The sequence below is a fragment of the Candidatus Vicinibacter affinis genome (genome assembly GCA_016714365.1).
GTDB classification, from domain to species: domain Bacteria; phylum Bacteroidota; class Bacteroidia; order Chitinophagales; family Saprospiraceae; genus Vicinibacter; species Vicinibacter affinis.
This window is the reverse complement of record JADJNH010000005.1, coordinates 1,359,212-1,416,882: the sequence shown is the minus strand read 5'-3', so window position 1 is coordinate 1,416,882 and position 57,671 is coordinate 1,359,212. Positions and strand designations below refer to the sequence as shown.

At 36.7% G+C, this 57,671-nt stretch carries 47 protein-coding genes and 3 pseudogenes (2 of these 50 running past the window's edge); 36 read left to right on the top strand and 14 right to left on the bottom strand.

The window, feature by feature from the left end; translation table 11 throughout:
• Nucleotides 1–1,445, top strand: partial view of a hypothetical protein gene (locus IPJ53_05610; GenBank protein ID MBK7798564.1) — the 3' portion only. Its footprint begins 439 nt before the window's first position; the window shows 1,445 of its 1,884 coding nt (coding positions 440–1,884); its start codon lies off the left edge, out of view; it ends in the stop codon at nucleotides 1,443–1,445.
• A 2-nt stretch (nucleotides 1,446–1,447) separates the two neighbouring features.
• Here IPJ53_05610 and IPJ53_05605 read toward each other — a convergent pair whose 3' ends face one another.
• Entirely contained in the window at nucleotides 1,448–2,629 is a 1,182-nt protein-coding gene (locus IPJ53_05605; protein ID MBK7798563.1) for a cysteine desulfurase, read from the bottom strand.
• Nucleotides 2,630–3,036: 407 nt separating this feature from the next.
• On the opposite strand from IPJ53_05605, the gene IPJ53_05600 reads away from it, so the two are divergent.
• The 23 genes and pseudogenes from IPJ53_05600 to IPJ53_05490 all read left to right on the top strand — a co-directional run bounded on the left by IPJ53_05600 (nucleotide 3,037) and on the right by IPJ53_05490 (nucleotide 24,151).
• Nucleotides 3,037–3,681 carry a hypothetical protein gene (locus IPJ53_05600; protein ID MBK7798562.1) on the top strand — a complete coding sequence of 215 codons (645 nt, stop codon included), beginning with the start codon at nucleotides 3,037–3,039 and terminating at the stop codon, nucleotides 3,679–3,681.
• A gap of 238 nt (nucleotides 3,682–3,919) precedes the next feature.
• Nucleotides 3,920–5,543, top strand: a pseudogene (locus IPJ53_05595) (T9SS type A sorting domain-containing protein).
• Between the two features lie 283 nt (nucleotides 5,544–5,826).
• The gene (locus IPJ53_05590) at nucleotides 5,827–6,306 is read left to right on the top strand and encodes a DUF4440 domain-containing protein (protein MBK7798561.1); all 480 of its coding nucleotides are present in this window, start codon (nucleotides 5,827–5,829) and stop codon (nucleotides 6,304–6,306) included.
• A gap of 221 nt (nucleotides 6,307–6,527) precedes the next feature.
• Nucleotides 6,528–7,073: pseudogene (locus IPJ53_05585) on the top strand (transposase).
• 289 nt (nucleotides 7,074–7,362) lie between these two features.
• Complete coding sequence (locus IPJ53_05580) at nucleotides 7,363–7,911, top strand: dihydrofolate reductase (protein MBK7798560.1); 549 nt, start codon at nucleotides 7,363–7,365, stop codon at nucleotides 7,909–7,911.
• A gap of 248 nt (nucleotides 7,912–8,159) precedes the next feature.
• Entirely contained in the window at nucleotides 8,160–8,825 is a 666-nt protein-coding gene (locus IPJ53_05575) for a DUF2238 domain-containing protein (GenBank protein MBK7798559.1), read from the top strand.
• Between the two features lie 196 nt (nucleotides 8,826–9,021).
• Nucleotides 9,022–9,710, top strand: a pseudogene (locus IPJ53_05570) (DUF2490 domain-containing protein).
• 28 nt (nucleotides 9,711–9,738) lie between these two features.
• The gene (locus IPJ53_05565) at nucleotides 9,739–10,248 is read left to right on the top strand and encodes a DinB family protein (GenBank protein ID MBK7798558.1); all 510 of its coding nucleotides are present in this window, start codon (nucleotides 9,739–9,741) and stop codon (nucleotides 10,246–10,248) included.
• A 176-nt stretch (nucleotides 10,249–10,424) separates the two neighbouring features.
• Nucleotides 10,425–11,243 (top strand): ZIP family metal transporter, encoded by an 819-nt coding sequence (locus IPJ53_05560; protein MBK7798557.1) that lies wholly within the window; start codon nucleotides 10,425–10,427, stop codon nucleotides 11,241–11,243.
• A 130-nt stretch (nucleotides 11,244–11,373) separates the two neighbouring features.
• Nucleotides 11,374–11,955 (top strand): TIGR00730 family Rossman fold protein, encoded by a 582-nt coding sequence (locus tag IPJ53_05555; GenBank protein ID MBK7798556.1) that lies wholly within the window; start codon nucleotides 11,374–11,376, stop codon nucleotides 11,953–11,955.
• A complete protein-coding gene (locus IPJ53_05550; protein ID MBK7798555.1) occupies nucleotides 11,952–12,155 on the top strand; it encodes a hypothetical protein in 204 nt (67 codons plus the stop codon). The genes IPJ53_05555 and IPJ53_05550 overlap by 4 nt, the downstream gene beginning before the upstream one ends.
• Nucleotides 12,156–12,178: 23 nt before the next feature.
• A complete protein-coding gene (locus IPJ53_05545; protein ID MBK7798554.1) occupies nucleotides 12,179–13,150 on the top strand; it encodes a peptidoglycan DD-metalloendopeptidase family protein in 972 nt (323 codons plus the stop codon).
• Between the two features lie 199 nt (nucleotides 13,151–13,349).
• Nucleotides 13,350–13,697 (top strand): hypothetical protein, encoded by a 348-nt coding sequence (locus tag IPJ53_05540; protein ID MBK7798553.1) that lies wholly within the window; start codon nucleotides 13,350–13,352, stop codon nucleotides 13,695–13,697.
• A 162-nt stretch (nucleotides 13,698–13,859) separates the two neighbouring features.
• Nucleotides 13,860–14,666 carry a CHAD domain-containing protein gene (locus IPJ53_05535; GenBank protein MBK7798552.1) on the top strand — a complete coding sequence of 269 codons (807 nt, stop codon included), beginning with the start codon at nucleotides 13,860–13,862 and terminating at the stop codon, nucleotides 14,664–14,666.
• Nucleotides 14,667–14,776: 110 nt separating this feature from the next.
• Nucleotides 14,777–15,763 carry an MBL fold metallo-hydrolase gene (locus tag IPJ53_05530; protein MBK7798551.1) on the top strand — a complete coding sequence of 329 codons (987 nt, stop codon included), beginning with the start codon at nucleotides 14,777–14,779 and terminating at the stop codon, nucleotides 15,761–15,763.
• Nucleotides 15,764–15,854: 91 nt separating this feature from the next.
• Entirely contained in the window at nucleotides 15,855–16,385 is a 531-nt protein-coding gene (locus IPJ53_05525) for a hypothetical protein (protein MBK7798550.1), read from the top strand.
• An 80-nt stretch (nucleotides 16,386–16,465) separates the two neighbouring features.
• Nucleotides 16,466–18,871, top strand: coding sequence for a TonB-dependent receptor (locus tag IPJ53_05520; protein ID MBK7798549.1), 2,406 nt, complete (start codon nucleotides 16,466–16,468; stop codon nucleotides 18,869–18,871).
• Between the two features lie 163 nt (nucleotides 18,872–19,034).
• Nucleotides 19,035–19,457 carry a hypothetical protein gene (locus IPJ53_05515; GenBank protein ID MBK7798548.1) on the top strand — a complete coding sequence of 141 codons (423 nt, stop codon included), beginning with the start codon at nucleotides 19,035–19,037 and terminating at the stop codon, nucleotides 19,455–19,457.
• 469 nt (nucleotides 19,458–19,926) lie between these two features.
• The gene (locus IPJ53_05510; GenBank protein MBK7798547.1) at nucleotides 19,927–21,150 is read left to right on the top strand and encodes a DEAD/DEAH box helicase; all 1,224 of its coding nucleotides are present in this window, start codon (nucleotides 19,927–19,929) and stop codon (nucleotides 21,148–21,150) included.
• A gap of 57 nt (nucleotides 21,151–21,207) precedes the next feature.
• Nucleotides 21,208–22,101 carry a J domain-containing protein gene (locus IPJ53_05505; protein ID MBK7798546.1) on the top strand — a complete coding sequence of 298 codons (894 nt, stop codon included), beginning with the start codon at nucleotides 21,208–21,210 and terminating at the stop codon, nucleotides 22,099–22,101.
• Nucleotides 22,091–22,402 carry a chaperone modulator CbpM gene (locus IPJ53_05500; GenBank protein ID MBK7798545.1) on the top strand — a complete coding sequence of 104 codons (312 nt, stop codon included), beginning with the start codon at nucleotides 22,091–22,093 and terminating at the stop codon, nucleotides 22,400–22,402. The genes IPJ53_05505 and IPJ53_05500 overlap by 11 nt, the downstream gene beginning before the upstream one ends.
• Nucleotides 22,403–22,510: 108 nt before the next feature.
• On the top strand, nucleotides 22,511–23,404 hold the full coding sequence (locus IPJ53_05495; GenBank protein ID MBK7798544.1) for a cation transporter: 894 nt from the start codon (nucleotides 22,511–22,513) through the stop codon (nucleotides 23,402–23,404).
• 135 nt (nucleotides 23,405–23,539) lie between these two features.
• Entirely contained in the window at nucleotides 23,540–24,151 is a 612-nt protein-coding gene (locus tag IPJ53_05490) for an acetolactate decarboxylase (protein MBK7798543.1), read from the top strand.
• Nucleotides 24,152–24,184: 33 nt separating this feature from the next.
• Here the strand turns inward: IPJ53_05490 and IPJ53_05485 are convergent, their stop codons facing one another.
• The gene (locus IPJ53_05485; GenBank protein ID MBK7798542.1) at nucleotides 24,185–25,417 is read right to left on the bottom strand and encodes an alpha/beta hydrolase; all 1,233 of its coding nucleotides are present in this window, start codon (nucleotides 25,415–25,417) and stop codon (nucleotides 24,185–24,187) included.
• 468 nt (nucleotides 25,418–25,885) lie between these two features.
• Here IPJ53_05485 and IPJ53_05480 point away from each other — a divergent pair, with 468 nt between their 5' ends.
• The 3 genes from IPJ53_05480 to IPJ53_05470 all read left to right on the top strand — a co-directional run bounded on the left by IPJ53_05480 (nucleotide 25,886) and on the right by IPJ53_05470 (nucleotide 30,344).
• Nucleotides 25,886–26,851 (top strand): D-2-hydroxyacid dehydrogenase family protein, encoded by a 966-nt coding sequence (locus IPJ53_05480; GenBank protein ID MBK7798541.1) that lies wholly within the window; start codon nucleotides 25,886–25,888, stop codon nucleotides 26,849–26,851.
• Between the two features lie 321 nt (nucleotides 26,852–27,172).
• Complete coding sequence (locus IPJ53_05475) at nucleotides 27,173–28,909, top strand: T9SS type A sorting domain-containing protein (protein ID MBK7798540.1); 1,737 nt, start codon at nucleotides 27,173–27,175, stop codon at nucleotides 28,907–28,909.
• A 304-nt stretch (nucleotides 28,910–29,213) separates the two neighbouring features.
• Nucleotides 29,214–30,344 (top strand): DUF2911 domain-containing protein, encoded by a 1,131-nt coding sequence (locus IPJ53_05470; protein ID MBK7798539.1) that lies wholly within the window; start codon nucleotides 29,214–29,216, stop codon nucleotides 30,342–30,344.
• A 19-nt stretch (nucleotides 30,345–30,363) separates the two neighbouring features.
• Here IPJ53_05470 and IPJ53_05465 read toward each other — a convergent pair whose 3' ends face one another.
• Both IPJ53_05465 and IPJ53_05460 read right to left on the bottom strand, forming a co-directional pair.
• Entirely contained in the window at nucleotides 30,364–30,954 is a 591-nt protein-coding gene (locus IPJ53_05465) for a 2OG-Fe(II) oxygenase (GenBank protein ID MBK7798538.1), read from the bottom strand.
• 333 nt (nucleotides 30,955–31,287) lie between these two features.
• The gene (locus IPJ53_05460) at nucleotides 31,288–35,001 is read right to left on the bottom strand and encodes a gliding motility-associated C-terminal domain-containing protein (protein ID MBK7798537.1); all 3,714 of its coding nucleotides are present in this window, start codon (nucleotides 34,999–35,001) and stop codon (nucleotides 31,288–31,290) included.
• Nucleotides 35,002–35,395: 394 nt separating this feature from the next.
• On the opposite strand from IPJ53_05460, the gene IPJ53_05455 reads away from it, so the two are divergent.
• From IPJ53_05455 to IPJ53_05440, 4 genes are all read left to right on the top strand, one after another.
• Nucleotides 35,396–36,142 (top strand): glycosyltransferase family 25 protein, encoded by a 747-nt coding sequence (locus tag IPJ53_05455; GenBank protein ID MBK7798536.1) that lies wholly within the window; start codon nucleotides 35,396–35,398, stop codon nucleotides 36,140–36,142.
• A gap of 49 nt (nucleotides 36,143–36,191) precedes the next feature.
• A complete protein-coding gene (locus tag IPJ53_05450; protein MBK7798535.1) occupies nucleotides 36,192–37,493 on the top strand; it encodes a hypothetical protein in 1,302 nt (433 codons plus the stop codon).
• 68 nt (nucleotides 37,494–37,561) lie between these two features.
• Nucleotides 37,562–39,427, top strand: coding sequence for a hypothetical protein (locus IPJ53_05445; protein ID MBK7798534.1), 1,866 nt, complete (start codon nucleotides 37,562–37,564; stop codon nucleotides 39,425–39,427).
• Between the two features lie 399 nt (nucleotides 39,428–39,826).
• Complete coding sequence (locus tag IPJ53_05440; protein ID MBK7798533.1) at nucleotides 39,827–40,498, top strand: hypothetical protein; 672 nt, start codon at nucleotides 39,827–39,829, stop codon at nucleotides 40,496–40,498.
• Between the two features lie 139 nt (nucleotides 40,499–40,637).
• Here the strand turns inward: IPJ53_05440 and IPJ53_05435 are convergent, their stop codons facing one another.
• A complete protein-coding gene (locus IPJ53_05435; GenBank protein MBK7798532.1) occupies nucleotides 40,638–44,066 on the bottom strand; it encodes a T9SS type A sorting domain-containing protein in 3,429 nt (1,142 codons plus the stop codon).
• Between the two features lie 59 nt (nucleotides 44,067–44,125).
• On the opposite strand from IPJ53_05435, the gene IPJ53_05430 reads away from it, so the two are divergent.
• On the top strand, nucleotides 44,126–44,365 hold the full coding sequence (locus tag IPJ53_05430; protein ID MBK7798531.1) for a hypothetical protein: 240 nt from the start codon (nucleotides 44,126–44,128) through the stop codon (nucleotides 44,363–44,365).
• Nucleotides 44,366–44,387: 22 nt separating this feature from the next.
• Nucleotides 44,388–44,888 carry a DUF1572 family protein gene (locus tag IPJ53_05425; GenBank protein ID MBK7798530.1) on the top strand — a complete coding sequence of 167 codons (501 nt, stop codon included), beginning with the start codon at nucleotides 44,388–44,390 and terminating at the stop codon, nucleotides 44,886–44,888.
• 107 nt (nucleotides 44,889–44,995) lie between these two features.
• On the opposite strand, the gene IPJ53_05420 is transcribed toward IPJ53_05425, so the two are convergent.
• Complete coding sequence (locus IPJ53_05420; GenBank protein ID MBK7798529.1) at nucleotides 44,996–45,883, bottom strand: hypothetical protein; 888 nt, start codon at nucleotides 45,881–45,883, stop codon at nucleotides 44,996–44,998.
• 19 nt (nucleotides 45,884–45,902) lie between these two features.
• Nucleotides 45,903–46,550 carry a hypothetical protein gene (locus tag IPJ53_05415; protein MBK7798528.1) on the bottom strand — a complete coding sequence of 216 codons (648 nt, stop codon included), beginning with the start codon at nucleotides 46,548–46,550 and terminating at the stop codon, nucleotides 45,903–45,905.
• A gap of 93 nt (nucleotides 46,551–46,643) precedes the next feature.
• Here IPJ53_05415 and IPJ53_05410 point away from each other — a divergent pair, with 93 nt between their 5' ends.
• Nucleotides 46,644–47,873 carry an MFS transporter gene (locus IPJ53_05410; GenBank protein MBK7798527.1) on the top strand — a complete coding sequence of 410 codons (1,230 nt, stop codon included), beginning with the start codon at nucleotides 46,644–46,646 and terminating at the stop codon, nucleotides 47,871–47,873.
• Here IPJ53_05410 and IPJ53_05405 read toward each other — a convergent pair.
• From IPJ53_05405 to IPJ53_05390, 4 genes are all read right to left on the bottom strand, one after another.
• Nucleotides 47,870–49,339: a T9SS type A sorting domain-containing protein gene (locus tag IPJ53_05405; protein ID MBK7798526.1), complete on the bottom strand. Its 1,470-nt coding sequence runs from the start codon at nucleotides 49,337–49,339 to the stop codon at nucleotides 47,870–47,872. The genes IPJ53_05410 and IPJ53_05405 overlap by 4 nt on opposite strands.
• Before the next feature lie 87 nt (nucleotides 49,340–49,426).
• Entirely contained in the window at nucleotides 49,427–49,927 is a 501-nt protein-coding gene (locus tag IPJ53_05400; protein ID MBK7798525.1) for a DUF1761 domain-containing protein, read from the bottom strand.
• A gap of 100 nt (nucleotides 49,928–50,027) precedes the next feature.
• Nucleotides 50,028–51,587: a T9SS type A sorting domain-containing protein gene (locus IPJ53_05395; protein MBK7798524.1), complete on the bottom strand. Its 1,560-nt coding sequence runs from the start codon at nucleotides 51,585–51,587 to the stop codon at nucleotides 50,028–50,030.
• A 39-nt stretch (nucleotides 51,588–51,626) separates the two neighbouring features.
• Nucleotides 51,627–52,139 (bottom strand): hypothetical protein, encoded by a 513-nt coding sequence (locus tag IPJ53_05390; protein ID MBK7798523.1) that lies wholly within the window; start codon nucleotides 52,137–52,139, stop codon nucleotides 51,627–51,629.
• A 179-nt stretch (nucleotides 52,140–52,318) separates the two neighbouring features.
• On the opposite strand from IPJ53_05390, the gene IPJ53_05385 reads away from it, so the two are divergent.
• Nucleotides 52,319–53,692 carry an FAD-dependent oxidoreductase gene (locus IPJ53_05385; GenBank protein ID MBK7798522.1) on the top strand — a complete coding sequence of 458 codons (1,374 nt, stop codon included), beginning with the start codon at nucleotides 52,319–52,321 and terminating at the stop codon, nucleotides 53,690–53,692.
• Nucleotides 53,693–53,898: 206 nt separating this feature from the next.
• On the opposite strand, the gene tmk is transcribed toward IPJ53_05385, so the two are convergent.
• The 3 genes from tmk to IPJ53_05370 form a co-directional block, all read right to left on the bottom strand.
• Nucleotides 53,899–54,519: a dTMP kinase gene (tmk, locus tag IPJ53_05380; protein MBK7798521.1), complete on the bottom strand. Its 621-nt coding sequence runs from the start codon at nucleotides 54,517–54,519 to the stop codon at nucleotides 53,899–53,901.
• Nucleotides 54,520–54,592: 73 nt separating this feature from the next.
• Nucleotides 54,593–56,173 (bottom strand): peptide chain release factor 3, encoded by a 1,581-nt coding sequence (locus tag IPJ53_05375; GenBank protein ID MBK7798520.1) that lies wholly within the window; start codon nucleotides 56,171–56,173, stop codon nucleotides 54,593–54,595.
• Between the two features lie 176 nt (nucleotides 56,174–56,349).
• Complete coding sequence (locus IPJ53_05370) at nucleotides 56,350–57,534, bottom strand: DUF255 domain-containing protein (protein MBK7798519.1); 1,185 nt, start codon at nucleotides 57,532–57,534, stop codon at nucleotides 56,350–56,352.
• 112 nt (nucleotides 57,535–57,646) lie between these two features.
• Between IPJ53_05370 and IPJ53_05365 the strand changes: the two genes are divergently transcribed.
• On the top strand, nucleotides 57,647–57,671 hold the 5' end (the start) of the coding sequence (locus IPJ53_05365; GenBank protein MBK7798518.1) for an aspartate aminotransferase family protein. It continues 1,157 nt past the right edge of the window; 25 of the gene's 1,182 nt are visible here — the first part of the coding sequence; it begins with the start codon at nucleotides 57,647–57,649; its stop codon lies beyond the right edge, outside the window.

The following is a 57,671-nucleotide window of genomic DNA, read 5'->3' as shown; positions in this document are numbered from 1 at the left end:
ATATTAAAGATATTATCCTAGAAAATTATAATAAAGTTGATGCTGACATCCACTTGGTCGATCAGGGTACTAATTCATTGAATTCAACATTAGATATTTACAGAATATTAGATAAAGCCATCAGAATTGAAAACATAAATTATATTATAAATAAACAATTAAACCCAAGCTTAATTTTTTTATGCTATTTAATATTAATAAAAAATAAGAACAACTTACGTAATTTGTTTATTAAAAAATATTACTTTAGTCAAGATAATTCAAATTTCAACCAACTCGCTAAAGAATTAAATTGTTCTAGAGAAAGAATAAGACAAATAGATGATTTACTAAAAAAAAGAATTAAAAATGATTATTGGCCCTTGGTAAGGAATACCATAAATCAATACGAAATGCCAAATAATGATGCAGGTATCATTAATTTTGATGGCGTAAATTGGAACATTTCAGTTAATTTTGAAAATGAAGAATTAAAATCAAATATCAAACTCAAAAAAATATTTTTTGATATAATATTTTCTGAGAAATATATTGACTTAATTAAAGCACTACATAATACTAAAACTAAATATAAATCATTTAATGTTAACGGATTGAATTGTTATTTAAAAAAAGAAATAATTCTCGATTTAAATATTGTAGATTTTTTTAAATGGATAGATGTTGAAATTTATAATTTCGAGATAGTAGAATTTGACTATAATTTAGAAATTTTGATAAAAAGATATTTTAAGGAGAACAATTACAAATACAATGATACAACTATTAAAACCCTTCATGAGGCCATACTTTTAATCAAAACAAATATTGCATTAGAAAACAATTTTTTAAAAAATAAGATAAATAAAAATTTAAAGACGAATGAAATCATCAATATTTGTGTAGACAATTTAAATGCAACTAATAAACCAGCAAGCACTTCCCAGTTATTAAGGATAATTTCAGGCAAAGGTATATTAACAAATAGAATTGAACTTCTTAGTATATTGGGTCAAAACAATAGCACCTTCCAAAGGATAGGAAGTGGTTTATGGCACTTAAACAATAACATACCTGATAAAAATATTAGAGGGAGTTTGCGAGATATTACCTACAATTTACTCTTAAGTTCGCGTGATCCTTTACATATTTCTGAAATTATAAATTGCATCAGTAAATACAGATCAATTTCTGAAGCCTCTTTGATTGGGAATCTAAAAATGGCAAACAACAATGTGCTACAACTATTTAATTGTTACTTTATTGGATTAAAGTCAAAAAAATATGATAATAAATGGTACAATATACCTAAATTTTTAGGCTCACACCTAAGTGAATATGAACTAAATATTGCAAAAATAGAGTATCCACAAAATATTGCGGAATATTTTTCTTACAAATATGGATATCCTATTGTCCATGTTAACTACTTGTTATCAAAAAAAGCATTTTTTATTAAGAAATAAAACTAATTATTCATTGCTCTTAATTGGGTTATAATTTTTGCAATTTGACTAATTGTAAATTCAATTTCGTCAAATGAATTATACTTGCCAATTGAAATCCTAATACTGCTAAAGGCTTCTGTTTCATTCAAACCCATTGCAGATAACACATGTGAAGGAAAAAAACTTTGAGAGGTGCAGGCACTTCCATTGCTTACAGCAATTTCTGGACCTCCTCCTACCGGATTACTTAATCCTAATATTAGTGCATCACTGTCAACATCTTTAATTAATATGTTCGAAGTTGTATATAACCTTTTTGAAACACTTCCATTAATTGATGTTCCATCAATTTTTAATATACTTTGCTCTAAGTGATATTTCAATGCACCAATTTTCTCAATATTTTCATTCATTTCATTAAGAGCAAAATAACATGCTGATCCAAGACCAACAATTCCATAAACGTTCAAAGTCCCACTTCTTAATCCTTTCTCATGACCCCCTCCATGAATAATTGGTTTTATCTTAACACGATTGTTTCGCTGCCGAACAAATAATGCTCCTACTCCCTTCGGGCCATAGAATTTATGCCCACTCAAGCACATTAAATCAATACCTAAATCATCAACATTTATTGGTAATTTTCCTACTGCTTGAGTTGCATCAGAAAATAAAAATGTATCCTTTTTGTGAGCTACATTGGAAATTTCCCGCATGGGCAATATTACTCCTGTTTCATTATTGACTAACATTGCTATTACTAAAATTGTATCAATGCGAATTAGTGACTCAAGTTCCATTAAATCAATAAGTCCCTCTGAATTGACTGACAAGTAGGAGATTTCATATCCTTGTGCTTCTAAATACTTACAGGTATCTAAGACCGCCAAATGCTCTGTGGCAACAGTAACGATATGCCTTCCTTTTCCAATCAAAGACTCAGCCACACCCTTAATAGCTAGGTTAATTGCTTCAGTGGCTCCACTTGTAAAATAAATTTCACTTGGATCTGCACCTACCAATTTTGCTACATTCAACCTTGCTGCCTTCACAGCTTCGAAAGATTTAATGCCAAAATGATGTTTGCTGTTAGCATTACCATATTCAGTAGTAAGATAAGGTAACATTGAAGATAGTACCCTAGGATCAATTGCAGTCGTTGAGTTATTGTCGAGATAAATTAATTGAGTCAAATTGATCATCTAGATATCTACAAACTTGTTAATAAAATGTGATAATAAGCTCAAATTTAATTGTATCTAATAATATAAATGGAAACTTTACAAAAATAGCTCATTTTCTCTCAAGATCTATATTTTTTGTGAGAAAAAATACCAAATCGAATTACAATAAAATTCTCATTAAATCTAGATATGTTTATATTTAAACTCTTGATTCAGTAAGTTAACACAATTCGAAAGTAAAAGTCATCCTACGAAAACCAAAAAAATATTTTAATGGATTTCTTTGATAACATTCAAGTTCTGTATAAGACCATTTTTCCTAGAAAAATGTTTGGATTATTGAAATTAGGCAATACTATTATATTAAATTCCTAATTTTAGAGTTAACTTGCAAATTCATATCATTGCCAACTAAATTAAAAAACATGGTTTCTTTGCGGTTTTCATTTTTGCTCCTGTTGGGTTTTATTTGCTTAAACACAATATTCATTTCCTGCAATTCTAAGAGTGGCACTTCCGCTAAAGAGGTGGTTTTAAAAGATAGCTTTCCTGCTATAACGCTCCCATCTGTAACTGACCATCCAACTATTCAAGCAATGGGATTGCTGAAGAATGTGGAAGACTCCGGATATCCATTTTTTACCATTACCATCGATTTTCCGGAAAAGGGCTTTTCAAATTCCTATAGTCTGAATGTGGAAGAAATTAAGTCAGTTGATCTACAAACATTGATAAACGCTACAGGCAAATACGTTGCTTTTGCCTATACCACCAAGTCCGAAAATGCCTTGCTTGACTTAAAATTGGATGGGAAATCCCTTTTGACAGAAGCAGAATCTGAAGAAGCCGGAAAATCATTCAATAAAATAACGGGAATACTGAGCCAGGCAAACGTGGTAACAACAGGAGATCTTCCCGGCGAACTGAAGATAACAGATGACCATGATCGATCTGAAAAATTTTCTTTCTTCATTACCCCTGAAATTGTTCAGGCCAATGGAAAAGTTGTGGTAGGATACTATGAGACCAGAACGCAAAACAGCCTCACTTCTTTAGAAATTAAACAGTGATTTCTTAAGGAAATTGGAAGCCGAATTGGATTACTTTTTGAAATATTAAATTCTTGTAACTTAAGAAAATCAAAAATAATTAAACACACCAATTGAACTCCTGTTATTTAAAAGTGCTTGTTTAATTATTGATTTTTTTTTGACAAATCCAATGTGATTGTGAGAAGATGAAATTGTAACAAATGTTACTAACGTTGAAATATATAGTGGATATCTTCGACCCACCAAAATATATTTCATGAGATATAAATCCAAATTCTTGAAAATTATTTTAATGGGGCTCCTCATGGGTCGGGTGTTTACACAAAGCGCGCCTTTTAATGTCCTCTTGGAACCGGTGAATATTAAAGGATTGGGAGGGCTTCAGTCCTTTGCATTCGGCCAACATGAAGGAAAATGGTTGATTGTAGGGGGACGATTGGATGGTCTTCACCGTCGACAACCATTTGCTGCTTTTGATCTTGCAGGGCACAATACCCAGTTGATAGTGGTTGACCCAGTCAATCTTCAGACTTGGACATCTTCATTAAGTTCTTTGCCATCCGCAATTCAGGAACAACTTAAGTCCACCAACATGGAGTTTTATCAGGAGGGGAATACGCTCTATGTTGTAGGAGGTTATGGCTACAGCGCAAGGGGAGGGTGATCACACCACCTTCGGCAACTTAACGGCGATAGATGTTCCTGCAACGATCCAATCAATTATCAATCGTACTGAGATTAAGCAATTTGTTCGTCAAATTTCTAATCCACTGTTTCAAGTTACGGGAGGGCATTTGGAAAAAATATACGACACCTATTATCTGGTAGGAGGTCAAAAATTTATTGGCAGATACAATCCTATGGGACCTACACATGGCCCGGGATTTACACAGGATTACACCAATCAAATCAGGAAGTTTAAATTGGATGATGACGGAACCAATCTAGTTGTCCAGGCTCTGGCTTCTTTCACTGATGTTGCAAATCTTCACCGAAGAGATTACAACGTCACTGCACAAATACTACCCAATGGAGAAGAGGGTCTCACCGCTTTTTCTGGAGTTTTTCAAACCGGATTCGATCTTCCTTATTTAAATTGCGTCAATATTGACAGTCAAGGTTATCAAGTGAACAATGATTTTTCACAATATTACAATCATTACCATTGTGCCAATATTCCTATTTATTCCAAATTGAAAAATGAGATGCACACTCTTTTTTTTGGAGGTATTGCACAGTATTATGACAGTGCAGGGATTCTAGTTCAGGACAATAATGTGCCTTTTGTAAAAACAATTGCGAGGGTAACAAGAGATTCCAGGGTGTTATGGCAGAATACAAACTACCCATTGAAATGCCAGCTCTATTGGGTGCAGGTTCGGAATTCATCCTTAATGAAAAAATAGCCGTGTACGATAATGGGGTCATAAAATTAGATGAAATCACCCAAGACTCAATTGATTTAGGCTACCTCTATGGAGGAATCAGCAGGCTCAGCTGCAAATATTTTCTGGGTGAATGACGGGGTGGAAAGTACAGCCAGCAGCCAGATATTCAAAGTGAAATTAATCAGAAATTCAGGGACCAGGGTGCATGAAATCAATAAGCAAAGCTTTGGAAGTTTAAAACTCATGGCTTATCCAAATCCCAACGATGGAAATTTCATCCTAAAATATCATTTGAAAAAATCCACCGATGTCAAGATTTCAATTTATTCCATTCATGGTAGAATCATCGAGACCAAAATATTTCCAAATATGCCTCCCGGTGACCATAGTTATGAGAAAAGGATGGATGCTCAACTTAAGGAAGGTGGCTGCCTCCTTGTAGTGGAAACAGCCTATGAAAAAGCTACGCAAAAAATTATAATCGAACCCTAAGGAGATCTGTCAGATTGTTTAAAAAGTCACCTTGGAAATATCGGATAAAAAAGAGAATTAATAACTTTGGGAATTCTCTTTACATGCCGCATAACTAAATTGGACAGCTGTTGGAATTAAGTTTTTTCCCATTACTTTCAAGCATTAAAACCAAAATTGTCATTAAATTTCTGGGTTAGAATGTTTTAATTCAAGATGTCAAAACATTGTATTATTTTTGAAAGAAGTGTCGGGGGAATCAATACCCCGAATTGTTACATGATTTAAAATAATACAAATCAAAATGAGAAATTTGTGTATCCTTTGCATTGGTATACTTTTAACCAGCTGCAATCAAAAGCAAGATCCATTCGATTGTGGACGACCTTTTTGTAAAAATGTCAACTTGGATTCCCTAAACAATCTTTTCCTTGCGGGATGGAATGCAAAGGATTCCGCAGCCATCGCCCATACAATCGCTGCACACGCCATCGTAATGAATGACTCTATTATCCACCATGGCCTTGATTCAATCGCTCAAAATTGGATCAGCGGAGGAGTAAAAGTCTTAAGTAACATCAAAACCACCTCTCTCATCCGCGAGACCGCAGCCACCCTCGCCTACGATGGAGGAACTTATACGCTTGACCTTACACCTCCCGGAGGACCAGTCCTGAAAGAAAGAGGCAATTACAGTCTGGTTTGGAGTAAACAGCCTGACGAAACCTGGAAATTAACACTCGTTCATATAGAAGATATTACCAGACTTCCGGATATTAAATAAGTTGTATTAGGTTAACTGAAAAAGCTATTTGATATGGCACAAGTTGGAAACTTGCGCCAACAAAGGTGCGATGTGGCACAAGTTGCAAACTTGCGCCAGCAAGGGATAATGTAGATATGGCACAAGTTGGAAACTTGCTCCAGCAATGGGACGATGTGACATAAGTTGGAAACTTGCGCCAGCAAAGGGACAATATAAAAGTTAGATAATATCTTTGTCAAATGAGTACGAAGTATAAATTCTTAGACCCTGAAGGAATATATTTTGTGAGTTTCGCTACTGTTGATTGGGTTGATGTATTCACTAGACAAGAATACAAAGATATATTTATTGATAGCCTGAAATACTGCCAAATAAATAAAGGAATGATTATTCATGCCTGGTGTCTGATGACCAACCATGTTCATCTCATTTTTTCCAGTAATGAAAAGGGAAAACATTCTGACATTCTACGCGACCTAAAGAAATATACTTCTAAGAAATTATTGGAATCAATTAAAAGCAATCCCCATGAGAGCAGAAAAGAATGGATACTAAAAATTTTAGCTAAAGCTGGTAGAAATAATTCTAATAATAAAAAATATCAATTCTGGCAACAGGACAATCATCCAATTGAAATATTTAGTCCAAAAGTAATTTCTCAAAAGCTTACCTATTTACATAACAATCCGGTTGAAGCTGGAATTGTTTCACTAGCCGAACAATATTTATATAGCAGTGCCTCCAACTATTGTGGTCAAAGTGGACTGATAGAAATAGAAATTTTAGACGTTCCCGCCAATTTAGTTGGATATGTTTTATTGGAAGATAATGATATGGCATATGGCACAAGTTGGAACGATATGGCACAAGTTGCAAACTTGCGCCAGCAATGGTACGATGTGGCACAAGTTGCAAACTTGCGCCAGCAAAGGAGATAATGATATGGCACAAGTTGTAAACTTGCGCCAGCAAAGTCGATGTGGCACAAGTTGCAAACTTGCGCCAGTAAAGGTCGATGTGGCACATATTTAAAACTTGCGCCAGCAAAGGAAAAAGAAAAATAACCGAAATATCATGACACACAATAATTCAGGCAGGAACGTAATAGTTTACATCGCAATGAGTTTAGATGGATTTATTGCAAAAGAAGATGGTGACATTGAATTTCTATCCATGGTTGAAACGGAAGGAGAGGATTATGGTTACCATGAATTTATCAAGACGGTGGATACCGTAATTGTCGGACGTAAAACCTATGATAAAATTGTCTCCTTGGTGCATACGTTTCCTCATCAGGATAAGGAATCCTATATCATTACCAGAACAAAAAAGCCTGATCAGGGAAACATAAAATTTTACACTGGGGATCTACAGTCATTGATTGATCAATTAAAGTCAAAAAAAGGCAAACACATCTATTGCGATGGCGGCGCCGAAATCATCCATGAATTGCTTCAAATTAATCAGGTCGATGAATTCTACATTTCCATCATACCGGTACTTCTTGGAACCGGCATTCGCTTATTTAAGGATTCCGGTCCGGAACTAAAATTAAAACTAAATCGGTCTATTACCTTTGAGTCAGGATTGGTTCAATTGCATTACATACGTACCAGTCTGTAAACGTTATGGCACAAGTTGGAAACTTGCGCCAGCAATGGTACGATGTGGCACAAGTTGCAAACTTGCGCCAGCAATGGGCGACATGGCACAAGTTGGAAACTTGCGCCAGCAATGGTACGATGTGGCACAATTTTGAAACTTGCGCCAGCAATGAAATGCTATTGTTAAAACATGTATATTTACCTTCCACAAAAACCGACCGGTCCTGAAAAGAGAACCATTTTTAAGTATTTACTTAAATATTTTGTATGAAATTCACTGTTGATACTTCAAAGGAAAGAATACCATTTAAATCCAATAAGTGGTTGTGGTTGTTCATCATTGTTTTTATCATTGTTTGGGTCAACACCTATCTAGGTACGACTGACCTTAGCAATTGGCTTTTGGAAAACACCTTAACGGTTTTGTCGCTCATCTTTTTAATTAGCACTTTTAAAAAATATCAGTTCAGTGACTTGACATATCTCTTCATTTGCATTTATCTCTGTATGCATGTATATGGTTCAAAATACACTTATGCTGAAAATCCACTGGGTTTTTACATTCAAGATATATTGCACACTTCCAGAAATCAATATGATCGGATCGTGCATTTTAGTTTTGGGTTTTTGTTGGCCTACCCTATTCGAGAATTATTCATACAATGGCTGAAATATCCCAAATCAGCCGCCTGGATCACACCGATTGAGATTTCACTTTCGATTGGGGGTATTTACGAACTCATCGAATGGGCTGTTGCAGACATCTTCTTTACTGAACAAGGGGCTGCCTACCTTGGTACTCAGGGTGATGTCTGGGATGCACAGAAAGATGTCTTTTATGCATTTACAGGGGCGATACTCGCTTCAAGCCTAATCTCTTTGATTCACCGATTTAAAACAACTCAACAATCAAATCAAACATTAAATCCATGACCAAATCTCGTCAAAATCTAATCCATTCGCAAAAAGGTAATAAGTTCCATTTATTAAGCCAAATGGTAAAGTCCAAATAATATCAATATGATTGATTTGATTTTTTTAACAAATGCTCATTAAGTATGTTAATTCTCAAAATTTTACTTTTTGAACATTTTTTAATGAATTAATTTTTTAGCAAATGAAAATAAGAATGAGGTTTTTTATAATATTTTTAATTATTCTATCTAATAAAATGGTTTTTGCTCAAAGTTCGAAAACCGGAAATTGGTTGATCTATTTTGGAAATCAGCCAATAAACAAAAAATGGAATGTATGGAATGAAGTGCAATACAGAAATTATAATTTTGTTGGTGATCTTCAGCAGTTTTTAATTCGCACTGGCGTTGGTTACAATTTATCAGAAAACAATAACAATGTTTTAATGGGTTATGCCTATGTATACTCAGAAAACTATTTTGAAAAATCCGATGCAAAATTGAGTTCTGAGGAACATCGAATCTACCAACAATTTCTTACCAGACAAAACTTCACACCCTTCGCCATCCAACACAGATACAGAATAGAAGAACGTTTTTTACAAGGTGATTTCCACATTCGCTTCCGATATGCCCTTTCCATTCAAGTGCCTTTAAATCACTCTACACTTACAAAAATACCCTATATCTTTCTGCAAGCAATGAAATATTTATCAAAAACAGTGCCCCTCTATTTGACAGAGACCGGATTTACCTGGGTCTTGGATATGTAATTAACCCGATTTTCAGAGTAGAGGTCGGCATGATGTCGCAAATACTGGAAAACACTCATAGAAATCAATTTCAAATCGCAATATTTAACAGTATGCCGATTAAATTTAAAACCGGAAAAAATATCGATTAACAACTTATTCAAATCCAAATTCAAACTAATGGAAAATTCACACATCTTATCTGAGCTTTCGAAAAACAAAGACATTTTCAAAGATCTGTTGAGTGGAATTTCGAAGGAGGTATATCTATGGAAGATGCACTCAGACAAATGGTGCCTGCTTGAAATTATTTGTCACCTCTATGATGAGGAACGTGAAGATTTCAGATATCGCACAAAGCATATCCTGGAAAATCCTGCATCCATTTTACCCTCCATCAATCCGCCTGCCTGGGTTCAGGAGAGAGATTATATGAATCAGGATTATGAAACCATGATCAATAAATTTGTATTTGAACGTGAAAGTTCAATTAATTGGTTGCAATCACTTCCATCACCAAATTGGGAAAACGTGCATCATCATCCAAAATTAGGTAATATGACTGCCAAAATGATGCTGACCAATTGGCTTGCACATGATTACCTGCACATACGTCAAATCATAAAATTAAAATTTGATTTTTTGAAGGACCAGTCGGATGAACATTTGAGTTATGCAGGAGAGTGGTAACCGAATTGCATTATATATAATTTTAACAACCTACAATTAGTTTTCATTGAGTGATGCCATGTTGAACTATTTACTAATTTTGGTCCGCGCTACACGTAAATTATAAATCTTTGCAAGACCACCAAAGGATATTATTTTATGGAATTTGATTCAACCATCAAAAAATTAATCATAGGATGAACATAGAATGGCTACTTGGATACAACCCGGTTCTGCTTGCTTTTTTTGCCACCGTTTTTACATGGGTGGTAACTGCTGCAGGGGCTTCATTGGTTTTTTTCTTTAAAGTCATTCACAAAAATATACTCAACTTAATGTTGGGTTTTGCTGCCGGTGTAATGATCGCTGCAAGTTTTTGGTCTTTGTTGAATCCTGCAATAGAAATGGAAGAAGCAAAGAATCCCGGTCAGGCATGGATACCTGCCGTCATTGGATTTTTAGCAGGAGGAGCATTTATATGGATCATTGATCGCATTCTCCCACACCTACACAGCAGACATTCGATCGAAGCCGCAGAAGGTATTAAAACATCGTGGCAAAGAAGCGTGCTGTTGATACTTGCCATCACGCTCCATAATATTCCGGAAGGTCTTGCTGTAGGAGTCGCATTCGGCTCACTCGCCATTCATCCCGACGCAGAAGTACTCGCAGGAGCAGTGGCGTTGGCGATTGGAATTGGGTTGCAGAATTTTCCTGAAGGTGCTGCGGTATCCATTCCGCTTAGGAGGGAGGGCTTCTCCAGGAGAAAATCATTTTTTTATGGTCAGCTGTCCGGTGTAGTAGAACCCATTGCTGGAGTTATTGGCGCATATCTGGTAATTTCAGTAACCCCACTTCTTCCATACGCCTTGTCATTTGCAGCAGGTGCAATGATTTTTGTCGTGGTAGAGGAATTAATCCCGGAGTCACAAACAGGAAACGAAACAGACCTTTCAACCATCGGCGCTATGATTGGATTTGCGATCATGATGTGGCTGGATGTAGCGTTGGGGTAATACTTTGAAAACTCACACAAGCTCCGGCAATAGATCATACATTTTAATACCGACAATGGATAAATCTTTGAAGAATTTTAAAAAATTTGGGATCCATCACCATTCTTAAAAATTCATTCCAATTATGAAAATGAAAAGCATTGCCGTTTTTTGTGGATCAAGTAACGGAACTAAAGATTTATATTACGAACAAGCGCTTAATTTAGGGAAGAAATTGGCTACACTGGAAATTGATGTGATCTATGGCGGTTCCAATGCCGGACTCATGGGTGCGGTTGCCAACGGAGCATTGAGCGAAGGAGGAAAGGTCATTGGTGTAATTCCGGAATTTTTGGTTGATAAAGAACTTGCACATGATGAAATTACCGAATTGATACTTGTCAAAAGTATGCATGAAAGAAAAAGCAAAATGAATGAACTCTGCGATGGGGTGATTGCCCTGCCGGGAGGCTATGGCACGTTGGATGAATTATTCGAAATGCTGACCTGGGGGCAGCTTGGACTTCATAAAAAACCAGTTGCATTGTATAATATCCATGGATATTACGATGCCTTGATAAACTTAATACAGCATATGGTCATGAGTGGATTTTTGAAGGAATCGAATCAACAAATGTTATTGATTAACGAAGACCTCTATGCTTTATTAAATGAAATGAATGAATACGTTGCTCCAGAGGTGGAGAAATGGTTAAACAGAAGTCGATCTTGAATTTTCTGGTATGGCATAAGTTGGAAACTTGCGCCAGCAAAGAGGAAAACGTTATGGCACAAGTTGGAAACTTGCGCCAGCAAAGGGGAAAACGTTATGGCACAAGTTGGAAACTTGCGCCAGCAAAGGGTATACGACATGGCACAAGTTTAAAACTTGCGCCAGCAAAGAAAAATGGATTAAGTTTGTCGGAAAATTAAAACAATAAATAAATCATATTGCAATGAAATTAATACTATATGTCTTTATAACATTTATGTTCATGATGTCAATTGCCAACGCTCAAGTTGAACCAGATCATTACAAGAGTGCACTCAAAGCATTTGTACAAAATTACAACAATGAACAATTGGAATCCATCTTTAGCATGTTTGCTCCTGATATGCAAAAGGCATTACCATTAGAGAAAACCAAAGCATTTTTTGCAGGATTGCATGCTCAGGCCGGGAAAATTCAGGAATGTAAATTTATAGAAATAGATCCGGGAGGTGTCGCTTCCTATGAAACAAAATTTGATAAGGGGGTATTTCTCCTTAATGTGACGCTCAGTGAAGATTCCAAAATTAATGGATTTTACATAAAACCATACCAAGCTAAACCAGCCATTTCCAACACACGAAATTCCACCAAATTAAGTTTGCCATTCAAAGAAGAATGGACCGTAATTTGGGGAGGAGATACCAAGGAATTAAATTACCATGTAGAACACCTTGCACAAAAAAATGCATTTGACATGATCATAACTGATCAAGATGGAAAGTCATTTAAAAATGATGGAGAAAAAAACGAGGATTATTATGCGTTCGGAAAGGAATTGATTGCCCCTTGTGCCGGCAAGGTGGTCATGGTTGTCGACGGAATAAAAGACAACCAACCCGGGGAGTTAAACCCCATTTACATTCCCGGAAATACGGTGGTCATAAAGTCGGGAGAAAATGAATTTTTATTTTTTGCGCATTTCAAACAGCATTCCATCCGGGTAAAAGAAGGTCAGACCGTTAAAAAAGGGGAATTGCTTGGGTTGTGTGGCAATTCAGGAAATTCTTCAGAAGCTCATTTGCATTTTCATATCCAGAATGAAGAAAACATGACCAACGCGATAGGTATAAAATGCTATTTTGAAGAATTGATCGTGAATGGGAAAGTTATGAAAGATTACTCGCCAATTCAAAAAGATAAAATAAGGACAAAGTAAGTTTTATTCTTTAACTATGCATTGTCAAAAAAATTTTAAAAAAGGAAACTTGCTGGTATGGCACAAGTTGCAAACTTGCGCCAGCAAAGGAAAACGTTATGGCACAAGTTGGAAACTTGCGCCAGCTAAGGGTGGTATGGCAAATGTTGGAAACTTGCGTCAGCAAAAAATCTATTTCCTTGTCAATTAAAATAAGCTTATGTTAAAATTATTAAATCTACTCTGCCTGATGTTGATTCTAAATTCATGTGCACACATAAAATCCAATCTTTACATCAATCCTGAAGACAGCTTCATTCTTGGAAAAAATGAACATGGGCCCTTTAAAGTAAAGCTGACTAATTATTCAAAAAATCCTCTGGAGGTCCGGCAATCCTCCTTGCAAGATGAGCAGATAAGCATAGCCAAGGTTTACCCCAATCAAAAAGTGAGGGTAAGTGTTCAAAAAAATTATGCCCTAAGTATCCACAATACCTCAAAAGATACCGCAAGAGCACAGGTCAAGATAACCGGAGACACCGGGTTGGCTATGCAATATGCCAAATAAGCAAGTTTAAGGCAATTTCAGACCAATAGGCTGGTCCCTTTAAGAATATAGAGCGCCTTTTAACCCAATGAGTCTGGGAAAGCCCAATTTAACCGACACTCCATTCTACCATTAATATAGGATACCGAATCTGAGATATAAATATTTCTTATATTTGTTTCCATGGAAAAGATCAAGAAATACCTCGACAAGCATTCCTCGGCCATTGGACTTCTATTTTCAAAGGCTCAAAAAACAAATACCCAGACCTACTATCACCAGCTCAGGATAGAGATCAAAAAACTTCGCGCACTCATAGACCTCATTGGTCATTTTGATAAGAAATTTAAACCCAACAAAGCACTTAAACCATTTCATAAAATATTTGAAAGTGCAGGTAAAATCAGAGAACTACAGTTGGAGGAAAGTCAGATGAAAAAACACTATTCACCGAGTACTTTTACGGCCTACAAATTAATATTAAAGGAACAAAAAGTAAAGCACCATGAAGCATTCTCAGAATTGATTAAAGGGTCTCTGATTGAAAAACAGAAAAAAACTATTAATGAATTAAAAAAGTCCATTAAGAAAATTGACGAACAAAAAGTTGAAAAATACCTGCACAAAAAAAGTCAACAGATCAATAAATTAACGGCACTTGGGGTGGAGGATATTGCTGACCTTCACAAATTGAGAAAATTGATTAAAACTTATTCCTACAATTTAAAATTAATAGATCAAACTGACAAGGAATCCATATTACCTCTTTACTCAAACTTACCGGAATTGATAGGCCAATGGCACGACACTCAAACCATGCTTAAACATCTTAACAAAATAATTAAAGTCTATCAAATTTCCAAACGAGAACTCAATCAGTTGAATAAAGTGATGGACCAAATTTCTACAAGAAGCAAAGAGCTTAACGAACAAATAAAGTCATCGATTCAGAAATTGAAGCCACCCCAACCCGAAGCTGATCCAAATTAAATATTCATTCCACTATAGCATTTTAATTGAGTCCTAAAAAAAGGATACAAATTAACTTGCATTTTTCATCTTGAATTTCTAACTTTGTAAAGTACCAGCTTTATCAAAAGATGATGAAACAAATTAACAAAAAACTTTGGATTCTGTCGGTCCTGTTTGTATGTATTCAGATTCCGGCATTTTCTCAACTACTTAAGATCCGGGAAGGAATCCTTGTAAACCTTTATGATGCCTTTGGAAAAAATGCATTATTGACAAAGGATTTTGGATTTTCATGCATTACAAAATATCAGGGAAAGACCATTTTATTTGATGCAGGCAGTAATGCGGATATTTTTAAGAACAATACCAAACAACTGGGCATTGATTTAAAAAAAGTAGACATCGTAATTGTTTCACATGGTCACTTTGATCACCTTAATGGCCTGGATTATTTATTAAAAATAAATCCGAAAGTTAAAATCTATTTCCCTTATGATATCTTTTGGGGAGCCCCGGTTCCTTTTGACGCAACAGGACAAGAGCCCGCGGTGAAGGATTCTCTACCTGAACACTTACGGTATTTCAATGGCGGCCCTACAAAATTCTCCATTAACCAATCCGGCCGATTCTGGAAAGCGAATATTGAATTTATAAAAAGTTCAAAAGAAATCCTGCCGGGTCTCAAAATCATTGCCACGAATTCTCCTTACATGGGATATTTTTCTTGCTATCCCGGCAAAAGCTTTGTGGAAGGTCAGTTTGATCAGCATGGGGATGCTTGTAAAAATACCAATCTACCAGAACTCTCTCTTTCTATCAAGACTTCAAAGGGCCAAGTGCTGATTGCAGGATGTTCTCATTCGGGTATCGAAAACATTATCCAGCAAACCAAAGAATTTACCGGCGATAAAATTGAATTGGTGTATGGGGGATTTCACATGATTCCGTTCAATAGAGAACAAACCATCCAGCTTGCATTGCTTATCAAAAATGAATTACAGGTGCACAAAGTTGCTCCTGCTCATTGCACAGGCCATCTGGCTTTTAAAATTTTGCAGGATTATTTTGGCAGTGACTATTTGTATGCGGGACTTGGAGAATCTTTATCTTATTAACCACCATCCCAGACAACAGTGGATTCCCAGTTCACGTAAAACCATTTTATATTTTTAAAAACAGTTACATTTGTTGCGATAATAGCAGGCTTTGAAAAAAACTTTGGCATTCATTCTATTGACCAGTATCATATTGCCATTTACCGGATATTACAGCTGGTTGACATACCAGAAATCAAATGCCAAAAAAGAAATAAAGCAGCGAATTATTGCAGGATTACACAAGACCGAACTCAAGCTTCTGGTCTTTTCAAAATTAGACAGCGAGGTGAAATTGAAATGGGAACACGCTCATGAATTCGAATATATGCATCAAATGTATGATGTCATAGAAACAGAGATACGCGGTGACAGTTTGTATTATTTTTGCTGGGCTGATAATGAGGAAACATTATTGAATAAAAAATTAAATCAGTTGTTGGCATCAGTGATGGCAAATCCGTTAAAAGAAAATAAGCAACACAAACAAATAATTGATTTTTACAAATCCCTATCCTTACCAGCAAATATCATTATTCCTTTGGTAAATACATTTTACCTGGAATTGATTTTTCCAATCTATCCATTCTGGGTAATGAATTTCATTAGCTCCATTCCGTCTCCTCCCCCAAAAGTATTTTAGACAAATAATTTATATACTCATGTTTCCATCTGACTTTTAAAGGTCAGATGATTCCTTTTTATTTAATCTGAAATATTAATATGAAAAAATTATTTCTCTTAAGTATATTATATTGTTTGTATTTTTTTGGATACAGTCAAACTCTATTTATTAAAGATTTAGAAACCAATCAGCCCTTAGAAGCTGTAACTCTTTACAGTGAAAAGACTAAAGCTTTTGCGCTGACCAATATTCATGGACAAGCAGATATTTCGAATTTTAAAAATGCGGAAAAAATTGAAATCAGAGTATCCGGCTACAAAAAAGAAATCAGATCTTTTGCCGAACTACAAAATCTGGGTTTTATCCTTGGCTTATCCTATTCCAGCATATCCATGGATGAAATTGTAGTCTCAGCGACCAAGTGGAATCAAAATTCCAGAGACGCTCCTGAAAAAATTTCGGCCATTACATCCAAAGAAGTTGCCTTGCAAAATCCACAAACTGCCGCAGATCTTCTGGGCATTTCCGGAAAAATATTTATTCAAAAAAGTCAACAAGGTGGAGGAAGTCCCATGATAAGAGGATTTTCAACCAACAGATTGCTGTATGTGGTGGACGGTGTGCGAATGAACACTGCAATATTTCGCAGTGGAAACTTGCAGAATGTCATTTCTCTGGATCCATTTGCAATAGAAAAAACAGAAGTGCTTTTTGGGCCTGGTTCGGTTATTTACGGTAGTGATGCCATAGGTGGAGTAATGAGTTTCCAGACCATCAGGCCTCAATTGGCACTCGATGAAAAAGGTCTGGTCAGCGGAAATTTAGTTACCAGATATTCTTCCGCCAACAATGAAAAAACGGGACACTTTCACCTGAATATTGGTTGGAAAAAATGGGCAGCTGTCAGTAGTTTCACCACTCATCACTTTGGCGATTTGCGCATGGGAAGTAAGGGCCCCGCTGAATATCTTAGACCATTTTATGTTCAGCGAATAGACAGTGTAGACAGAATAATCACCAACGACGATCCCAGGACTCAACGCCCTTCCGGGTATTCACAGATTAATATGATGCAAAAAATTCAATACAAACCAAATGAACATTGGGACTTTCAATATGGATTGCATTATTCGGAGACTTCTGAATATTCCAGATATGATCGTCACATTCGTTATCGAAAAGGACTTCCCAGATATGGTGAATGGTATTATGGTCCTCAAAAATGGTTGATGAATAATTTGAGCATTACTCATACATCTGCAAGCCTGCTTTATGATCAAATGACATTCCGTGTGGCGCACCAGTTTTTTGAAGAAAGTCGAATCGATCGTGACCTCAACAATAACAATCGTCATCTAAGAACAGAACGGGTGAATGCCTATTCTGCCAACATAGATTTTAATAAATCCATTGGACTGAAAAATAAATTATACTATGGTTTTGAATTTGTCCACAACAGGGTTCAATCCAGTGGAGTTGATGAGGACATTTCGACCGGAATTAAAAAGACAGGGCCCTCGCGATATCCGCAAGCCGATTGGAATTCAATTGCTGCTTACGTGAATGATCAATACAAAATCTCAAATAAAATTCTCCTCCAGGGCGGTCTTCGCTACAATCAATATCAGCTGGACGCTGCTTTCGACACCAGCTTTTATCCATTTCCTTTTACTGAAGCAAATATTAATCAAGGTGCTTTAACAGGGAGCCTTGGTGTGGTTTTTCGTCCAACTGAAAAGTGGGTATTAAGTGCAAACGCATCCACCGGATTTCGCTCTCCAAATGTGGACGATGCAGGAAAAGTTTTTGACTCTTCCCCGGGAATTGTGATCATCCCTAATCCAAATCTTAAAGCAGAATACGCTTACAATGGAGAACTCGGAATAGCAAAGGTGTTTGGGGAATTCCTGAAAATTGATTTAACTGCGTACTATACAATTTTGCAAGATGCGATGGTCAGACGATTTGCAACTTTAAATGGTCAGGACAGCATTGTTTATGACGGAACACTGAGTCGTGTGGAAGCGATTCAAAATGCAGCGACCGCCACTGTGTATGGTGTTCAAGCCGGACTGGAAGTTAAGCTTGCTTCCAGGTTTCGTTTGTTTTCCGATATCAACTACCAGATTGGAGAGGAAGAAACAGATAATGGAACCAAAAGTCCATTGCGACATGCTCCTCCAACTTACGGAGTTTCTAAACTGAGTTACACGTCACAAAATCTTTCCGTACAGCTTTATGCCATTTACAGCGGTAAAAGGAAATTTGAAGATTTACCTTTGGAAGAACAGACCAAACCGGAAATTTATGCGATTGATAAAAATGGCAAGCCATGGTCTCCCGGTTGGTATACGCTTAACTTTAAGTCTATGTATCGTATCAATGAAAACTTTTCGGTGAGTGCAGGATTGGAAAACATCACCGATCAACGATACAGACCCTACAGTTCAGGAATTGTTGCACCGGGCCGCAATGTCGTCATGTCTTTGAAAGCAAGTTTCTAGCATCCTCCATTCAGGTATTGTTTAAAAAATTACAATTATGAATCCGAAATGAGTTTCTTTTCATTAAAAAGCTTAATTTCGGATTCATTTTATTTTCAATAAAATAGAATTAACTCAAACAAATTATTTTAACGGACTTTTTACAAACTAAAATCAAACCAAAATGAATCCAATTGTCAGAAATGTTTTAGCAGTAATAACCGGTGTCATATTGGGTAGTGTGGTAAATATGGGCATCATCATGCTCAGCAGTTCCATTATTCCTCCCCCTGAAGGCGCTGATCTAACCACGGAGGAAGGACTTAAAGCATCCATGCATCTCATGCAACCTAAACATTTTATCATGCCATTTCTTGCACATGCATTGGGCACCTTCGTAGGCGCATTTGTGGCGGCCATTATTGCCATAAGTAATAAAATAAATTTAGCCCTGGCCATAGGGGTGCTTTTTCTGGCCGGTGGAATCTCAATGGTATTCATGCTTCCCTCTCCTACGTGGTTTACTTTACTCGATCTAATTGGGGCCTACCTTCCTATGGCTTATTTGGGTGGTAAAATGGCTGTGGATAAATCTCAATTATTATAAATTAAGGTTAACTGAATAATCCTGGTCGGGTAATATTGAATTATTAGAGATGAATTTATTAAGGCAATTGATTTATTCACAATGAATACTTTGAGAATAAATTGACACATTTAGACTTCCAATCAATTGAATTGAATGTTGATAAATCTTATAGATTGTTTCACTGAAAATAATTTTTATTGTACTTAAAATTATAAGTCAATAAAATTTTAGTAAGACCTTAAAATCAATTTCCAAAATTCGAACAGTATATTCTGGGGTGGATTAAATTTTCTCACTGGTTGCAGATTCATATAAAACTAAGCTCCAAGAACTGTGGCAATTTTTAAAATGAACGGCCAATTATATTTGAGATTTAACAAACTATGGTGTGTTTCTTAAACAATTTGGACAGCTATGCCACAAAATTTGTACTTTTGCCTACCGATTCCGACGAGTTACCCATTGCTACCACTAATTACTGACCATTTTGACTTTTAAAGAATTTAATTTTCATCCACTCTTATATCAGGGTATCGAAGCTTCGGGCTATGAAAATGCAACTCCGGTCCAGGAGTTGGTCATTCCCTCGATATTGGCAAACAGAGATCTTATTGCCTCCGCTCAGACCGGAACCGGCAAGACAGCAGCCTTCCTGCTCCCCCTCATCAATCGCTACATTGACCACAAACACGAACACAAAGTAAGTGCGCTGATCATTGTACCCACACGAGAATTGGCCAAACAAATTTCGCAACACATTGAAGGCTTCACTTATTTTACAGAATTGAGCTTCATTGCCATTTATGGAGGAAATGATGGTCAAAACTTTATTGCTGAAAAAAAAGCTCTCCAGATGGGTGCTGACATTGTAGTTTGCACGCCCGGAAGATTAATTGCGCACATGAACATGGACTATTTTGACCTTAAGGGTGTACAATGTCTGGTGCTGGATGAAGCTGACCGAATGCTGGACATGGGTTTTCAGGATGACCTCACAAAAATTATTAATTTCCTGCCGGTAAAAAGGCAAACCCTTTTGTTCTCGGCAACCATGCCTGACCGCATCCGTCAATTGGCAAAAAAAATATTAGTTGACCCGGTGGAAGTGAACATTGCAATTTCCAAGCCGCCGGAAAAAATAATTCAAAAGGCTTATGTGGTATTTGAGGAGCAGAAATTAAGATTGGTGAAACACCTCATCAAAAATACTACTTGTAAACATATACTGGTTTTCTGTAGCCGCAAATCTAGTGTTAAAGAATTGACCAGAGAATTGAGCAGAGCGAGATTTAATGTAGCAGAAATTCACAGTGATCTCGATCAAAAACAAAGGGAGCAAACGCTTTCAGATTTTACCAGTGAAAAGATTTCTATTTTAGTGGCCACCGATATATTAAGTCGCGGTATAGATATAGACACCATTGATCTGGTCATCAACTACGACGTCCCCCATGACGCAGAAGATTATGTCCACCGCATTGGAAGGACAGCACGTGCCGAGGCGGATGGAATAGCCGTCACCATTGTATCAAAAAAAGAACAGGCCGCTTTTTTAGTCATTGAAACTCTGCTCGGAAATCCGGTTCCAAAAGAAACGGTACCTGAAGAACTTGGTCCGGTACCGGAATACAAACCAAAAGATTTTTCAAATCGTCCACCCAACAGAAAGTTCGTGCCAAGAGGTCGGACAAATAACAAGTCTAGAAGTTAGATCACAACTTCTCCAGGCTAATATCTTATATTTGTACTTATTCAACAAGGCAGCATTATGCAATTCATAGATTATTATAAAATTCTTGAAATTCCAAAAACAGCTACTGAGTCGGAAATCAAAAAATCCTATAGAAAACTGGCCCGTAAATATCATCCAGATCTCAATCCCAACAATAAAGAGTCTGAGAAAAAATTTAAGGAAATCAATGAGGCCAACGAAGTGCTCAGCAATCCGGAAAACAGAAAAAAATACGATAAATATGGGAAGGACTGGCAACATGCGGATGAAATAGAAAAAATGAACAAACAACAAAGGTCTCGCCCATCCGGAGGGCAATCTTTTGGTTCCGGTGAATATTCCGGCGATTTCTCAGAATTCTTTGAATCCATGTTTGGTGGAAGAACGGGTAATACGCGACAAACAAAATTCAGGGGTGAAGATGTCAAAGCGACCTTAACCCTTAATATCCGAGATGTGTTTCATGCTCAGCAACAAACCTTCACGGTGAATGGGAAAAACATACGCATGACTTTTCCTGCCGGAATCGAAGATGGTCAGGTTATCAAAGTAAACGGCCACGGCTCGCCCGGTTTTAATGGTGGACCCAATGGAGATTTATACATAACTTTTACGATCGTGAACAATACAAAGTTTAAAAGAGAAGGAAATAATTTATACACAACCGTAGATCTGGATTTATACACTGCTCTGTTGGGTGGTGAAATTTTGGTAGATACATTTGATGGAACCGTAAAATTAAAAGTTGCACCGGAAACACAATCCGGAACAAAAGTTAAACTCAAAGGCAAGGGTTTTCCGGTCTATAAAACTGAAAACCAGTTTGGTGATTTATACATCAGTTATCAGGTAAACCTTCCTACCAATCTGTCCACAAAAGAAAAAGAATTATTGAATGAGTTGAAAAAATTAAGATCCCATGGAAACTAACCAACTCGTACTCATAGAAGAATTCTGTGTCCATTACAACATTGAATATACTTTTATTGATTCATTACAAGAATTTGGACTTGTAAATCTTATTGTTCAGGACAATGGAAAATATTTATCACACGATGATGTGCCGGAGGTAGAAAAAATGATCAGACTGCATTACGAACTGGGAATAAATCTGGAGGGTATTGATGTGATCTATAATCTGTTGAAGCAGATAGATCATTTGCAAAGTGAATTAGAGATTGCAAAAAACAAACTCAATTTTTATGACTTCGATTCAGCAAACCTAATTTAAATAACAAGAAAATGAACCCTTGCAAGAAGGTTATTCATTTGTGGATGATTATTTTTTGAATAAAAATTGAGCAAAATTTCGAAAAGAAAATAATTTTGAAAATTATTGATGCTGCACAGACATACACATACTCCTCCCTCACCGCATGATGTAAACCAGTCATTTATGACCGGCATCCTGCTAAACGCAATTTATGTAATAATTGAAATAATCTTCGGATTGCAGAATGATTCCACCGCACTCTTGTCAGATGCAGCACACAATATCGGTGACATTTCAGGTTTATTGTTGGCCTTCCTGGCATTCCGTCTTCAAAAAATAAAACCTTCTAAACTTTTTTCCTATGGCTATAAGAAAGGCTCAATAGTTACTTCCTTCATCAATTCAATTTTACTTGCATTTGCCATTGGGGCTATTGCCTGGGAAGGAGTGCATAAAATCATGAACCCAAATCCTGTAAACGGAAAAATTATCATGTGGGTCGCATTAATTGGCGTGTTCATCAATTTTACCTCTGCACTTTTTTTTAAGAAAAATCAAAAAAAAGATCTTAATATAAAAGCGGCCTACTGGCACTTGATGGTAGATGCAATGGTTTCATTGGGCGTTGTGGCAAGCGGAATAATTATTTATTATACACATTGGTATGCTCTTGATGGTATCATTGCATTGGGCATTTCTGTGGTCGTATTGTTCAGCACATGGAGTCTGTTCAAGGACAGTGCGATTGCGATTTTGGATGGAGTGCCTGCATCCGTAGATACTGATGAAATTAAAATACATTTAATGGGAGTTAATGGTGTAGTGAATGTTCATCATTTGCATATCTGGGGAATCAGCACCAATGAAAATGCATTAACCGCTCATGTACAAATAGCAGATATGAATCGGATTCCTGAAATTAAAAAGGCTATGAAAGCAGAACTGGAAGATCACTACATTTCCCATAGCACCTTAGAGTTTGAAGTCATAGAAGAAAATTGCCCGGAAACAGAAATATAGCAATGTTTTATGCTCCCATGGAAAAATAATATTTCAACTATTCAATTAACATTTATTGTCATTTTTTGGGTGGCCACTTTTCCTGATCAAAATATTTTTGCCCAGAACAATACTTCTGTACAAATAGTTGGTCAAATGAAAGACGTTATGTGGAAGGGAGAATTGTCCGGCAAAATTAATGTGGACACCATTGGAAACAAGTCACATTTATATGGTTTTGGACCGCTTGGGTATTTGAGGGGCGAAATATTGATCCTTGATGGAATCGCCTACCAATCAACCGTGGTAAATTCACAAGAGATGAAAGTAGAACAAAAAGAAAATATTTTAGCCCCCTTTTTCGCTTATGCCAACATCCAAAATTGGAATACCATCTCACTGCCTGAAGAGCTTAGCAATTTAAATGATTTAGAATATTTTCTGGATTCCATTTGCGCTGATAGGGAAATGCCCTTTTTCTTTAAAATATCAGGAAATATTGATTCCGCCAATATACATGTTGTCAATCTTCCGGAAGGAATCAAAGTCCGCTCACCCGAAGAGGCTCATCAGGGCATTGTACATTACGACCTGGGCAATTCGGAAGTCCACATTATTGGATTTTATTCGCGAAATCATCAAACTATTTTTACCCATCACGACACCAACATGCACCTTCACTTAATTACCTGCGATCTTAAAAAAATGGGACATCTGGAAAGTTTAAGCTTTAATCCTCAGCGAATAAAGTTTTTTATACAACCTTAACTTCTATGTCACATAAAATTATGTTTAACATTTTTAATTTCTCCTAAAAGCCAGCAAAGGCAGACAAGAAATTTTTCCATTCCCTAGAACGCGAATAAATGAAATTTGATTAATTGGATTGATGGAACTCATATTAAGCATGACATAATTTGTATTGTCTCCTGATTTAAATTGGATCAATCCTTTCTCAATTTTAAATTCCCTTCCAAGTAGGTCTATTATTGAAAACACAAGATTTTCAAGATTAACAGATGAATTAACTGCAAGCACCACCTCCTGTGCAGAGGTATAGGAATAAATGCTGACATCAGATGGTACCATTTCACTCGCAGCCGATGCCTCACAATTTAAATATGTACAGAAATAATCAGCCATTTCTGTGTATGCAAGGTCGGCGTTAGGGTTGTCGTTGAAAACATGCTGGTGTGAACGAATTCTTGAAATAGAATCTAAATAATATGCATGCAACACATGGTGCGTCACATCTCCTCTTACCCTTGGAGCTTGATTCGGATTCTGGTTGTAATAATATACAGGTGGATCCCCGGCATCTACATAGTTTGGCAAATCTAAATATTTCCGCAACGCGACAATATCAGGATGCCAATACATGTCCCGATGGCTGATTCTATAAAATGCAAGGTCATCGACAAATCCAAAGCTGTCAAACCAGTTGCTGTCCAAATGCACAATATTCGCCCATTGCGCTAAGTCCATTGTGGCAGGAGCGCTTATATGCCCAGCCACCTGCACATGTGTGGATTGCCGCAACAAGGGATCTGCGGCCAAGGAATCCGCATCTTTACCGGTTACTCCAATCCACAGTGCCATACATGCCCCTGCAGAACTTCCATACACCCCAATTTTGGCAGGATCAATGTTAAATTGATGAGCATTTAGTTTTAAAAATCGGATCAATCTTTCTCCATCCATCAAAATGGAGTCCAGTCGCGTGGTATGCGATAGCCTGTAATTGGCCGAAGCGAAAGATATGCCCCTGGATAAAAATGTTTGCATCAATTCGACCTGCCTTCCTTCTATCTCTTTATCACCTGCTCTGAAAGCACCTCCGTGAAAAAAAATAACCAAAGGTCTTGGACCTTTTCCGGCTTGACTTAACCACAGATTAAAATTTTGCAACACATCAGGTCCGTAAGGCTCATTTCTAAAATCAGGGATGGTATCCGTTTGCGCCATCAAAGTACCTCGATGTAAGAATCCTATTTCTATCAGGCATAATAAAAGGAAAAATAAAAATCTTCTCATGGTACTTACTTATACATCATCAAAATTAGAACCTCCAGAACTTCTGTATGTAAGCTTAAAATCTTAAAGATGTACTCAAAGATTGTCAAAATAATTGGATCATTTTTCTAAGAAAGATAAAACATTTACCCAACAGCCAAATAATATTTTTTACGATCAAAATTTTCAAATCCTTTGCCAACTATTTTTTTATTATCCTAAAAAATACATGTAAACAAAGATTAAACCCAAAATTGTCATTAGAATTCTATTACAAGCCAAAATAGCTTTAAATGCAAGCCTCTTCTCGAAATTCGTGCTCAATGAAATACAGCTTCACCTCCGCTCGAATTTCTTTCGAGGAGTCTTGCCTTTGTTGCTCTTTTGCCTCTCACTACGAACTCTAATGACAAATTTGGGTTAAAAATAAAAGTCTGGTTAATTTCGTCATTAGAAAGAACTTTAAAGATATTGAAACCGGTACCGGCCATGAAAATTATTATTCCAGATGACTATCAGAATGCACTTCTTCAACTAGAATGTCGCAAAATCCTAAAAGACCACGATCTTTCGAATATAATTTCACATTACAACAACTCAACAGACCTTGCAGCCCAATTTGCGGAGGCAGAAGTTCTGGTGCTGATCCGCGAACGGACAAAAATTACTGAATCACTGCTCTCTAAACTGCCAAATTTAAAACTTATCAGCCAAACGGGAAAAATTTCAAGACACATAGATCTTCAAGCCTGCACAAAATACAAAGTTGCGGTAGCCGAAGGAAAAGGTTCTCCAACAGCGCCTGCTGAATTGTGCTGGGCGTTGATCATGAATGCCTGGAGACAAATACCACAAGCAATGGAAGGTATGAAAAAAGGTCTCTGGCAAACCAATTTGGGACGTACGCTTAATGGACAGACCCTTGGTATTTGGGGGTATGGAAAAATTGGTAAAAAAATCGCTGCATACGCTCGTGCATTTGAAATGAAAGTGATCGTTTGGGGTAGTTCACAATCCAGAAATTGCGCCGTTCAGGATGGATTCACAGCAGCCGGAAGTAAAGAAGAATTCTTTACACAGTCTGATATCCTTACACTTCATCTGAGACTGACCGAATCCACAGAGGGAATTGTTCACCGTAGAGATTTAGCCCTTATGAAACCGGATTCACTTTTAGTCAATACCAGTCGGGCTGAATTAATTGAAAAGGGTGCATTGTTGGCTGCTCTACAATCCGGAAGACCCGGTTTTGTGGCTTTAGATGTTTATGAAAATGAACCTATCTATGATCTTGACTTTCCATTGCTGCATTTCCCCAATGTGTTGTGTACACCTCATTTGGGCTATGCAGAAAAGAAATCATTTGAATTGTATTTTTCACAAGCATTTGAAAATGTGCTGGATTTTATCAATGGAAATAATTTGAATATTTTAAATCCGGATGTATTGCTATAAAATAATTATAGCTTGTTAACTCAAATAGATTACAGATAAATATTATCTCTTAATATGAAATATTTTTACAGTTCCAAAAAAAATAATTGACATTGCATACCCAAAAAATTATTTCTATCATCTGTAAATTTTAATACGAAAAAATAACACTCATTCGGAATGATGAAATTGATTACAAACCTTTTATAGATCTTACAATTAAGTATTTCCAATATCATTTTAAGATTAGCCAATATTCATTACATTTGAAGACGAATCATTAGATAAAAAAGGATTTCATTGAAAATTTTACCATTGTTTAAAATGTGAAAACTGATAAAGATGATTAAATTATTGAATACATATGTTTCATGCACTATAATTCTGCTATTTCTAATTGTCCTAATCTCTTTATCCAAGTTGGAAGGAGCCAGTTTCTATGTATCATACAATGCAACTAAAAATGGCAATGGCAGTTTTACTTCTCCCTGGGAATTGCAAAAAGCTTTAGATCACCCAACGCAATTACAGCCTGGGGACACTGTGTGGATTAGGGGAGGAAGATATCTCGGACAGGATTCCACCGGAGGCGTTAATGGTATATGCTATACCTGCCATACCAATGGTTCAGAATCACAACCTATCATTTTTAGAAATTACCAAAATGAGAGGGTTACCCTGGATGGAAAGTCTAATGGAATAATTCTAAACTTAGGCTCAAATTGTAGCTATACGTGGTTTTGGGGATTGGAAGTTATGAGCTCCAGTACTGCTCCAAGAGAATACACCAATGATCCCGGACATCCCAATCGTGGAAATATTTCATGCACTGCTCCCAGCATCAAATTCATAAATATGATTTTGCATGATGGTGCAGATGGTATTGACATTTGGATTGGTTCAAAAAATGCAGAACTATATGGCTGTGTAATTTACAACAACGGTTGGGATATCGCAGGTTCAGGTCATGGACATGGAATTTATACCCAGAATGATACATCGGGTACGATCAAATTGCATGATAATATTTTTTTTAGCAGCTTCGGATATAATGTCAGAGTTTGGTCAACAGGTAGGACCATCGATAATTATGACATACAGGGAAACATAATATTCAATGGAGGTTCTTGTTCGGAAAATAAAAATGGCGATACCCGCACGCACAATTTTTTTATAGTTCCTAACAACCCAAATGCACCCTGCAAAAATCTTGTGGTCAAGCATAATTTTACTTTTTCCGGCACTAACATGCCTCGACCACCTGTAAACGCATTTGGACTAAATTATGGAACTGTGGACATGACCCTTGATAGTAATATTCTGACTTGCCAAACAAGAATTGGTGGAACCGGTGTTAAATTGCTGGGCACTACATCAGTAAAAGGAAATAAAATATTAGGAGGAATTCATCCTACCAAAGGCTATTACCTATGGGGTTTTACTCCTGATGACTTCCCCGAAAATTATTATTCAGAAACTTTGCCGACTACCGGATTACAATATTTTATTAGAATGAACAAATACGAAACTGGAAGAGCACATTTAGTGATTTATAATTGGGAAAATTCTCCATCGGTAAAAATTGATATTTCGAATATCGGTCTTAAATCGGGTGAACGCATTGCCGTAATCAATGTAACTGATTTATATTCAGACACCCTAAATTACATCTACAATGGAAATGACCTTATTGACGTCCCAATGACTGGTCATTCAGCTGCACAAGCAATTGGGTCAACAAAGAAACCGGTCTCTCAATTTCCAGGATTTGGTGTATTTATCATTCAAAAGTCCGGTAGTATTATAAACAACACTTTGCACTCCGTTAGAAAATCAATTCTTGTTTCCGTATCCCCAAACCCATTTAACCATTGCACCAACTTTAAGGTTACAAATATGAATCATGAAATCTTTATGCTAAGTATTTATGACCATTTGGGAAAGCTTATGCATATGGAAAGATTTCAAAATCCTGAATTTTCTATATGTAAAGAAAAATTGCCGAATGGTATATATTCCTATCAAATTCAAAATGACCTTGGAACTTCTATAAAAAATGGCCTACTTTGTGTCTATTGAATCACCTATGAAAGTGCAGAAATAATCACTTCTTAAATAATATGAGAGTTAAATTTTTTCAGTATTCAAATAAAATTATAAGCTATGGGATATTGTGAAATTACAAAGGAAATATTTTTAAAAGTAATCTATCTTAAAGATTAAAGTTTGACAGGAAATGGACATATTATTTTAAGAATTAATCCATGCATTTCTTTAATTAATCTGTTAATATCATGTCCCCATCGAATTTTTTAAGTACTAAAGTGAATAAGGGATATCTTTAACCAACAAACCATTTTATTTAATGTGTTAAATCGTCAATATGTCTATTAAACCTAATTGTACTTTTGGATACTTTCTGGTATTTGCTTTTTTTATCATATCATCATCTCATGCCCAGATGCTTAAATTACCAGATGCAGGGATAAATTTTAAATGCAAGGCCGGAAGAACCATTGGCAACACAGAAATAGAAGTTAACTGGAATGCCCCTGGTGTAAAGGGGAGAGAAGGAAAGATATGGGGTACCTCCGTAGCTTATTTTGGTTACAGTGTACTTGGATTTGGATCCAATGTAGAATCGCCCTGGAGAGCAGGTGCTGACGAAAGCACCACCATTTCCTTTTCGAATGAGGTCAGCATAAATGGCAAAAAATTAGCCCCAGGTACTTATGGATTTTTCATTGCCCTTTACCCTGATTCCTGTGTCCTCATTTTCAATAAAAACACAGCCGGCTGGGGTAGTTATTTTTACAATGAGGACCTGGATGTGTTGCGCGTACCGGTCATTCAGCAAAAAAATCAAAAGGAAAATAAAGAAAGACTGGATTACACTTTTTCAAATCAGACAGACCATTCTGTTGAAATGGCGCTCGAATGGGAAAGATGGAGAATTCCATTTTTGGTAGAAATTGATTTGATTCATCAAACGCTTAATTCCATCAAGTCCCAGTTAAGTGGTGCCATGGGATTCGACCCTCCAAGTTTGGAGGCAGGCGCATTCTGGTGTTATCAAAACAATGTTAATTTAAAAGAAGCGCTTGAATGGATAAATACGGCTGTAGACCCGAATCTTGGTGGCATTAATTCCTTCAAAGCATTATCCACTAAAGCAGGAATCCTTTCCAAATTAGGTCAGAAAAATGAAGCCGACAAAATCATTGCCGGAGCCATCGACCTGGCAAGTCCATTGGAATTACATGCCTATGGAAGACAGCTGCTGAGGGAGAATAAAACGGTCGAAGCCATGTTCGCCTTTGAAAAAAATTATAAGAAAAATAAAGGAGCATGGCCAACAAATGTAGGAATGATGCGTGGATATTCTGCAATGGGCGAATTGACCAAAGCATTGGATCATGCCAGATCTGCGCTCAAACAAGCGCCCAATGCAGAAAATAAGAAAGTACTGGAGGATGCCATTAAAACACTTGAAAGTGGCCAGGCATTAAAGTGAATTCTGAATTGATATAATGTCAGGTTTTCAACCACCCTGTCACGCTCATTCTAGCTTTATGTGTAATTAAAACTTCATGTTCAAGCTGGTAGCTTCTAAAAAATACACACTTGCCGCTCATGGGGGCTATGGTCTGAACAACATCATCCTGATGTATGACCAATGAGCCACCATCTGATTCTATCCAATCAAGATTCAAATACATAATCATGGAAAAGCTTCGACTGTGATCGGAACGAAACTGATCTAAATGTCTTTTGTAAAAACTGCCGGGATCATATAAGGCATAATGAAATTCATAAGACTTGATTCCGGCATAGCAAGTTCTGTTCAAATAGCTTACGAACCGGTCCATTAATTTAAAGAATTCCTGTTCATATGCAAAATGATTTTCAGGATCAAGCCAACAAATACGATCTCCACGAACTAAGGAATCTGTTACATAAATTTCTTTATTACCCACTCCGGCGGGGACAAATTGATTACTTAGATCAAGTGCGCATAAATTTGTTTTAAGCTGAGCAGCCAATTCAATGGTAAGAAAATGTTCATCTATGCCGACCCGATCAGTCAAGAAGCTGTTAATTAAGGAATCAAATTCAATCTCCATTCTTTTGGATGAACACATGAAAACCAGGTGTAATCCCCAAGGTAATCAAAGTTAATCACACGTGGCTATTCAATCCGGAATTATTAATAATATTAACTTATGAATGAATAAAAGGAAAAGCTTCCATACCATAGATATTAATGTCACACATTTATAAGTACTAAAATCATGGCCAGGAGTCAGACACTACAAATAGGATATCACTTAAATCAATTTAACAACACAATATACTCCCAAATAAATATTTTGAACCTTACCAACTTATTTTAAATCTTTCCAAATATTTTAAGTATATTAATATTTAAGACAACCAAACTTGAAATTAAAAATAAATTATCTAAGCAATGTTACAGTTCCAAATTTAATTTTATTTTCGCAAGCCTTGCTTCTAATAATATACGCATAAACTCCTGGCAGAACTTCCTTCTCCATACTTGTTCCATTCCATTGAACATTTTTTGATTTGAATATGAGTGATCCCCATCGATCATAAACTTCCATTTCAAAGTCATTGGTAAACTGTATTCCGGGAAACAAATCATTTACCTGATCACCGTTTGGAGAAAAAACATTTGGAACAAAAAAACTATTATCTTCAATAAATTCCAGCCGTATGGAATCTACAAAAACACCACAAGCATTTGAAATCATGTAATAATAGTTCCCAGTTGAATGAATATCAATACTGGCTCCAACACTCCCATCAGACCATTCTGTCCTTGGATTCCCAGTAGAAAAATAAAATGTTTTTGGTCCACAAAATATTAAGTTTTCCGCCGGAAACCCAATTGGAATTGAATCATAGTAAACTTGTATTGTGTCATGAAAGTCATTACAAAGGTCTGAAAAAGAATACCAATAAATACCGGGAGAATTTATTTCAATCTTGTTAAGGTATTTGTCATTCCATAATTCATCAATATCGGGTAAAAATAAAATTAATTCAATTCCCTGACATAAAAAAGTATCTTCCGGCAAGTTTGGTTTTTCGTAAACAGGTATTTCGGTAATCTCTATTGAATCAGCTACAGTTCCACATGGCGTTGCAATAATGCCCCAATAAATACCTCCTTTTGTCACTGATCGAGACCTGCCTCTCAAATTATCAAACCATAATGTGCTGTCAGAATTTGAATTAAGTGTAATGATGGATCCCTGACAAATCAATGTGTCTGGACCCAAATCTATATTGGGATTTAGATAATAGTTCACGATTATGGAATCACTTAATTCTCCGCACAGACTTTTAATATTTGCTTTTACAAGGCCGTTCTTTTTGATCACAAAATAAGGACCAACTGATCCATCCTGCCAAATTGTAGATGGTTCATAAGTCCATATGGTATCAGACTCATTCGGACATAATGAAATATCTGGACCTAAATCCAAATTCAAATTTGGGAAAATAGATACCAAAATAGTATCCCTAACTGTATCACATAAAGTGTTGATTTCAGCCCAGTATTTCCCTGGTTTATCAACAAAGAGTTCTTTGCCTGTAGTTCCATCACTCCAAATTGTTGTGCTGTCATTTGATTTTAATGTCAAAGTTTCTCCCAAACAAATAATTGTGTCAGATCCCAAGGACAAAATGGGTTTATTTAAAATAGAGACCAAATAATTAACAACACTGTCACAATTTCCAATTCTGATTGTATCGTAATAGGATCCTGAATGAGTAATTTTCCTCCCATTGATAGTGATATTTTCACAAACAGCTGTATCAATTCTATTTATTGCCCCATTACAACAATCTATAAAACCTATATTTATAAAAATTCCATCATCTATAGAGCTACGTTCATTGAAATGTTCAATACTGATGACATAAGCTGAGTCTGGAATATTCTGCAAAATTAAAATACCTCCATCCCCTAATCCTAAACCTTTTACATGAAACAACAATTCCCTATCTCCAAAGACTACATTAACTTCATCGTGTGGAGGACTGAAATCTTTAAGAAGAATGCATAGATTAGATAAATCCAACAAGTTATTTGCCTGGTCATATATTCTCAATTTTCCAAATTGAGGTTTTGAATAGAGATTTGAATTTGGAAATTCTCCCAATAATATAACCATATCTTTTCTTTCAGAAATACCATCCAGTATCATTTTGTGGCTAAGCCTGGTAGTATTCAAATTACCAGGCATCCAAGGTGTGGGTATGGCGGTCAACAAATTAGGTGAAAAACCTGGTGTAAGTATTTGATAATTTGAAAAAAATGGATGAGTTGTTCCCATCTTAATATCGGCCTCTAAAGTAATGCTGCCTCTACTGGAATTACCAATAAATTCATAAATGGATTTCATCTCCCATTTCATCCACTCAATATTATTGCACTTGACCCTACAACTATCATTACATGCAATTTCACCAACCTGAATAGAATCAGAAATTAGACCACAGACAGTTGCATAACTTGCAGAATATTTACCTGACTTTGTAATAACGACTTCCTTCCCTATTGTACCATCACTCCATATTGTGGAATCGTAAGGAGAGTTTAATATAATTGATCTACCTCCGCAAATCAAAGTATCCTGTGGTAATATTAATTTTAAATCAGGATGAACAGTAACAAATAAACTATCCATCACTATGCCACATTGATTTTTTACCAAGGCAGTTATTAAACCCTCTGTTGAGACAACATAAAATGGCCCGATAGACCCATCCTGCCAAACAGTAGTAGCTTCATTAGTCCATATGGTATCGACTTCTTTTGGACATATCTGAAAATCCGGTCCCAGGTCAAGTAGAATTTTATTCACCTGACCAATAACAATTGAATCCCTATAAACACCACACGAATTTGCAACTTCTGCCCAATAAATTCCCGGTTTTGAAACCAACATACTATTTCCTACAGAACCATTACTCCAGAATGATTGATTAGAACTGGAAGTCAATAATATAGATGCCCCTTCACAAATTATTGTGTCAGGCCCTAATGAAAGGAAAGGTTTATTTAGAATTCTAATAGCATATTCAACTATACTATCACAATTGTTGACTTTAATAGTATCTGAATAGGAACCTGAATTTGTGAATACATTTCCTTTTAAAACAAATTTATCACAAGCGATCGTGTCTATTCTACTTATTTTAGGGATGCAACAATCAGGAAAACCAATATTGATAAATATACCATCATCCGTACGGCTATACTCATTATAGTGTTCAATTTCAAAATAAAAAGAATTCTTTGGGAAATTATTTAGCAAGATAATATCTCCATGATTAGTCCCAGGTTGAAATACTTCAAACAATATTTCTGATCCTGTATTTGTAAGTTGAGTTGGAGCCAAGATATTCCCTTGAATGGGATCTTGAAGAATAGTAACCACATTAGAAACATTCAATTGAACATTGTTGATGTCAAATACTTTTAATCTCCCGGGTTTCTCATTCGTAAAAGCATTAGAATTAGGGAACGAACCTAATAACAAAATAACATCTTCTGGTTTTGTTACTTTGTCCAATAACACCCTGTGCTTAAGAACAGTCGTATTAACTTTACCTGGCATCCAGGGTGTTGGCATCCTGGGAACCATTTTTGGGGTATAAATATTGCTTGCCAGTGTGAAGGAATTCAATATTGGATTCTGAAGACCGGTCAAAGTATCCATTTTAAGACTCACTTTTTCGGAACTAAAATTGCCTGAATATTCATAATTTGTCTTCTGAGACCATGTTACCCAACCAATATTTTTGCAATCCAAGTGAAATCCAATTAACGAATGATCATATTCGAAATTCTTTAAATTTCCTATTGATTTAATATTTGATGGGTAGACCAGATATTTTAGAAAAGAGTTTGATTCTAAAATCGGAGGAAGTGGCATTAAGTTATCATGACTAAGGTCGCAAATAAGCCGGTCAAATAAAAAGACTGAATTGCTTTTCACTCCATTGCTAACTTGTGGATTCAAACAAATATTCTTTGACCAAAACAAAAGATTCAGTACGCCTTCTTTGCGCTGAGGTCTTTCCTGAGCTGAGGATTCCAATTTGGGGAGACCAAAACTCAGCAAACTTGCCATATTCAAGAAAATCAGGATTAATATGCACTTCATAATAACCTAAATATCAAGCTAATAATTACTACACATGTATTAAATACATTAATTTCTTAAAATTACAAAAAAAAGACTTAACCAATAATATAATTTGGAAATCTAGGTAATTGGAGATTTTAACAAACAACGCAAACAACTCATATATAAAGTTCCGGAATGATGATGTTTTTTAAATTTTAAACACAAAATTTTACATTTGATAAAAGATAACGATTTTCAATCTTAAAATAAAACTATATTTGTTAATAATCTAATTTGGGTAGCGTCAGATTAATAAATGGGGTATATTATTCTTAATAAATGTAAACCGGAGAAATGTATTCTTAACATCATATCCTTTTTAGAATAAACATATAAAATGAAGTTTTCCCTTCTTCAAGAAAATAAAATACCACCTATCAAAACATTCATCATTCATGTAAGCACCGCAATTGATAGGGAGCATCACATGCTTCAACAGATTTCAGGGAGAAATCTTTCGTACCAATTTATCCTGGATGGTGACAAAGACCAACTTACAGAAGAAGTGTTGGACAAATATTTTACCGAAGAAATGAAAAAGGTATCTAATGGCACCTCATGTGCCTACAAACACATCCTGGCATATGAGTACATGATCAAAGATCAAACAGATTTTGCACTAATCCTTGAAGATGACATTGAGCTCGATCACGTCAAATTTGATGAGGTACTTTTAAAAATAATGAATGAGTTAAAAACAAAAAATATTTCAAATTTTCTCATATCTCTTGAGGATTCAAATTTAAAATACGTTAAAGCCAGCGAACGTAAACCCAATCAGCTTTTATACCCTAAGGAAAAAGGAAGAATGGCAGGCGCCTATCTCCTTGACCTAAAAGCTGCCAATAACCTGCTCCGGGAAATAAAAAATAATAAATGTGCTTTACCCATTGATTGGTTCCACAACCATTGTTCCGAAAATAATGTAATAAAAATTTGGTGGGCCCATCCGACCATCGCTTGTCAGGGAAGTTTATCCGGAACGATGAAATCGCTGATTGATGACAAACCTGCCAATTACTTTAGAATTATCTCCTTTAAAATCCAAAGGTTGTATAAAAAAATAATTTATTCCATGAGATAGCATCCACAAAGCACAATATTTAAATTTCATGATCAGATAAATTGATTCAATGTTAAACAACTGGAAAGAAATACGACTTTTTGTAATAACCATATGTGCATTAAGCTTATTTGTATTTCTGGGTTTTAACAGGCACAGCAAAACCGGATATTTTAACTACAGAAGTCAGCTATGGGCAGACAAAGCCGGGTATTATGTTTATTTACCGGCAACGTTTATTTATGGCTATGACACTTCAGGATGGCCAGATTCGTTAGATATCAAAACTGGTGATGGTTTTCATATAGATAAGGCTTCCGATAAGATTATTACAAAATACAGCTGCGGAGTAGCCATATTACAATTGCCATTTTTTTTGGGGGCATATCTTTTGTCAGTGAGAAACGAAAATTCCGGAGATGGGTTCAATCCTATTTTTCATAAGGCAATTGATGTTGCGGGAGCATTCTATCTAACACTAGGATTACTTTTAATTGGACTTATATTAATCAGGAAATTCAATAATACAATTGCACTGATTGTTACTTTGACATTGGTGGGATGTACAAATCTCTATTATTATGGTATCGACGAAACGGGTATGTCTCATATTTACTCTTTTGCCTTATTTGCATCCTTTCTATATTTAATTTTTGTTACTGATTTTATGAGGCATAACAATGTCTTATCTTATACTATTTTTGGTATTTTGGCAGGGCTAATGGTTTTAGTAAGACCAACCAATGTGATTTTTCTATCGGTCTATTTGTTTCTTGAGCTTGGTCCTGGAGAAACCCTTAGTATGAGATGCTTAAGATTGTTAAACACTAAGGGATTTTTTTTGATTTTAGTCTCTTTTTTTGCGACAATTAGTCCTCAGTTAATTTATTTGGAATATGCTTTTGGTGAACTTTTAAGTTATTCCTATCAAAATGAGGGTTTCAATTGGTTTCATCCGAAAATTATCAATATCTGGTTTTCACCAAACAATGGTCTTTTTCTCTATACTCCTATTTATTTGATTTTAATGGGATGTCAAATTGGCATAATTAAATCCAATGGATGGAAGATGGCCTACACTTTTATTCTTTTTATAATTATTTCCTATGTTTTTTCTGCATGGTGGGATTGGAGTTTTGGTTGCTCATTTGGGTCAAGGAATTTTGTGGAGTACTTAGCCATATTTTGCTTTCCATTGGCAGAATATATGTATTCTTCTGGGAGGACGGTTAAGTTTTATTGGTTAATAATTTTTACACTACTTGCTGTTCTGAATCTCAAAATGATCTATACTTATGATGAATGTTTTTTTGGATTAAGCGATTGGGATTTTGAGAGGTTTGTACATTTAATTATTGGGCCTACAAAATAAATTTGAGTATTTCCCTAAATGTTAAAAATTACGATTAACTTGGCTCAAACATGCTGTAAAATTATCCTGTGACATTGAAATATGGTATCCATTTAATTCTATTAATTTTTATAATATCTTTTTCTTCCACAACCAAGAGGGCGGATATTGCATTTGACAGTTTTGGTTATTATTTCTACCTGCCGGCAACTTTTTTGATAAAGGATATCCAATTGCGAGATTTTGGGAAAGTAAAATTTATATACAAGCAGGTAACCGGTAAAGATGCTTTGTATCAAGTGTACAAAGTTAAAGACAATGACAATTGCGTAATCCGATATCCAATGGGGTTGGCAATTTCCTATTCACCCGGATTTTTCGCAGGTTATATTCTTAGTAAAATTACAGATACTGATTTGCAGGATGGTTTTAATGCATGGTTTCGATGGTCTGTTATAATATGGAGCCTTCTAATTACATTAATTGGAATTTGGGCATTGCACAAATTCCTTCTTTATTATGTTAATGCCAAAATTGCTTTACTAAGCATGACATTTTTGGTATTTGGAACAAATTACCTCTTTCATAGCCATATGTCAGCTCAAGGCCTGATGAGTCATAATTACCTGTTTACTTATTATAGCTTGCTCTTACTAGCAACCAGGACGTATTTTATTTCCTTCAAGATTCGATACTTATCTCTTATTTTAATTTTATGTAGTCTGATCACTCTAGTTAGAAATTCAGACATCTTCTGTTTTTTAATACCACTCATTTATGGGATAAGTAAAATCCAAAGACAAGATTTGCCGAAGTTACATACAAATTTGGTTTTGAAATACTCGCTGGCTATAATTCCATCTATTCTACTATTATCTCTGCAGTTGTTATATTGGAAACTTGTGACCGGAAGTTGGATTTATGACTCTTATCAAGACAATCCAGGACAATGCCTTGATTTTAAACAACCATATATACTGGAAAGTCTTTTTAGCTTTAGGAAAGGATTGTTTATTTATACGCCTATTTCTTTATTTTTCATTATCGGATTTTATTTTTTGGTTAAAAATTGCCAAGACTGGTTTAAGAGTATTGGAATCTTTAGTATCGTAAATATATATGTCATTATTAGTTGGACTTGTTGGTGGTATTCCGATAGCTTTGGTCATAGAGCCATGATTCCGAATTATGTACTATGGTCCTTGGGGTTTTCATTTCTATTGTCTGCATCCGGTGGATGGCGACTTTGGCTTAAAATAATTATGGGCTTCATTCTTACCGCCTCATTGGTTTTAAATGTTTTCCAGATTTGGCAAATACGCCATGGCATTATGGAAGGAAACAATGTAACCAGGGATTATTATTTAAGCACTTTTGGTCAAACAAAACCTCCTTCGGTTGAACAAAGATCATTACTCCTGCCGGAAGATGATCCTGAGATCAAGGATACTTTACCGGAATATTTTCATGGAAAAGTTTACAAGGAAATGACCTTCAATCTGGGAAGCCCACTGCTTTATATTTCGGAGAACTTGAATTATTTATCTGATTCTTCAAGGCCTCGATTTAAGATTTTGAATGCTCAAAACTCATTCAGCGAGGCCATTTCAATTCCTAATCAATACCTCAACAATGCGGATTATAAATGGATCAGACTTAAAGCCCAAATGCATTGTAAAAGTGATACCTCTTTATCTAAAATTTTGCTTGCCGCTCATATGGAAAACAAAGGAAAAATCTATAGATGGAAAGTATCAAAATTAAGTAATACCCGATGGGAAAAGGATGGCTTTTTTCAAATAAACTTCTGGTATATGGTTGAAAAAGTACAACGCAATAAAGACATTTTTAAAGCATTTTGTTGGAATCAGGAACAAACGCCCGTTGAATTTATTTCACTTACTGCAGAAATTTACTCTCCTTACAAAAGTCAAAGTATTTTTTTATGGGATTAAAAAATAAATAAAATATATTTTGATTATCTAATTAATTTGACATTGCGATTTGGAAATGGAGCTCAATATTTAATAAATTGAATTTGCTGTAGTAATTTTTTAATTAAAATGAACAGCGTTTGATATTGTTATCGGTCCACCATAATTTAAACAATATTGAAACTCAGATGTGTGGTCATTGAATATAATGTATATTCATTTGATTCAAATTATCTAGATAGATTACGATCTCAAATGATTCCGAACAAGTAACAATGGCATTTGTGCTTGAAAATAAATATTTTATTGCAGTGATTTCTTTACTTGAAAATTGAAATAAATTGTATGATCTTTGAATGATTTAAATTCTTTCGTTCACGCATTTTATATTCAAGAGAAATCTTACACAATCGCAAATAGATGAATCAGGAAGACTTTTCAAAAGAAATTGAGAAAGCATATAAAAAAGCCATCAAGAATCTTGACAGCATCAATGCAAATGCTGAAAAGATCAGAAATGAAGCAGTAGAAGAGCTTCAGGCTGCTAAAGAATTAAAGAACAAGGCGGAACAAGAAGGCCATAAAATGGCCCAGGAGTATTTTGAAAATGCAAGAACTCAGTTAATTGAGGCAGCCCGGACGGAACTTTTACGCGATTTGGTCAGAAAACATTTGCTGGAAGGAGAAAAAATTCATGAGATCGCTCATTGGCTGAATGTGCCGAAAGAATTTATTAAAGAAATAAAAAATGTAATTGACCGTAACTCCAAATACAATAAACAAAATATGGAGAGAATTCTTCCTGATGGCAAACCAAAACTGCTGTATGTGGATATGGGCAGAGGGGGTACGATTTATTATGAAAGCAGCGATGCAAGATTTGACATGTGGTGGGAATTTGCCGGCGGAAAAGCACTTGTTATTTTAGATATCCCCACACCGGATCAATGGACGGCACGAACTGGCCTGCCTTTGTCCCAACGAAAAAAGGTTTTGAATTACATTGGCGAGCAAATTGGCCTTGATAAAATTTCCTCCGGAGGTTCCTTTATCATTGGAGAAAATGTGATCACCTTTTATGGCCCACAATAAATTATATCCGCCAATTAAATTATGAGACAAACCATCTCACAATCCGGTAGCTCTCCAAAATCCAACATCAGATAAATTCAAGACATAAACCCAAAATTAACACCAACCTTGAAGTAAGCATTCATGCTTACTTTCCATTTTATTGCTTTATAATTTTACGTGTTGCTATTTTGTCCTTTTGAATAATTTTTACGAAGTAAATTCCGGACGGCAATTCATGTAAGGCCCAACGGACCGATATTATTCCGCTTCCTCCAGCCCTCTTTTCCTGTCTGAGCAATTGTCCGCTAAAATTCAACAACTGAAAGTTAACCTGCTCACTGCTTTCATCCTGAAAATCAACATGCAGAACATCCATTGAAGGATTGGGTGTAATACTCAGTAGTTGAGGTTGCCATGCATTGTTCACGGACAGCAACGGGTCCACCACAAAATCATATTGAAATCCCGCACCAAAATCCGGATTGAAATTTTTTAGTGGCGCATAATTACTTGTTAATTTTCTGGACAATCTTGCAAAACCAGAACCATTGTTAGGATAAAACCAAAAGGACAATCCATCATTTGCAACATCATTTACGATTAAAGTGTAACAACCTGCCGGCAAGGCCAATTCATCCCTGTAAATAACATTTGCAGCCAATCCATTTCTAGTCAATACATTTTGCCCCTTGTTGTTTACAATGCGATAGTTGTTGTCAATCGCCACATTGTTGGTTTTAAATTCCAAATGCAAGTTGCTGCCATATTTGTCTACATTTTTATATGGAACAGATAGATAATCGTTTTTCGAATTTTCATCACTCTGATCATTTGGACTACTTAATAAAACCTCAAACACTAAACTCGTATCTGTGCCAGCATTCCAAAATCCATCTACATCCAGGGGAAGCTCAATGTCTTTTTCTTCTGAAGCTTTGATGCTACCTGTCCAACGATAAACCAGTTGGCTACCACCTCTGCGACCATATTTTATAGTAAGTGCTGTTAATGTGTTCTCTCCGGAATTTCTAACTTTAATTAAAGGGGAATTGCAGGAAGGATTCAAACGATCAAATTCAACTCTACCGGTGCTTGGTCTTTTTATCTCCTCCAGAGAAGCATCGTTTTTAAATGAATAAGGACCATAAGACACCAGCTGCGTAGACACCAGATAATTGGCCTGTGACAACGCAGGTAATTCGATCCCATAATCTATGGTCATATCTGCACCCGGCGTGGCAAAAGGCGTTAAATCAAATCTAAACAATTCTGTAGGTGCTCCCGGACACCAGCCTGCCCTGTCAAAGATCCAGGTGCCGCCTTGTGGATAAATTGGATTGGCGCCACATTCTTTCCAAACATCAAACTGGAATTTTTTAGCCGCTGAGCCGTTCACACTCACAAAATGTTTTTTAGATGTAAATTCTCCGTTTTGTTCGTGACCTGTTACTGAAGAACGAATGTTGAAATACTTTGCATCGGTTCTCAGACTGGCTTTTCTTGGTTCGAATTTAGTGTTGTCATATATTTCATTGAAGTAACCTCGATCAAATGGCCACACATTTGCAACATCCAAAACTTTTCTTTCCGGTGTTCCTTTGATAAAAACAAACTTGAGATCAATCTCTTCCTGAAACTCTCCTCCCAATTCCATACTTAAAAATTTACGTCCTTTAAGAATAGGAGTAAAATCGGTCACGTCAAACACAAATGTTTTTCCATCTTTTCCGAGATCCAGGTTGTTTCCGTAGGGCGTTACTAATGAGAGCAGCTCATATTTGGCTGGTCTTTTTCTATAATATTTAAGGCTTGTAATGGCCAATGCGCCATCCGGATCTAAATATACTGCATCTGCAACTTCGCCGTCCTCGCGATATACCAACAGGTCTCCTGCCTGGTACAAATAATAAGTGGAATCCAGAATGAGATTGTTGTTGAGGATTTTATATGCTTGCACCTTCCTTGGACCATTGATGATGGAATCCAAAACCGTAATATCATCCACTATAAATCCACTATAAGTACCCTGTATAAAGCTAATATTAGGCCTCAGTCTGGAGTTCATAAAATTCATTACCATTTTATCTCCTCTTTCCTGATGTCTTTCCAGAGACACTGCCAGATCGGCCGCTTGTGGATTGGGTGACTGATCAGTAATCTGATTTCCGCCACTTCCCTGCATGGAATAATACAGCAACAGGCTGTTGTAGAAAGGATGTTGGTCATTGATTGTTTTATTCTTCCAGGCCTGTATGGTCAATGAATCTAATTCCTTATTCCAAACGCTGAACTCTCTTATTCTGCCGAAATAGGTATTGTTGGATGCAACTGCTTCGCCCAACTTCATAACATCGCAATCAATGGGTTTTGTCTTTCCACTTCCACTCAACCATAGTCTTCCATTGCGATAGATATTCATGATACCGGTGACCGCATTTTTTGTAAAAGTCCAATGTACCCACTGGCGCTCATAATCATTCACCCCTGCAGCCTTTTCAATCCGGTCGTAGGATCCATTTTCATTTCCACAATCAAAATAAATACTTCCGTTGCTCCAAGGCAGATGAATATTTATTTCTCTCTGGTCTTCTTTATTATTGACTTCAAGAATGCTGTTGTTGACCGGTTGATAATGGGCCGTTCCAATAGACCAGAAACTGATGGTAATTTCATTGTTGACCTGTTTTAATTTTCCACCCTGAGTTTGTCCACTTACTCCATCAAAAACAAGGCTTTGTTCTGCCTGTTGCGCAACGACTGTTTGCCTGTCTCCCGTCAATTCATTAAAACTGAATTCAGGTTCTGCAGCCTTGTTGAATTTAGAAAAACTTACATCCACCAAGATATTTGAAGTCCCGTTCCAGTTGAATGGCGTATAAAATTGAAATCTTTTAGTCCCGGTCGTGTTAAACTCATTGTCCCGGTAATATACTTCGGACCAACCTTCGGTATGAGGGTCATTTGAAGAAATCTCATTGTCAAAGGTGGCTTTCATGCGTATTCTAAAATGTGGAAGCGAGGCCCCCTGAGCAAGAACTCCAAGTTCAATTGCCGAAATATTACCTGCCTTCAAGCCATAACCTGTGAGTTCCTGAGCAGTAAATAAATACTGCCCTCTAAAAGTTCCTCCGGCAGCGTTGAAGCTTTTCTGTTGTCCCCCTGCACCACTTGGATATTTTTTTTCATTGGAAGCAGCAGTGAAACGAGCTTCCTTCTGGACATACTGATAATACGTATAAACCGGTTGAGTTCTAAATTCAAAAGGCGTACCGCTAAATCCTGAAATCACATAACTTGGGTTGGTCGCTAAAGAACTGTCCACCCTGCTGCTGTCTGTAATAAAAGTATTGCAACTGTAATCCCACTCGCCGCAACCTACGCTGTTTACCCCTACACGAGCGCCCTTACAACGCATGTTATACACCATCAAAATTTTTCGAAAAGATTGATTCGCATCCTCCGGAAACACATAAACCCCTCGGCGTCCGGCACTGTCCCTGGTCAGGGTCTGAACGATTATACTGTCCTGAGCAAGCACATTTTGAAAAAATATGACCAAAAATATCAATGATGTAAAATAACGCATACGTAAAATTTGTTTTAAAGTGTAAATTTAGCTGATTTATAACAACTGCCTGCAAATAGATGAAACTGAAACCAATCGAAAAAATTAACTGGAAAAACGGACTTTTAATTTTCATTTGCAGCACAGGCTGTTTTTCCAACCGATCACTTCAAGGAGATTGTACCGAATCCCCAAAGTTGGATTGCATCTGTACCATGGATTACAATCCGGTCTGTGGCTGCAATCAAAAAACTTACGCCAATGCATGCAGTGCTGAATGCGCAGGAATTAAAATTTATAAATCAGGGAAGTGCAATTGATAATCTTAAAAAAATTAATATTTTGTCACCAATACTCGCATTGATTAAAGCTGAATTCAATCAACGCATCAATTCAGAATCCAAAAAAAGAATCCTGCAGTGCCTAAATGAATTAGAAGCTGAGCAACTGACCTGGAAACCAAATCCGTCAACTAACAGCACCGCAAACCTGATCTTGCATTTGTGCGGAAATATGAGACAATACATTATTGCAGGATTGGGCAAGCAAATTGATGTCAGAGAACGGAGTAAAGAATTTTCAAATAACGGACCATTCACCCATGAACATCTCCAAACTCTTCTCGAACAAACTACCCAACAAGCCACCGAGATTGTTGCACAGTTAAAGGATGAAAATTTGTATGAGATTTTTCACATTCAATGCTTTGATCTTTCCGGCTATGAAGTCATCAGCCATGTGATCGAGCATTTCTCTTACCATACCGGACAAATTGCTCTGCTGTGCAAAATCATTAAAAACAAAGACCTTGGATTTTACAAGGAAATGGATTTGGAGAATTAGCTAATTAGTTAATGAGCTAATGTGATAATTAGCTAATGGGTTAATGTGATAATTAGTTAATGAGCTAATGTGATAATTAGCTAATGGGTTAATGAGTGGGTTGCAAATTAAATTTTCTGCTTTGCAACCTGGAAAACCCTTGAGAGGTTAAAGCCAAACTGGATATCACCCTTAAACCAATCACCATTTTTTTCACTGATGTAGGCACGTTCGTTCATACCGGTGGCATTCGAGAAATGCAGCTGGAATACGTGACCGCCAGTTTCAATATCAACACCGATTGACAAAGGTTGAGTGTGGTAGGTGGTTAAAAATTGGCCGAATGCATAGGTATAATCCCATACCACTGCGATGCGTTTGGTAACTTTATAACGACCACCCAGATTAATGGCCAGTGTATTGTTCTCCTCAAGTAAATTATCCACTAAATTTCGGTGGATCAGCATAGGACTGATTTGCAAGCTAAACGATTCGCTAAATTTCCTGCCAATAATCAACTGATGAAAATAAGAAACCCTCTTGTAAAACTTATCCTGTGTGGTGGATTCCTGATACGGATTTTTTAGGCCGTTGTACATCATACCACTTGCCCATAAGATTGAAATGGGGAAAGAACGATGTCCTTTTGATTGTTGAATAATACGGTACTTAAGAAATCCATCCAACTCTTTTTTAAAAGTAGACCTTCCGATTCCAGCCGTAAAATTTTTTGTGATACCATAATCAAAACTCATCCTCATGGTAGCATTGTCCAAACCAAAAAACTCATCGAAACCTTGATTCAACTGACCGAACCTGTGAAGAATTCTAAAGTCCAAAGCACCGACCGGTAACATCTCCATGCTGTGTGAGCTGATCACTCTGGGAGATTTAAAAGCATTGGTCACATAAGTTTTTGTATCATCTTCACCCAACTCTCCAAGCAAGTCCGTATCCTGTGCAAAAAGAACTTTTGCAGATAAAGTAAATAGAAATATCAGAAGTATATTTTTCATGATCTTGATAGTAGCTAAATTAATTATTCGGTGCTCCAACTGCAATCCACTTTTTAATTTTCAGAATATTGCAATTTGTTAACTTGCTTCCGTTTTTAGGCATTTTATTAAATCCGTTCTTCCATTCAATAGTACCGAGCAAGGAATTATCATCCACGACCTCTTTCACATTTGCATAAGTCGTCAAATCTAGATTTCCCTGAGGATTGGAACCACTGTGACATCCCGTACAATAAAATTTAAGCATGGGTGCAATGGTACCTGAATAAAATACATTTGTCGTATCACATACTGTTGGCATACAGGAGTTATTTTTTGCTCCTTGCTCTATCCACAAGGCAACTGTTCTCAATTGTTCCTCCGACAAAGCATCATAGGGTGATGGAGGCATTCGTGCAGATCCAAATGGAATGACCATCACAGAGAATAATTTACTGGCATTGTAATCTCCGGTCTTGACCAAACTTTTAATATCACTAAAACTACTTAAGTCCAAATCCTTTTCCCTGTCAATTGGATTATGGCATTCACTTTGGGTACAATTTGAAACAAGAATAGGTAAAACCTCCTGCTCAAAGCAGACCTCAGGACCTTCCACCTCCACTTCATTGGAACAGGAAATAGCAAAGAAAAGTAAAAATAAAAGCGTTAAATTTCTAAGGAACATGAACATATTTTTATGATTGGCAAATGTAAACATTATATATTTAAAACATATTGCAATAAAGAAGGTTTATTATGCTGATCCCTCAACTTAAATATGTTCAAAATCAAGGAATTCATACTTAATTCTTATTCCGGCATCCATAAGAATGTGTGGATTTTGGCAACAGCCATGTTTATCAACAGATGTGGCAGTATCGTCATGCTGTTTTTAAGTGTTTACCTCAGTCAGGAATTGCAATTTACCATCCAACAAACCGGTATGGTAATGGCCATGCTTGGTTTGGGAAGCCTTGCAGGTTCATTGCTGGGTGGATTTCTGGTGGATAAAATTGGTTATTACAAAGTTCTGGTCAGCACGATCATTACTTCTGGTGTTGTACTTTTTATGGTAAGCTTTGCTTCCAACTTTTATTTGGTTTGTGTACTCATCTTTCTTTTTACTGCGACCGGTGACGCTTTCAGACCTGCGAATATTACGGCCATGAGCAGTTTTACCGATGAATCAAATTATACCAGGAGCATTGGGCTCAATCGCTTAGCCATGAACCTGGGTTTTTCAGTGGCTCCCATTATTGGAGGTTTATTGGCTTTGATCAATTTCAAAGCAATCTTTTGGGTAGATGGCCTTACGTGTATTGCAGCAGGCATATTCATCATTATTTTTATAGGCAAGGCAAGAAGAGTAGAGCGAAAAAATAAATCTGATTATTCACCCGAGGAAATTGAAAAAGAAGCGGTGTTATCTCCCTGGAAGGATTATTTTTATTTGCTCTTCCTATTGGTTTGTTTGTTGTACGCTACTTCGTTTTTTCAATTCTTCACCACTCTGCCTTTGTATTATAAAAATGTATATGGCTTAAACCCAAAAACCATTGGTCTCTTGATGGCCATGAATGGACTTGGTGTCGCTTTAATTGAAATGTCGGTAATCTATCTGCTTGAAAACAAGTTGAGGAATTTTACTTACATCAAAATCGGATGTTTATTATTGATCTTAGCTTATATTATGATGAATGTTTGGCATGGAATGTGGGTGCTCGTTGTGTCAATCATCCTCATCACCTTGAGTGAAATTTTGGCAATGCCTTTTATGGCCAGTTTTTGCATGAGGCGGGCGAATCCCCAATCCATGGGACGATATATGGGACTCTATTCCATGGCCTGGGCAGTTGCATTGATCATTGCACCCATCATCGGAACCCAATTGATTGATCGTTATAGTTTTGAAGTAATGTGGTATTGCCTTGCAGGGGTTACTTTTCTTGCAATGAGCCTGATGTTTTACATCAAAGATCGAGATAGATTGAATGTTGAATCCAACTAAAGTTTTCCGGAAGCAACCATTAATTTTTTCATATACATTTTATTATCCACTAAAACATTCAGTAAATAAATGCCCGGCGACAAATGACTGATGTCAATTTTTTTATTCATAGACAGATCATCCGAATTGCGCAACAAAACTCTCTTTCCTTCAATTGTAAAAACCTCACACTTATGAATAAATCCATTGGTTTGCAGTTGTACCATTCCATTTCCGGGATTTGGAAAAATCTCAAGCTTTGTATCCTCCTTCACAATCGATTCATTTCCTACCGTACAGGGAGAGGATTCATCCATTCGTTTAGCAAATAAAGTGGCGACGGTTTGTGTTCTCAATAAATAATTATCCACAGTATGTCCACCTCCTGAAGTAGGATTCAAAACCTGAAACAAACAATCACCATTGTTTGCAGTCCTGTCATAAATCAACTCAGCCTTTGTCTGAACTCCGCCAATTAGGTTTTTGTATCGTGTATTTAACAGGTCGGAACCTGCAACCAATGGTCTTGAAATTATGTCCTGGCAACCTCCAAGTGATGAGAAACAAGCGGCCAGATCTTGTAAAACTTTTTTGTATCCGATTGAAACTACCAGATCATTAGGTTGATGAAAAAGATAAAGACTGGGAAGATCATGATCCGAGTTCCTATGTTGAAATAAATCATAAAACATGGCACCATAAAACGAAGCAACTCCTTTTATTTTATAGTTCCTGCTGCTTGCCGGATTATAATCCGCTACGAGGTCTGGCCTGGTGAGATTCATAAATGCGATGCCGGTATCGTAACCTGTTTGTCGTATACACAAATCCTGATATAGAAGGTTTGGTGCCAGGGCATCGTTTTGCTTTTGAAACAAGGAAAGTATCTCCTCTTGTTTGTCTAAAAAACCAACACCCAGTGCTGTAATCGCTCCGGCACTTTCTCCCAATATAAAAACATTCCTTTTGTCAATGTTCAACTCAGATTTTGAAAGTAAAAAATCTATGGCACGATTTCCATCTTGCACTGCTCTAAAAAATGCTCTATACCATTCTACCGTGTCTGTGACATTCAGACAATCCCAAGGCGCATTGAACAATTGTGTTACATTACAATGCACCTGCTTTTCGGTATTAAACATGCCTAATCTGTAATCAATTGAGGCGGTCACATAACCTCTTTTTGCAAAATCCTTCATGCCGCTATTTAATAAACCATCATTCTTTGATCCTGCAAGAAAAGCCCCACCATGAATAAGCAACAATAATGGCCTCCCACAAAGAGGCGGCTGATCATCAGTTGGCAAACTTAAGTCAAGTTTGAGTGCCCTTTTGTTTCCTGCAAAATCTACTACTTCGGCATAAGGGACATCCGATGTCGTGGAGATCGCATATTTTTGTTCCACCCACTTTTGTGCGTCAACCTGTTGAATTTCCGTGAATAAAAAAAGAAACAAGAAAATCTTCTTAAAAAGTGGATATTTCATCAATAGAAAACTTTTGTTAAAATAAAAAAGAAGGAATTTACCCTTATCAGATAAATTCCTTCGGTAATTATTTATGAATGATTAAAATTATTGCCAACCACAAACAATGCCACACATCAGGGCCAATACTATGGTCCAATAAGCGGTATTCATCATGGTAAGTTTAAATGATTTTCTTTCAAAAAAGCCATTTGTTGCGATTACTGGAAAGATTAAGAATATCCCGGCCAGGACACCATGCAAGGCTCCATGTTTGAAAGTTCTGAATTCATTGGCATATTCCCCTCCAGCTTCAAACTTATCGACTATCATCTTTGCCGCATCTGCGCGGGCAGGATCCTGCAAAACATTCATTAAAGCACTCTGCACACTCATCTGATGAATACACAACATGGGTGTTGCGAATGCCAGCATAACTGCAAAAAGCAAAGAAAGCCCATAGATCATTGGCATATTTGAGCCATTAATTCTTTCGTCAGTAAGCCCAGTTTCCCTCTGCCAGGCATCCCCCATCACTTTTTGGTGATACCATACGAAACCTACAGCCATGGGCACCAAAGCTGCAACGAGAATAGCAATCCAATTCATAATTTGTTTTATTTTGTTTTGTTTGAAAAAATTTAACCTTCAAAACTATTAAAAAAAAACAAATACATGATTTTTTTTAAGATCTATTGTTCAGCTGATTTTATCTCTGGATGACCAACTTCTGACTTAAAGTACCTGTATTGGTTCTCAACAAAACAAAATAAACACCGTTCTCGACTGGTGGAGTCTTAATTTTCAAGGAATGCTGACCTTGAAAATAATTTCTCTTGTCTGCCAGCTTAGACACAGTCATTCCTATAAGATCTACCAGATCAAATTGCACCTGCTGGTCTGCATTCAGTACAAAAGGGATGTTTAAATCTGATTGTGTTGGATTGGGGTAAACAGGTAATAATTGGTTACTTATATCCTTGTTCAAGATTCCTTTCCCAGCAAGATCATCGTTGCTCAGACTTACATTCTCATCTCCCGGCTGAGCCAGTACGAAACTGATGGGTAAATAATACATTTCATCAGAAGTCCCTTCCCCCCAGGTAATTGACTTGGGCGGCGAATTAGGATTAACCGGATTATCAACTGTATTGTCGTAAGTTGCAAAAGCATGAATTTCACTTCCTGCCGGAATGACTATGAGCTTTTGAAAATAATATCCACCCTGCCAATTAAAATCCCAATCAGAGATTTTGATCAGTGGAATTTGGCTCCCGTTCGGGAGTTTGGCATAAACTTCCCAATCTTTACCCAACATATGGCAATGTGGCCAAATCCCTACCAGACTTACATTGAGAGGCACTTTATACACTCCATGAAACTGTTTTACTGTATTGGCGGGAATGATAAATGGTCCGTTGATCAGATCAGGCGGAAGCATTATCTTATTGTAAACTGTTCTCTTACTGGGTTGCTTGGCAAAAAACAAATTGACTACAGAGCTATCCGATTCATCCACTGCCGTTGGAGCATAATGCATTTGTAAAACCAAATCAGATCCCTTTGGCACCATCTGTGACATTCCGTTGGTATAAATATTTGGTTTTTGACCAGGAACATATCCCGGTAATTGTTCTCCTTTTAACACATTCGAGGCTGCACCTGTAAATCCGTATTCCGGAGTCTTGGCATCTTCTGCCCTGGCAGAACCCGTATTGTCTGCCCAGAACAAAGTATGATGAACAATTTTTTTATTACCGGGTCTCATTTCTAATGCCACCAATTCTTTGTCCTCGGTAAGATTGGTTGGCAAGACAAAATATCTGTATTCGTCCAGGCCATTTCCTTTATGCACATACTTTTTGGCAAAAGAAACAACCAGGTCAGGAGTTCCAATCTGAGAACCGGAAGGAAAATTAGGAAATGGAGGTTCTTTCGAAGGATCTCCTTGTGGCATTCCAGCGTCCACCCATTTTCCCAGAATGCTGATTTCAGCATCAGTGAGAAAATTCTCATGTTGAAAATTTCGGTACTTTGGATCTGGCTTCCAGGGTGGCATATACCTTGATTCTGTAACGTACTTGATGGTAAAAGCCCTGTCCTTCACCTCTTCGTAATTGGTCAATGGGAAAGGCCCAATTTCACCGGGCCGATGACAATTACTGCAATGAGTATAAATAATGGAGGCTACCTGTTCAGAATAGGTCTGTGCCTGACCTTCAAAAAAGAAAACAATTAAAAATAAAAAACCGTATCCGTATTTCATCATCTAATAATTAATTATCAAAGATATGTTATTGTCTTCGAATTACAACCGTGTTAAAAAACAACCAATCGCATTGGTTCTAAAAGGATTGATCAATTTTCCATTTCGAATAGATTCAAGACAATCATTCAACTCATGCGTGGTGGCCCTGGATCTTCGCTTACCAATTTTGGCAAATAGATTGTCGATGCGTCCCTGGTATAGGACTTTCATTTTTGACTCATCATACAATACCACTTCTGGCATTACGGTGATGTCAAATTTGGATGCGGCCACCTGTAATTCGTCCATTTCGTAATTCAAATCTATTTGATATTCCTCCATGAATTTCTCTACTAAATTAATTTCTGAGGAGGGGCTTGGAAAGAAAGCTTTAAATGCAATACTGTCGCATTCATACTCTTTCTTCAAACTATTAATTTCCTTGACATAAGCCTGCGTAATTTTGCATTCCTCCAGCAAAAAAAAATACACCTTGTATTTCCCTTGAGCGAAGATTGGATGGCTGACATAACCAAATAATAAAGCAAATACAAGGAACTTGAATAAATTCATATTGGTAAGACTTAATTTTAACAACAAAGTTTAAAAACCTACGGATATTTTCTGAAATATAATCTGAGGGGTCAATTTAATTAACGAAAAGCTTAGTCAAATGCAAATTGTTCAATGATGATATAGGATTTAGGGTGAAATACTTTTTTATCTTTACTTCCGCGAATTCAACAAACAAAATGAAAAGAAGGACCTTCATCATTCAATCCGCTGTTGGAACAGCAGCCTGGCGGGAAATTGGAAGCCATCTCCCCATTCCAAATTTTAACTCCGGTAAAAAAGCAAAATCAGTATGTATCATTGGTGCCGGGTTTGCCGGATTGATGGCTGCCCATGTCCTCAAGGAGCGAGGTTTAAAAGTTACCATTCTAGAAGCCAAAAACAGAATAGGTGGGCGAGTTTTTTCACATCACCCCTCCTCTTCTCCAGACCAGGTCATTGAATTGGGTGCAGAATGGGTTGGGCAATCCCATTCCTTGATCATATCACTTTGTAAAAAATTTGGTTTGACTCTTGAGAACAATCAATTTGAAACACATCTGACACAAAATGGTCAATACTTTAAAAATGGAAAGTGGAATTTAAGTCCTGCATTTGAAAAATTCTGGAAAAGCAAGAAAACTGAATGGGAATCCATGCCCGACAAACAAAAAAAGAAATTGGACCGCAAAGATTGGTGGAGATTCCTTTCGGATAAAAATTTTGAAGATCGCGATTTACTGCTCAGGGAATTAATGGACAGTACAGATTTTGGAGAAAGCATCAGACATGTTTCTGCTTATGCTGCATTTGCAGAGTTTGCAGAGAGCAGCGAAAAAAATGAAATGGATTTAAAAATTAAAGGTGGAAATTCTAAACTTACCGAGGCATTAAGCAATACCATAGGGAAAGAAAATATTCATATTAATCATAAAGTAACCAACATCACACAAAATAAAAATGGTGTGCAAGTTCGCTGTGAGAATGGAACAATATTCGAAGCAGATAAATTAATTTGCGCAGTACCCACTTTTTCATTACGAAAAATCCTATGGTCCCCACAATTACCTGAAAATATGCTCGATGCACTAAATGAACTACAATATGCTCGAATCGGAAAATTTCCAATGGTCTTCTCTGAAAAATTTTGGAAGCAGGAAGATTTTGACATGGTTACTGATACGCCTGCCCATTATTTTTATCACGCTACCAAGAACCAGAGTGGACCGGGCGGTACATTAATTTGTTATGCCACCGGTGACAAAGCTGAATCGTTGAATGCAGTGAGTCAGGAACAACGCAAGTCAATAATCCTGGATGCGCTAAGACCGGCATTCGGTGATGTAAGTAAATATCTAAAAGAAGACATAAAGTTTTATTGGGGAAATGAGCCTGCGTCTTATGGTGCTTATGCTTTGTATGGTGTGAAGCAATGGTTTGATGTAATGCCTGTACTAAGTGAACCTTTTCAAAACACTTTATTTGCAGGAGAACATTTAGCAGAATGGCAGGGATTTATGGAAGGTGCTTTGCAAAGTGGAAAAGATGCCGCTGAAAAAATATTGGGAAATTGATGAGTTAGATGAAATCAAAAATACTGCTAATTTTCAACATAAATTTTACCTCAACTTTTATCCAAATGAATCAAAGGGCAGATGAAGATATGGTCAATAATTAATCCATTGGATTCGTTAATTTAGATCTAAAGAGATTCCATTCTCTTCTTAAAATTTTTGAGCAGTAATTTTTTTTTAAAAATCCACTGACGCAACCTCCGAATTTATAAATATTTTGAAACCATTTTCATCACCTCCTTGTGCAGGGATTCTATTTTCTGATCTCCATTGATGATGGCAACATTTTCCTGATCCTTTAGCAAGTCAAAAGCTTTAAAATATTGATCTCTTACTTTTTTTAGATTGTCCAAGGTTTCATACATCTCTTTATCCGGACGGGAGGAGTGGATTCTTTCCATAGCCGCCTCGGGTGAAACATCAATAAAAATGTGGAGATCGGGACGAAGCAAATCGGCACTCAGGGAGTTTGCTTTAATTACCCAATCCATAGACATATGAACGCCCTGATAAGCATAAGACGAAAAATAATAGCGATCACAAATAATGTGGTAACCATTTTGCTGCATGGGAAGCATTCCATATTCTGAATGCAGGATATGATCCAGGCGGTCTGCGACAAATAAACCGGCTATTGTGCGATGATCAGCTTCCATTCTTCCACTGAACGCTGCACGGATCAAGGAGCCTATTGTTTGATTGGTTGGTTCCGCAGTGAGCAAAACCTTCTGTCCAGATTTGTCCAGTGCTTCGCGCAACAATTTTGCCTGTGTGCTTTTACCACTACCGTCTATTCCTTCAAATGCAATGAAAACTGGATTTGCCATTTTATTTGATCAGATTCCATTTAAATTTATCATCGTGCAAATTAATTCAAATTATATCTACAAGGAATAAATTTTAAAATTCACTGGTCATGTGGAATTTGATGTCAGGAAAATTATCCTGAACAAGTTTGAGCGTCCAGGCGGATTCTGCTAAAAAAACAACTTTCCCTTCTTTATCTTTTGCAATGTCTTTTTTCCTACGTTGAATAAAATCCTCCATTTTCTTTGGATCATCACATTGCACCCAACAAGCTTTGTGCAGGTTTATAGGATCGTACGAACAAGCAGCGTTGTATTCATTTTCCAATCGGTACTGTATCACATCAAACTGCAGAGCACCCACCACCCCAATAATTTTTCGTTGTGAATCTTCTTTGGTAAACATCTGTGCAACCCCTTCATCCATGAGTTGCTCCAATCCTTTTGCGAACTGTTTGAATTTGGATGGATCCGCATTGTTTACAAATCTGAAAATTTCTGGTGAAAATCTTGGGATGCCTTTAAAATGAAGCTTCTCCCCTTCCGTCAGCGAGTCTCCTATTTTAAAATTACCGCTGTCATAAAGCCCAACCACATCACCCGGATAGGCTTCATCAACGACCTCTTTACGGGCAGCCATGAACGACGTAGGATTAGAAAATTTGAGTGATCTCCCAAGACGAACATGATAAAAATTGGTATTTCTTTTAAAAACCCCGGAGCAAATTCTAAAAAAAGCAATCCGGTCCCGATGTTTGGGATCCATGTTTGCATGGATTTTAAACACAAAACCACTCATGGCTTCTTCTTCAGGATGCACAATTCTTTCTTCCGTTTCGCGCGGTAATGGAGTTGGTGCAATCTCTACGAAACAATCCAACAGCTCTCTAACACCAAAATTATTAACAGCACTCCCATAAAATACCGGACAAACCTTTCCATCCAGATAATCCTGTCGGTTGAATTCAGGATATACGCCCAGTACCGTATCGAGATCTTCCGTCAGTTGCTGATGCGGTCTTTCACCTATGATCTCTCCCAGCTTCGGGTCATGTATGTCTTCTATTACCACTGCATCGTCACCCTCTTGTTTTCCATGTGGCCTGAAATGGATAATTTTTTTTTCATAAAGGCTGTAAACCCCTTGAAATCGCTGGCCCATTCCGATAGGCCAGGACAGTGGCGTAACCCTTAAATTTAATTTGGTTTCCACTTCATCCAGCAAATCAAAAGCGTCTTTACCCTCGCGATCGAGTTTATTTATAAATACGATAATGGGTGTTTTTCTCATGCGGCAAACCTGAACCAATTTCTCCGTTTGCTCTTCTACTCCCTTTGCCACATCAATTACGACGATTACACTGTCGACCGCGGTTAAAGTCCTGAAAGTATCTTCTGCAAAATCTTTGTGGCCGGGTGTATCCAAAATGTTAATCTGTAGGTCCCGGTAAGGGAAAGCCATCACTGAAGTCGCTACAGAAATACCCCGCTGCCGCTCGATTTCCATGAAGTCAGAGGTGGCATGTTTCTTTATTTTATTGGACTTAACAGCCCCTGCGATTTGAATAGCGCCCCCAAACAAAAGTAACTTTTCTGTCAAAGTTGTTTTTCCTGCATCCGGATGGGATACAATACCAAAAGTTCTGCGTTTGTTAATTTCTTCCAAGACACTCATAAGGGGCGCAAAATTAGACTTTAATCCGGAAATGAAATTCCAAATACGAAAGAATTAATTGATTTTATGAACCAGTATCAGTTGGAAGTCAAATCAATCCCAAATTTGAATAATTTAAGCCCAATGGGAAGACACCTTAATGTTATGGGTAAGTCTGCTTATAAAGTATTCAAATCTTATTTTGATTCCAGCTCTCGGAGCATTTGTTCAAACTGAAAAGGAGCTTCCATCCTTTCTTTGGCCAATTCAAGACCTTTTCTGAGAACCTTGATGGCTTCCTGGTGCTTTCCTTGCATTTTCAGGATACTACCGTAAAGAAAATACTGGTTAGACAATCCACCATTTTCCATGGCTTTTTTAGCAAGACCTTCTGCAAAATCAACCACATTCTTATCAGTTCTGAAATAATTGATTGAATTTTGGGCAGTTGCAGTAAGTTTGACTGCGTCATTCTTTACTACCTTTTTTACGTAAGATTTTGCAGAAATCAAATATTGTTTGGCATCACCGGTCTTTCCATAATATTCCATATTGGTTTGAAATACGAAATCCTGAGCTTTATTCGGATTGAATTTAATCTTGGACTGAGCTTCTTTTAACAATGCTTCATTGCGAAACTCAAGTGCTTTGGAATAGGTCTTAAAGCAAGCCTGGTAAACTTTTGCCTCAAATACTTCCTTCTTTTTCAGTTTTATAATTTCATCTTTATTCTGAATCAATAAATCAAAAATTCTTGAATCAGCTTCAGTAGTTCCTTCCAAAATGATTTCCAGATTTTCTTTTGATTTCAGATTTTTTTGAGTGGCTAAATACTCATTGGTAATTTTCAAACTCGATTTACCTACCATGTTAAGAGACTTGATGTATTCCAAAACAGTCTTAGGATCACGATCGCCTGCTTCATATTTTTTTGCAAACTCCCCGGAGCGGTCATTCTTTTTTAATGCCTCTCTGCCCAGCTCAATAAATTGTTCAGGTCCTCTCATCCCTACCCCTTTATGCACGACCTTACCGGTCCCATCAATGTATAGTAAGGTTGGATAAGAGTTGACTGAATATCGAATAGACAAATCCGGCCCTTCGCCTTTCTCCATATCTACTTTAAGATTTATAAAATTAGCATTGTAGAAACCGCCCACTTCACTGTCCGGAAAAGTGCTGGAGGCCATTCTCCTGCAGGGTCCACACCAGGTAGTAAATGCATCCATGAAAATAATTTTGCCCTCAGCATTGGCCTTTTCAAGGGCTTCGCTAAAACTTCCGTGAAAGAACTCCATGCCCCCTTTGCTTTCTTGTCCAAATAGGGGTAATTGCAGCAATGAGAAATAGAAACTTAAGATGATTACCAGGGATTTATACATTTATCTGCTGTTTAATGATTTAAAACGGATAATTTTACGCAAATATTGAAATATTTATCATTTCCGTTATGAATAAAACCCAAAAAGCGGAATTTGGTTTCAACAAAAGTGAATGTATTTACGTCGACAGTTTTTTG

Coding starts and splice junctions, on each gene's coding strand:
- IPJ53_05465 (MBK7798538.1), bottom strand. CDS start 30,954: ATGGAGATTGAATTTGATTCCTTAATTAACAGCTTCTTGACTGATCGG.
- IPJ53_05440 (MBK7798533.1), top strand. CDS start 39,827: ATGAATCAGGAAGACTTTTCAAAAGAAATTGAGAAAGCATATAAAAAA.
- IPJ53_05530 (MBK7798551.1), top strand. CDS start 14,777: ATGATGAAACAAATTAACAAAAAACTTTGGATTCTGTCGGTCCTGTTT.
- IPJ53_05605 (MBK7798563.1), bottom strand. CDS start 2,629: ATGATCAATTTGACTCAATTAATTTATCTCGACAATAACTCAACGACT.
- IPJ53_05385 (MBK7798522.1), top strand. CDS start 52,319: ATGAAAAGAAGGACCTTCATCATTCAATCCGCTGTTGGAACAGCAGCC.
- IPJ53_05600 (MBK7798562.1), top strand. CDS start 3,037: ATGGTTTCTTTGCGGTTTTCATTTTTGCTCCTGTTGGGTTTTATTTGC.
- IPJ53_05535 (MBK7798552.1), top strand. CDS start 13,860: ATGGAAAAGATCAAGAAATACCTCGACAAGCATTCCTCGGCCATTGGA.
- IPJ53_05475 (MBK7798540.1), top strand. CDS start 27,173: ATGATTAAATTATTGAATACATATGTTTCATGCACTATAATTCTGCTA.
- IPJ53_05370 (MBK7798519.1), bottom strand. CDS start 57,534: ATGTATAAATCCCTGGTAATCATCTTAAGTTTCTATTTCTCATTGCTG.
- IPJ53_05505 (MBK7798546.1), top strand. CDS start 21,208: ATGCAATTCATAGATTATTATAAAATTCTTGAAATTCCAAAAACAGCT.
- IPJ53_05420 (MBK7798529.1), bottom strand. CDS start 45,883: ATGAAAAATATACTTCTGATATTTCTATTTACTTTATCTGCAAAAGTT.
- tmk (MBK7798521.1), bottom strand. CDS start 54,519: ATGGCAAATCCAGTTTTCATTGCATTTGAAGGAATAGACGGTAGTGGT.
- IPJ53_05400 (MBK7798525.1), bottom strand. CDS start 49,927: ATGAATTGGATTGCTATTCTCGTTGCAGCTTTGGTGCCCATGGCTGTA.
- IPJ53_05540 (MBK7798553.1), top strand. CDS start 13,350: ATGTTAAAATTATTAAATCTACTCTGCCTGATGTTGATTCTAAATTCA.
- IPJ53_05500 (MBK7798545.1), top strand. CDS start 22,091: ATGGAAACTAACCAACTCGTACTCATAGAAGAATTCTGTGTCCATTAC.
- IPJ53_05565 (MBK7798558.1), top strand. CDS start 9,739: ATGGAAAATTCACACATCTTATCTGAGCTTTCGAAAAACAAAGACATT.
- IPJ53_05490 (MBK7798543.1), top strand. CDS start 23,540: ATGAAAGACGTTATGTGGAAGGGAGAATTGTCCGGCAAAATTAATGTG.
- IPJ53_05520 (MBK7798549.1), top strand. CDS start 16,466: ATGAAAAAATTATTTCTCTTAAGTATATTATATTGTTTGTATTTTTTT.
- IPJ53_05515 (MBK7798548.1), top strand. CDS start 19,035: ATGAATCCAATTGTCAGAAATGTTTTAGCAGTAATAACCGGTGTCATA.
- IPJ53_05485 (MBK7798542.1), bottom strand. CDS start 25,417: ATGAGAAGATTTTTATTTTTCCTTTTATTATGCCTGATAGAAATAGGA.
- IPJ53_05560 (MBK7798557.1), top strand. CDS start 10,425: ATGAACATAGAATGGCTACTTGGATACAACCCGGTTCTGCTTGCTTTT.
- IPJ53_05480 (MBK7798541.1), top strand. CDS start 25,886: ATGAAAATTATTATTCCAGATGACTATCAGAATGCACTTCTTCAACTA.
- IPJ53_05435 (MBK7798532.1), bottom strand. CDS start 44,066: ATGCGTTATTTTACATCATTGATATTTTTGGTCATATTTTTTCAAAAT.
- IPJ53_05580 (MBK7798560.1), top strand. CDS start 7,363: ATGACACACAATAATTCAGGCAGGAACGTAATAGTTTACATCGCAATG.
- IPJ53_05545 (MBK7798554.1), top strand. CDS start 12,179: ATGAAATTAATACTATATGTCTTTATAACATTTATGTTCATGATGTCA.
- IPJ53_05410 (MBK7798527.1), top strand. CDS start 46,644: ATGTTCAAAATCAAGGAATTCATACTTAATTCTTATTCCGGCATCCAT.
- IPJ53_05590 (MBK7798561.1), top strand. CDS start 5,827: ATGAGAAATTTGTGTATCCTTTGCATTGGTATACTTTTAACCAGCTGC.
- IPJ53_05455 (MBK7798536.1), top strand. CDS start 35,396: ATGAAGTTTTCCCTTCTTCAAGAAAATAAAATACCACCTATCAAAACA.
- IPJ53_05470 (MBK7798539.1), top strand. CDS start 29,214: ATGTCTATTAAACCTAATTGTACTTTTGGATACTTTCTGGTATTTGCT.
- IPJ53_05555 (MBK7798556.1), top strand. CDS start 11,374: ATGAAAAGCATTGCCGTTTTTTGTGGATCAAGTAACGGAACTAAAGAT.
- IPJ53_05390 (MBK7798523.1), bottom strand. CDS start 52,139: ATGAATTTATTCAAGTTCCTTGTATTTGCTTTATTATTTGGTTATGTC.
- IPJ53_05405 (MBK7798526.1), bottom strand. CDS start 49,339: ATGAAATATCCACTTTTTAAGAAGATTTTCTTGTTTCTTTTTTTATTC.
- IPJ53_05495 (MBK7798544.1), top strand. CDS start 22,511: ATGCTGCACAGACATACACATACTCCTCCCTCACCGCATGATGTAAAC.
- IPJ53_05430 (MBK7798531.1), top strand. CDS start 44,126: ATGAAACTGAAACCAATCGAAAAAATTAACTGGAAAAACGGACTTTTA.
- IPJ53_05415 (MBK7798528.1), bottom strand. CDS start 46,550: ATGTTCCTTAGAAATTTAACGCTTTTATTTTTACTTTTCTTTGCTATT.
- IPJ53_05460 (MBK7798537.1), bottom strand. CDS start 35,001: ATGGCAAGTTTGCTGAGTTTTGGTCTCCCCAAATTGGAATCCTCAGCT.
- IPJ53_05395 (MBK7798524.1), bottom strand. CDS start 51,587: ATGATGAAATACGGATACGGTTTTTTATTTTTAATTGTTTTCTTTTTT.
- IPJ53_05575 (MBK7798559.1), top strand. CDS start 8,160: ATGAAATTCACTGTTGATACTTCAAAGGAAAGAATACCATTTAAATCC.
- IPJ53_05450 (MBK7798535.1), top strand. CDS start 36,192: ATGTTAAACAACTGGAAAGAAATACGACTTTTTGTAATAACCATATGT.
- IPJ53_05375 (MBK7798520.1), bottom strand. CDS start 56,173: ATGAGTGTCTTGGAAGAAATTAACAAACGCAGAACTTTTGGTATTGTA.